The following is a 57,671-nucleotide window of genomic DNA, read 5'->3' as shown; positions in this document are numbered from 1 at the left end:
ACCCTGCAACCGACTCCATGCAACTCATAACTAATACTACCTGTAACTAAACCTCGCTGTGGGATTTCATTTGCTCGCCAAAGCCGAAGAATACATTTTCTACCAAATTTTTCCTCAAGCAAGTCTGTAGCTCTATCGACTTGAATCAAAAAATCGTCAATTAAATACTCCAGATCCTTATTCTTCATCTTCTCGGCCTCATCAATCTGTCATGCCCCACGCTATCAGCGGACTCCATTACTTCATCCAAGGCATTAAAAGTTCCGTGATGATTAACGAGATCCTTTATCAATACGATGGTAACTTTTGTGTGAGTTCGTCTGGCAGCAGAAGCTCTATGATGTCCATCGACTATATAGCGACTGCCATTATGCTCCACAACATCAATCGGCCAATCATCGTCATACCCATTTTTTTGCATTTTGCTGGCGATTGCTTCTACTTGTTTTGTGGAAGCTTTACCCTCTATCGCATGAGTTCTTTTTAGACTGTTTGGATCAACATCACGGATCACAGAAGGTAGACGAGGCTCACCTTCGACAATTACCGCCTTGCCGGTTGGATCTTGCTCTCCAAACGACGGTTTCTCACATCCATCCCCCCCAGGGCAAGTACTCAACCCCAACGGATCAACCCACCCCGTCGGATTCGGCGTGTACTGATACTGGTTCAGCCCACCCGCTAACTTGATCGGATCCGGCGTCAGGTACCGACCAACCTCCGGATTGTAGTAGCGATGCCGGTTGTAGTGCAGACCGCTCTCGGCGTCGAAGTACTGTCCTTGAAAACGCAACGGCTGATCGAGTTGTTCTCCCCCACCGAACGCAAGACGAGTGACCTTGCCGTAGGCGTTGTACTTCGCCGACCAGACAATCTCGCCACCAAAATCAGTCAGTTCCTGCGGCGTACCCAAATGATCGAGCTGGTAGTAGAACGGGCAAGCCTTTCGCGGGCCTTTGCCGTCGAGCATGGCCAGTGGGCGGAAGCTGCCCGGCTCATAGACGTAACTGCGGTAATGCTCGCGGCTGCTTTCGGCGATGAGGTGGTCGCCTTGCCAGAAGAACTCGGTGGTGTTGCCGTCGACGGTTTTGCTGATGCGGCGGCCGAAGGCGTCGTAGCGGTAGCTGGCGCCGCAGCCGTCAGGGGTTGTGACGCCGACCAAGCGGTGCTGGCAGTCGTAGCGGTATTCGGTGATCAGTTTTTGCGCGGTGCCGCGACGCTCGCGGATGAGGTTGCCGAAGGCGTCGTAGTCGTAATGGCGGTCGCCTTGCAGGAGCAGGCGGTTGCCTTTGACGGTTGCGGCGCCGGGGCGGTCCTGCATCAGCAGGTTGCCGGCGGGGTCGTGGGCGAAGCTTTCCGGTGGGTCGTCGCGGGTGTGGCGGACGCGGGTCAGGCGGTTGAGCGGGTCGTATTGGTAATTGCGTTGGCCGTGACGGGTGTCGGCGATGCTGTCGAGGTTGCCGTTGGCGCTGTAGGCATAGTCGCGGCGATACAGTGTTTGATGCTGTTGACTGACAGCGTGGGCCTTCAATCGGCCCTGATCGTCGTAGGCATATTCGCTGAGCAGTTGCCCCTGCTGGCGTTGCTGTTCGCGGCCGAAGGCGAATTGGTGGGTGGTGAGTCGCGCGCCGTTGAGGTCGATGGCCGTCAGCGCGCCGCCCTTGGCGTGGTGGTAATCGAGTTTGCTGCCGTCCGGCAGGCGCAGGCGATTCAGCTGACCGCAGGCGTCGTAGCCATAACGCAGCGTGCCCCAGCCCTGATGCTCGGTGATCAGGCGGTCCTGCTGGTCGTACTCAAATTCCAGCGGGTGATCGTGGCCGTCGTCGACGCTGACCAGTCGCCCGAGGCTGTCATAGCGGTATTGAACCTTGATGCCATCGGGCAGGTTTTTGACCAGCAGGCGTCCGGCCGAATCCCGCTGATAACCCGTCACCCGCTGTGAACCGTCCTCGCCGAACTCGGTTTTCTCCAGCAGCTGGCCGTTGAGGTCGTAGGCGTACGCCGTGCGTTGGCCGTCGAAGCCGGTTTCCTGTCGGATCAGGCCATTGGGCGTGTAGTCCAGGAGATATTTTTCGCCGGATTCGTTTTCGATTTCCGTGAGCAACAGCTGCGCGTTGTCGTAGCGGTACTTCAGCTGGGTGCCGTCGGGATTGATCCGGCGGCTGACCAGGTGCAGGTCGTCGACGTATTCGTAGCGGGTGACGCGGCCCAGTTCATCGCGTTCGGCGGTGATCTTGCCGTAGGCGTTGTAGCTGAAGGCGCGGCTGGCGCCTGTGGGAAGCGTCGTCTGGATCAGTCGGCCGATGGCATCCCATTGGTACTGGGTAACGGCACCGTGTTCGTCCTGGCGGGTAATCTGCCGCCCCAGTGCGTCGTAGGAAAACTGCCGCACACCACCATCCGGCAGCGTTTCCTCAACCAACTGCCCCAAGCCATTCCAGACGAAGACTTGCCGACTGTTGTCCGGGTAGCGGATCGACAGCAACTGCCCTCGTTCGTCGTAGTGATAGTGGCTGACATAACCGTCAGGATCGGTCGCTTCGGTGACGTCACCCTGGGCGTTGCGCTGATATTTCCAGACGGCTTTGCCGCGAAACCGTGCGTGCAGGAAACCGTTGCGATACTCGTAGGCCGTTGGTTCGTCTTCTGGCGGAATCAGCGCGATAAGTCGTCCGACCTCGTCGTAACGGTATTCGGTGACGGCACCGAGCGGATCCTGCTCGGCAAGCAACCGACCGTTGTCGTCGTAGGCTTTGAGGTGTTCGCCGCCGTCCAGCTCGACCTTGCGCACCAGTCGCGCCCGGTCGTCATGGACGTAAACCTCTTCGCTGCCATCGATGTTCTGAACGGTGACACTGCCCTCGTCATCCCAGACGTAACGCGTGTCCATCTGCGAAAACGACGCCCAATGGCGGACACATCGGGCCGCCTTGCCGGACCGTTCCCACTCCCAGAAGAAACTCGCCCCACCGGTCAATTGCCGCTGCAGGATGACGTGCTGATCGTCGTAGTCGTAACGCTCGCTTTCGCCGCCAGCGTTGGTGGCTTCGATCAGTTGATCGCGTTCGTCGTAGCTGTAACTGACCAGTGTCTGCTCGGTGTGCCAGGCCTCGTCGAGGGTCTGGGCCGGGACAAAAACCTGATAGTCGACGGCGACCAAATGGCTGCGGTCATAGCGCAATCGCAAGGCACGGCCGGCGCCATTGTCGAGGCGTTTGATGCGGTCTTGTCGGTCGCGGGTGATGCGCAGGCGGTTGTCGTAAGCGTCGCTGATGGTCGTCAGCCGACCGTTATGAAAGTGATAGAACCGCGTGTCGTCACCGGCCTGGGCTAGGATCAGTTCTTCGGGTTGATCTCCGAGATAAATCGCCGCCCGCGACAGGCTGTTGTGGATCGCCGGGCGCTCGGTACTCGGTAGAGGAAAGGTCGTACGGCGGTTTTCGTGGTCGATCCAGATGACGGTCTCGCCATCGATTTCCAGTCGATGGGCGAGGCTGTGACTCCAGCCGAAGCCGAGGCCGTCATCGATCTCGGCGGCACTGGTGCGATAGAGCCGGGTGAACTCGAACGGCAGGACTCCGTCCAGCGCACCGTCGGTGAGAGTCAGCAGTTCTTCGCCGGTGACCATCGATACCGGGCATTTGTTGGTGGCGGTTTTATCAACGGAATCGGCGCTGTCGCCGTTGGGGTTTTTCGCCTGGTCCGGGACGTTGTCGTGGTGTTCGGTTTGCTTGAGCGTGGTGTTGCGCTTGGCATCCCAACGCAGCTGCATCCGGCCTTTTTTCAGACCCGCAGCAACGCCGCGTGCGGCGACTTTTTTGTAGCGGTCGACGTAGGCAGTGAAGCTGTTGATGATGCTGAAAATCGCTTTGACGAAGCCCTGAACAGCATCAACGATCCGCGCGCCATAGTTCGCAAGGCGCATACCCAGGTAGGCAATGCCCGCACCTGCACCGGCGAAAGTCAGGACAACCCCGATCAGAATGTCGATGAGCAACTGCACTACTACCGTCGACACGGCCTCGGCGGTTTTGCCGGCGATCTCGCCGGGCGGCAGCATGTCCAACCAGAGGCTGGCGGTGCGTAACAGCAAACATAGCGCCGCTTCGTCACTGGCCAGCAGTTGGGCCTTTTCCATGACATCGGGGGCGTTTTGCGCGAGTTTCTTCAGCTCTGCGGCGCTCTCGCCCAACCGCTCACCAAACTTCCCGGGATCCTTGAGGATGTCCGACAGCAGACCGATGCTGTCCCACACGCCCTCGATTGCCGCCCAACTTCCCGCGAGCAATCCATTGCCTACAGCAACCGAAGACGATTCCGACCACTTCGGTTTGAATGTCTTCCATTCATCACGCAGCCATTTCTCAAGTTCCTTCGTCAGGCCGTTGTAGGAAGAGAAAAGATCTTCAACGTGCTGCGGTGTGACTTCGTTGTGGACGTGAATGCGGTAGAGCTTGCCGGGTGTACCGGTGAACGTCCCTTTGCCATTTTCATCAAGCGTGACAAGCGTCGTCTCTCCGCTCTCAAGCGCAATCACATCGACCTGAATATTCCCCACGGGGATGTCATAAACCGATTCAAACTTGCTCTCGATTTCCAGCAATCCACCTTTCGGGCACTGCACGACGGTGGATAAAAACTCGTCATCGCCGCTGCTGACAGCGGTGCTGGAATTGCCGAACCGAATGATCCGTTCCATGCCCATCAATGACGGCAGATCAGCGGCGCGGCTGGCCGTGTCCGCCGCTTGGCTGAACCAGTGCTTCAACTGTTCGCGATAAAGAGAAAGGGTGCCTGGAAAACTATCGAGTTCCTGCTCGATACGGGCGACGTGCTCCATCAACGCACCGAACGAGAGGAGGCGGGGTTAAAAACCGGGTCAAACATGAGCAATCCCTCGCGCAGAAAATTAGGCGCGGGGACTTTGCGGGGGATTAATCAGGAAAGAAGTAGGGGAAGGTGGGAATTGATGTAGGGCGATTCCTTTATTAACAGCGCTTCGCAGACGAACGGGAGCAAGCTCCCTCGCCACAGGTGATGTGCGGCCCTTGGTCACCCTTACTGTTTCTCAACCGCAGGTGTATCGTATTCGCCTTTTACAGGCCTACGGGTCTGTCGCTGATACGTGAGGTAGTTGAGTTCATGTCCTTTACCCGTCGCCAAATCCTCGGTGGCCTGGCCGGTCTTGTTGTCGTTGGTGTCGGAGCGGGGGGCGCGTCGCGGTACTGGTTGGGCAAAATCGCCGACGCCGACGCGGGCCACGACTACGAGCTGATCGCCGCACCGCTGGACGTCGAACTGGTGGCCGGGCACAAGACCGAAGCCTGGGCGTTCGGCCCGTCGGCGCCGGGCACCGAGTTGCGCGTGCGTCAGGGCGAATGGCTGCGGGTACGTTTCATCAACCACCTGCCGGTAGCGACCACCATTCATTGGCACGGCATCCGCCTGCCGCTGGAAATGGACGGCGTGCCCTACGTCTCGCAGCTTCCAGTGCTGCCGGGCGAATATTTCGATTACAAATTCCGCGTGCCCGACGCCGGCAGCTACTGGTATCACCCGCATGTGAACAGCAGCGAAGAACTCGGTCGTGGGCTGGTCGGCCCGTTGATCATCGAAGAGCGCGAGCCTACCGGTTTCAAGTACGAGAAGACCTTGAGCCTCAAGAGCTGGCACGTCGATGAAGAGGGCGCTTTTGTCGCGTTCAGCATTCCTCGCGAAGCGGCCCGAGGTGGCACGGCGGGGCGTCTGTCGACCATCAACGGTGTTGCGCAAGCGGTGATCGAGTTGCCCGCCGGGCAGATCACTCGTGTACGCCTGCTCAACCTCGACAATACTCTGACGTATCGCCTCAACATTCCTGGTGTCGAAGCGCAGATCTATGCGCTGGACGGCAACCCCATCGAACCGCGGCCATTGGGCAAGGAATACTGGCTGGGTCCTGGCATGCGCATTTGCCTGGCGATCAAGGCCCCGCCGGCCGGGGAAGAGCTGTCCCTGCGCAACGGCCCGGTTCGCCTCGGCACGTTCCGTTCGGTGGTGAACACCGATGCACCGACCGAGTGGCCGCCGGCGCTGCCCGCCAACCCGGTGGCCGAGCCGGACCTGGCCAATGCGGAGAAACTCAACTTCAATTTCGAATGGGTAGGCTCAGTGTCGGTGAACGTCGACAATGGCAGGCCGCCGAGCCTGTGGCAGATCAACGGCAAGGCCTGGGACATTACCGACAAGACTTGCGCCGACCGCCCGATTGCCAAGCTCGAGAAGGGCAAGAGCTACATTTTCGAATTGAAAAACATGACTCAGTATCAACACCCGATCCATCTGCACGGCATGAGCTTCAAGGTGATTGCGTCGAACCGGCACAAGGTCATTCCGTATTTCACCGACACTTATCTGTTGGGCAAGAACGAGCGCGCGCAAGTGGCGCTGGTGGCGGATAACCCGGGGATCTGGATGTTCCACTGCCACGTGATTGATCACATGGAAACCGGCCTGATGGCCGCCATCGAGGTGGCGTAATGCGTCAGATACGCCCGACAGCAATCATCGACCGTAGCCGTGATCGTGACTTCATGCGCGAAGCCCTGGCCCTGGCCGCCCAAGGCGCGGCGCTCGGTGAAGTGCCGGTGGGCGCGGTGCTGGTTCAGGACGGTGAAATCATCGGTCGGGGTTTCAATTGCCCGATCAGCGGCAACGACCCGAGTGCTCATGCCGAAATGGTCGCGATCCGCGCGGCCGCGTTGGCAGCCAGCAACTATCGGCTGCCGGGCAGCACGCTGTACGTGACGCTTGAGCCTTGCAGCATGTGCGCCGGGCTGATCGTGCATTCGCGGATTGCGCGGGTGGTGTATGGGGCGCTGGAGCCGAAGGCCGGGATTGTGCAGAGTCAGGGGCAGTTTTTTACCCAGGGCTTTTTGAATCACCGGGTGCTGTATGAAGGCGGGGTGTTGGCTGAGGAGTGCGGGGCGGTGTTGAGCGAGTTCTTCAAGGCTCGACGCGCAAAGCCTTCAGACTAGATACAAAACCAATTTGGGAGCGAGACCGGCTTGCCGGCGATAGCGGACTAACATCCAACATCTTCGTTGGCTGAAAGGCCCTCATCGCGAGCAGGCTCGCTCCCACAGGGGATCTCCGGTGTTTGGAAGATCGGTGTTTACTTGCGGGCGACGATGACCGCGCGCATCGGTGCCGGCAGCCCTTCAACTGTCTTGCTGTGATCTTCCGGGTCAAGGAAATCGCTCAGCGACTGATACTTCATCCACTCCGTCCCGCGCTGTTCCTCGACCGTCGTCACGCTCACGTCCACACAGCGAACATCCGTGAACCCGGCCCGGCGCAGCCACAGTTCCAGCGCCGGCACCGACGGCAGGAACCACACGTTACGCATCTGCGCGTAACGGTCTTCCGGCACCAACACCTGCTGCTGATCGCCCTCGATCACCAGGGTTTCCAGCACCAGTTCGCCACCCTTTACCAGGCAATCCTTCAGCGCCAGCAAATGCTCGATCGGCGAACGACGGTGATAGAACACGCCCATGGAAAATACGGTGTCAAAGCCTTCCATGTTCGGCGGCAGGTCTTCGAACGGGAACGGCAAGTGCCAGGCATTGGGTTCGGACAGGTAACGCTGCACCGCCTGGAACTGGCAGAAAAACAGCCAGTTCGGATCGACGCCGATCACGCTGTCGGCACCCGCGCCGAGCATGCGCCACATGTAATAGCCATTGCCGCAACCGACATCGAGGATGCGTTTGCCCTTCAGATCCAGATGCGGTGCAACCCGCGACCATTTCCAGTCCGAACGCCATTCGGTGTCGACATGCACGCCAAACAGATCAAATGGCCCTTTACGCCAGGGTGACAAACCCATCAGCGCGGTGCGCATCTGAACGCGGGTTTCGTCGTCGCAATCGGTGTCCAGCGTCAGACCGTTAAGCAGATCGACTTCGCTCGGCTGAATCTTCGGCAAGGCGTCCAGCGCGCTCTGCCAGCGCTCCAGGTCGCCGTGACCTTTCTCCATTTTCTTGTCGAGTTGCGCTTGCAGCGTGTTGGCCCAATCGGCCAGCGGTGTGCCGGCCAAGCGGCGGGCGAGGGGGGACAGATCAATCATGGCAAGGCAATCAACGAGGCAAAGTTAAGACACTGGAACCACGGCACGACTTTCGAAAAACCGGCGGCCAACAGGCGCTCGCGGTGTTCTTCGAGGCTGTCGGGCTTCATGACGTTTTCGATGGCGCTGCGCTTCTGGGCGATCTCGAGTTCGCTGTAGCCGTTGGCGCGTTTGAACGCGACGTGCAGATCGGTGAGCAGCGCGTGTTCGTCCGGATCATTGAAGCGCAGCTTCTCCGACAGAATCAGCGCACCACCGGGCAATAGCGATTGGCGGATACGCGAGAGCAACGCGGTGCGCTGTTCCGGGGCGATGAATTGCAGGGTGAAGTTCAGCGCCACCACCGAGGCGGGCTGGAAGTCGAGAGCGAGGATGTCGCCTTCGATCACTTCCACCGGCAGCAGCTCCTGGAACATCGAGTCTTGGCCGTTCAGGTATTCGCGGCAGCGTTCAACCATCGCCGCCGAGTTATCCACAGCGATGACGCGGCAGCCGTCAGTGCGTACGTGCCGGCGCAAGGCCTGGGTCACGGCGCCGAGCGACGAACCCAGGTCGTAAAGCACGCTGTTGGGCTGGGCGAACTGCGCGGCGAGCACGCCAAGGTTTTCCACAATGGTCGGATAACCCGGCACCGAGCGCTTGATCATGTCCGGGAACACCCGCACCACGTCCTCGTTAAAGGCGAAGTCAGGCACCTGGGCCAAAGGCTGGGCGAAAAGGCGGTCGGGTTCTTTGCTCACGGCGGTTCCAGCGGCGTAGGTGGAAAAGGCCGGCATTTTAGCCAAATTGACGGGGGGATGCGCGGGTTGTCTGACGTGGTGAGGGGATTTATCCCCGTTGGGCTGCGAAGCAGACCTGAAATCTGCTGAACCGAGTCGCATGGTCTTGCGGCCGCTTCGCGACCGAACGGGGACAAGTCCCCTCGCCACAAGAGCCCCCTCGCCACAGGGGTTAGTGTTGTTTTTGAGGAAATGCCGACGCCGCAATCCCCCATTGTCCCAGCCAGTAGCTGAGGATGATGACGTAAGGCGCAGCATGAAATGGCGCGACGAATCGATTGATGCCAATCACGCTGTCCGAAAACACAAACGCCACCGCACCTGCCGCCGCCAGCAGCGCCGAGCGTTTGGGCACGTCGGTGCCGAGTCGGGCCAGGGCGCGCCAAAGCATGGCGCTGATGGCCAGACCATAGACGATCACCGGGATGAGCAACGAACCCAGCCCATTGGAAATCAAGATCCCCAACAACACCGCGCCGACGCCCAACGCGATGATCAGCGGTAACAACGCTACCCGTCGGCAATCGCTCAAATAAGCCTTCAAATACGCCAAGTGGGCAACCAGGAACGCCCCAAGACCAAACACAAACAAATCCCCCGGCCACGCCAGCAGCACATCGCCGAGCAGGGAGAAAATCAATCCAAGGCTGATCCAGCGCCGGTACTCGCTGGGCGGTGCGTCGTGCAACCAACCCAGCAGGGCCAATACCGGCAGCGGTTTGACCAGCAGGCAAAGCAACGTCGCATGCACGCTGACGCCGTAGAGGAACGTCACCGCGCCCATCAGCGCCAGAATCAGCCAGCCCACGATCAGTTAACCGAGATCGCGCAATCGAAGCTCTCCACCGCCGGTACTTCCGGTGCCCACGGTTGTGAGTAAGTCAGGCGCAAACGGCCCGTCCCCGCGGCGAAGGACTGGAAGCGCCAGGTCGAAATGCCGGCGCTGCCGACGATCCCCCCGTCTTGCGGGTTGCTATAGACCTCGGGGCTGAGTGCGCGCAATACGCCACCGGCCGAATCCTGGATCGCCCAGCGGTAACCCGTGGTCGGGTTGCTCGGCAGGGTCAGGATCAGGTTTTGCCCGTTGTGCAGTTGCACTGGGCAATCGCTTTGTTTTTCCACGGTCACGTTCTGTTTCGGTTGCGTGGCACACGCGGCCAGCAAAGAGAGGGCGAGGGGGACAAACAGGCGGGTGGGGGACATAAGGTCAGTGGCTCCGGCATTCACGACGAACGGCGAGCATAACTGAAGATGAGACAAAGTGTGACGGCACAGAAGGAGATGTGTTGTAAGTGCCAACGCTATCGCGGGCAAGCCTTGCTCCTACGGATGGTGCAGTCCGTAGGAGCAAGGCTTGCCCGCGATGGCGGTGGTGCAGGCGCTAGATGATTATCAGAACAATATCTTCGCCACATCCGCAAAGCGCTTGGCAAAGTGCACGGTAATCCCTTCCTTCAGATAATCCGGCAGTTCTTCAAAGCTTCCACGGTTTGGCTCCGGCAGAATCAATTCGAAGATCTTCTGCCGCCGCGCTGCAATCACCTTCTCGCGCACGCCGCCAATCGGCAGTACATGCCCGGTCAGCGTCAGTTCGCCGGTCATGGCGATACCTTTTTTCGGCGCCTGGTTGCGGGCGAGCGAGAGCAGGGCGCTGGCCATGGTCACGCCGGCGCTCGGGCCGTCTTTCGGGGTGGCGCCTTCCGGTACGTGCAAGTGGACGAAGGCTTCGTCGAAGAACTTCGGATCACCGCCGAACGACTTCAGGTTGGAACTGACGTAGCTGTAGGCGATTTCCGCCGACTCCTTCATCACATCGCCCAATTGCCCGGTGAGTTTGAAACCGCGATTCAGGGTGTGAATGCGCGTGGCTTCGATCGGCAAGGTCGCGCCGCCCATGCTGGTCCAGGCCAGCCCGGTGATGACGCCGGTACCGGACAGCACTTGCTCGTTGCGGAAGACTGGATGGCCGAGTGAGGATTCGAGGTCTTTCGGGCCGAGTTTGATCACCGCTTTCGGCTCGTCGATCAGTTTCACAACGGCTTTGCGCACCAGTTTGCCCAGTTGTTTTTCCAACTGCCGCACGCCGGCTTCACGGGCGTATCCGTCGATCAACGCTTTCAGGGCGCTGTCGCTGATACTCAGGCTGCCTTTGGACACGCCGGCCTTTTCCAGCTGCTTGGGCCATAGGTGACGTTTGGCGATGGCGATTTTTTCTTCGGTGATGTAACCCGACAGGCGAATCACTTCCATCCGGTCCAGCAACGGGCCGGGGATCGAGTCCAGGGTGTTGGCGGTGCAGATGAACAGCACTTTCGACAGGTCCAGACGCAAGTCCAGGTAGTGGTCGAGGAATTCGACGTTCTGTTCCGGATCGAGGGTTTCCAGGAGCGCCGAGGCCGGGTCGCCCTGGTAGCTCTGGCCCATCTTGTCGATCTCGTCGAGCATGATCACCGGGTTCATCACTTCGACGTCTTTCAACGCATGGACGAGTTTGCCCGGCTGCGCGCCGATGTAGGTGCGGCGATGGCCCTTGATCTCGGCTTCGTCGCGCATGCCGCCCAGGCTGAAGCGGTAGAACGGCCGACCGAGGGATTCGGCGATGGATTTGCCGACGCTGGTTTTACCTACGCCCGGCGGGCCGACCAGCAGCACGATGGAGCCGCTGATCTCGCCTTTGTAGGCCCCTACGGCGAGGAACTCGAGGATGCGGTCCTTGATGTCGTCGAGGCCGGCATGGTGTTTGTCCAATACCTTGCGCGCGTGCTTGAGGTCGAGTTTGTCCTCGCCGAACACGCCCCACGGCACCGAGGTCGCCCAGTCGAGGTAGTTGCGGGTGACCGCATACTCCGGCGAACCGGTTTCGAGAATCGACAGTTTGTTCATTTCCTCTTCGATGCGTTTCTGCGCCTGAGGCGGCAACACCTTGCCCGTCAGACGTTGCTCGAACTGCTCGATGTCAGCGCTGCGGTCGTCCTTGGTCAGGCCCAGCTCTTGCTGGATGACCTTGAGTTGTTCCTTGAGGAAGAACTCGCGCTGATGCTCGCCGATCTTGCGGTTAACTTCGGCGGAAATTTCTTTTTGCAGACGCGCGACTTCGACTTCCTTGCGCAGCATCGGCAGGACTTTTTCCATGCGTTTGAGCATCGGTACGCAGTCGAGCACTTCTTGCAGCTCGCTGCCGGTCGCCGAGGTCAGGGCTGCGGCGAAGTCGGTCAGCGGTGATGGGTCGTTGGGGCTGAAGCGGTTGAGGTAGTTCTTCAGCTCTTCGCTGTACAGCGGGTTGAGCGGCAGCAGTTCCTTGATCGCATTGATCAGCGCCATACCGTAAGCCTTGACCTCGTCGGTCGGCTCGGTGGGCTGGTGCGGGTATTCGACTTCTACCAGGTACGGCGGGCGATGGTGTTTGAGCCAGGTGCGGATGCGCACGCGAGTCAGGCCTTGGGCGACGAATTGCAGTTTGCCGTTTTCACGACTGGCGTGATGCACCTTGACCAGCGTGCCATAGAGCGGCAGGGCCGAGGTGTCGAAATGGCGCGGATCTTCCTGGGGCGTGTCCATGTAGAACAGGGCCAGGGAGTGGTGATCGGATTTGCTCACAAGATCCAGCGTTTCAGCCCACGGTTCTTCATTGACGATGACCGGCAGCACTTGGGCCGGGAAGAACGGGCGGTTGTGGATCGGGATGATGTAGACCTTGTCCGGCAGGTTCTGGCCTGGCAGGGCGAGGCCTTTGCCGGTGGAGTGGTGTTCGGCGTTCTCTGGGTCGGCGTATTCGCTCGGGTCTTCGGGGAATTCTTGCTGGTCGCTCATGGGGCACCTGCGCAATTGGGGATGGGTGTTAGATGGGGCAGGTGGGGGGTGGTTTCAATGGCTCGGGATATTTCTGGGTGTGTGTTCAGGGTTTTGACAGGTGCGTTTGACTTGGCGGCCTTTGGGCCGACCATGCTCTAGTTGATGTGGGGCATATCCATTCCTGCGGTAACGGCGGCTGGCGGTTTCGCCCTTACGGCGAGGCACTTTTTTCAAACGCCAAAAAAGTACCCAAAAAGGCTCGCCCCGAGCGTCCGGCCCCTCGCTTGGGCTCGGCGTTCCTTCGTTCCGAAGGGGCGGGTGGATCAAGATCAAGAGCTGCAGGCGAGCTAACGCTCGGCCTGTTGAGTGGTGAGAAGCGGAGCGCGCTGCTCTGTTTTAGTAGGAGCGAGGCTTGCCCGCGAAGGCGGCCTGACAGCCGACCAATCACTCGCAGATGTACACCGTTCCACTGTAGGAGCTGAGCTTGGTCCGGGCGGCGTTCCGACGATGACGGAGTGTTAGTCACCATCAATGTTGAATGTTAGACCGCTATCGTCGGAACGCCGCCCGGACCAAGCTCAGCTCCTACAGTGGATCAGTGGTTTGTCGGGCATTGCATTCAAAAACCATCACCCACAAAAAAGGCGACCCCTTCGCAGGAGTCGCCTTTCCTTTAACCGCCGCTAAAACCTACTCGGACAGTTTGTACGCAATCACAAAGTCACCCTGCTTGGTGCCCAGCGACCCATGACCGCCTGCAACAACCAGCACGTATTGCTTGCCGTCCTTGCCGGTGTAGGTCATCGGGGTGGTTTGCGCGCCGGCTGGCAGGCGTCCTTCCCACAGTTGCTTGCCGTTTTTCACGTCATAGGCGCGCAGGTACTGGTCGAGGGTGCCGCTCAGAAAGGCCACGCCACTCGCGGTGGTAAAGGCCCCGCCCAGGCTCGGTACGCCCATGCTCAGTGGGATCGGGACCGGCGCGCTGTCACGCACGGTACCGTTCTTGTGCATCCAGATGGTTTTGTTGGTGGTCAAATCGACTGCTGCCACGTAGCCCCAGGCCGGTGCCTGGCACGGCAGGCCCATCGGCGACAGCAGCGCTTCGAGGATCACGCCGTAAGGCGCGCCTTTGTTGGGCTGCACGCCTTCGGTTTCGCTGACGCGAGGGCCTTGTTTGGCGATTTCCGAGGTCGGGATCAGTTTCGATTTGAATGCCATGTAGCTCGGGTTCACGAAAGCAATCTGACGCACCGGGTCAACCGACATGCCGCCCCAATCGAACACACCGAAGTTACCGGGATAAACGATCGAGCCTTGCAGCGACGGCGGGGTGAACATGCCGTCGTAACGCAGGGATTTGAAATCAATCCGGCACAGCATCTGATCGAACGGGGTCACGCCCCACATGTCGCGTTCCTTGAGGACCGGCGGCACGAAGTTCAGGTCGGACATGGGTTGGGTCGGTGAAGTGTGGTCGCCTTCCACTGCACCTTGCGGCACCGGGATTTCCTTGATCGGTACGATCGGCTGACCATTGCTGCGGTCCAGCACGTAGATGCTGCCTTGCTTGGTGGACGCGAGTACCGCTGGCTTCACGCCGTCTGCGGTTTTCAGGTCCATCAGGGTTGGCTGGCCGCCGACGTCCATGTCCCACAGGTCATGGTGGGTGAACTGGTAGTGCCAGCGCACTTTGCCGGTGGCGATGTCCAGCGCGGTCAGGCCGGCGGCGTGCAGTTCCGATTCAGGGGTGCGAGCGCCACCGAACTGGTCCGGGGTCTGGTTGCCCATCGGCAGATAGATCATGCCGAGTTTTTCGTCGACGCTAAAGATGGACCACATGTTTGGCGAGTTGCGGGTGTAGACCTTGCCTTCGGCAATCGGCGTAGTGTCGTCCGGGTTGCCGCTGTCCCAGTTCCACACCAGTTTGCCGGTGTGCACGTCGAACGCGCGGATCACGCCGCTTGGCTCGTCAATGGAAACGTTGTCGGTCACGTGGCCGCCAATCACCACCAGGTCTTTGGTGACCGCCGGTGGAGATGTGGAGTAATAACCGCCAGCGGTGAATTCACCGATGTTGGTCGTCAGGTCAACCTGGCCACCGTTGCCAAAGTCTTCGCACATTTTGCCGGTGTCGGCGTCGAGGGCGATCAGACGGGTGTCGGCAGTCGGCAGGAAGATCCGGCGTGGGCAGACAGTGCTGACCGGCGCAGGGCTGGCAGTGCCCGTCGGGCTCTGCTCGGAAGCGTAGGCGGCGTCATCGTGATAGGTCACGCCACGGCAGGTCATGTGCGCCCAACCCTTGAAGTTCGCCGCGTTTTGCGTGGAGAGCTTCGGATCGAAACGCCAGATTTCCTTGCCAGTGTCCGGGTCCAGCGCGATCACCTGGCTGTGCGGCGTGCAGACGTAGAGCATGCCGTTGACTTTCAGCGGAGTGTTTTCGGCAGTGGTTTCACCCGGGTCATTCGGCCCAGGCAGATCGCCGGTGCGGTAGGTCCAGGCCGGAACGAGTTTGTTCACGTTCTGCGGAGTGATCTGTGCCAGTGGCGAGTATCGATCGCCATGGGCGCTGCGGCCGTAGGAGTTCCAGTCACCGTCGGGCATGGCCGGGGCGGTGTTGGTTATACCCGGCACGCTGTCGCGGTCCAGTTGGCCTTTGATTTCGCCGGGGTTGGTGAACTGACTGGCGAGCGCGGCAACACCGGCAATCGCCACGGCAGCGCTCAGCGCACCCGTGCCGACCGAATTGAACTCACCGCGATGCAGCGGGCGGCGGACCCACGGCAGCAGCATGACGATACCGATGGCAAACAACATCGCCAGACGCGGCACCAGTTGCCACCAATCGAGGCCGACTTCCCACAGGGCCCAGACGGTACTGGCGAACAGCACCACTGCGTACAGGCCCAGCGCAGTGCGGCGAGCGGTAATCAACAGCACGCCGGTCAATGCCAGGCCGATACCGGCCAGCAGGTAATACAGCGAGCCGCCGAGCATGCTCAGCTTGATCCCCCCGGCCAGCATGGCCAGGCCCATTAGCAGAAGCAGGATACCGAGCAGGCTCGGCAGCAGGCGGCTTCGACTTAAAGCACCATCAGTGCTCATAGTGTGGTTCTCCGTGACGTTTTAAGTAGTCCCGCGCAAGTTCACTGTAGATGACGATCCGGTGCGGGCAGGGTTCATGTAAAAAGTGTCTGGACGCCGCATTCCTTGTAGGAGCAGAGCTTGCTCGCGATGGCGGTGTGTCAGGCAGCATCTATGTCAACTGACACTCCGTCATCGCGAGCAAGCTTTGCTCCTACAGGGTTTGTGGTGTTGGTTAGAACGACGACTGGATCTTGATCCCGCCAATCAGCGCGTCATCGACCTGGTCCACGCCACCGGGGTGGCGGATGTATTGCAGGTTCGGGCGCACGGTCAGCCAGTTCGTGACGTGCACGCCGTAATAGAGTTCGGCGCTGTATTCGGTGTCCTGCGGTGGCAGGAAGGACGGGTCGTTGTAGTCGAAGACCGCGCGGGCCTGATTGGTCGCCTCGGCGTTCTTGCGATAGGCCGGGTTGACGTGGACGCGGGCCAGGGCGAAACCGATGTCGTCCTTGGCTCGTGCATCGAACAAGCCTTTGTAGACCACGCCAGCCTGGACATAGTTGTCGATGGCGTTGGTCTTCTTGTCGTGCATCGTGCCGTTGGCGAACACGCTCAGGCCGCGAGAGTTGTCGCTGGCGCGGCTGGTCAATTGCTGCTGCACACCGAGCCACACGCCGTGTTTGCTCGACGCGCTGCGGTAAGCCTCGCCACTCAAGGCGGCCGGCTGACCGTTGATGTCCTTGTAGGCATCAGTGGCGTTGGCGTTGCTGTAGTAATAACCGGCGCGGTATTCACCCGGCAGGCCATTGAGCTTCGGCGACCACACCAGTTCCACCGGCAGGATCGCGCCTTGAGTGCCGCTGCCGCTGAGCTTGAAGCCGTTATCGCGATCGAGGTTCGACGGGTTTTGTTCATAGACGCCGACCTGCGCGTACAGCTCCGGCGTCAGGTGATATTTGACCCGCATCGCCCACTGGCTGACCGGCCAGTTGTACCAGATGCCACCGACCCAGTTGCCGACCTGCGAGCCGCAGAACGCCAGGTTCTGGAAGTCGCAGGGGAAGCTGTTGAAGTCTTCGCCTTCGCCAAAACGACCGACCTTGATGTCGAGCATTTGATCGAAGAATGTCTGCTGATACCACATCTGCGTCAGGCGCCAGGTTTGCCCGCGGCCCCAGACTTCTTGAGCCGAGGTGAACCCGCCCACGCGCGGATCGTTGATGCGGTCGTTGCTGATGTTGTTGCCGTTGCGCTCGGTGATGGTCAGCTGAAATTCGGCGTCGTCCCAGCCCAGAATCTTCTGCAAGTCCATGTGGGTGCCGAGGCCGAACTGGTCGCTGTAGCGAGCGGTGCGGTCATGGTCGTAGCCGCCGTGCAGATTGCTGCCCATTTCGCCGGTGTAATCGACTTTGAAGTCGTAGCCTTTTTCCGAAAGTTCGGTGCGCGTGCCGTTCCAGTCGCCGAGCATCCATGGCGACTCGCTATCGAAGGCTGGAGCGGCCTGGGTGCAAGTGGCGAGACCCAGCGCGGTGAATCCGCCAATCAGGTTCAGGGCTTTTCGACGAGCAATAGTGGTGCGGACAGCGCTGTCTCGCGGAGTTTGAAGATAAGGCATAGGGGAAGAAATTCTGGGTCTTTTTTTGGGAAGTGAACTGAAGCGGCAGTATGTCGCGGGCAGCGGAAGCGTTTCAGCTTGACGGGCGCAAGGATAATGTCCTGTTACAAATAGAGAAAGCGCTTTTAACGACATGGAGAGTTTCGGATTTGGTAACAGTCCCAGTCGGTACAACGCACTCCGTAGGAGCATGGCTTGCCCGCGATGGCGTCCTCAAGATCGCCATCGCGGGCAAGCCATGCTCCTACAGGTCCGGGTGCGTTCTTTTGCAGGTCACCTACATTTAACGGAGGAACACACAGAGCGCTTCCACCCGACCACACCCTCGGCTAAGGTGCGCGGCTTCCCATTCTTTCACCGCTCGAAGGCCCGGCATGACCGAACAGAACAACAACCCGCTGCACGGCGTGACGCTGGAGCAAATCCTCAACGCGCTGGTTGAGCACTACGAATGGTCGGGGCTGGCCGAGCGCATCGATATCCGCTGCTTCAAGAGTGACCCGAGCATCAAGTCGAGCCTGACATTCCTGCGCAAAACCCCATGGGCGCGGGAGAAGGTCGAGCGCTTGTACGTGAAGCTGATGCGCACCAAGCGCCCGGTCTGAGCATGGTCAACCCACCGACGCCAGGTTCTGCCACGAGGCGTCGATTTGTGGCCGTGGCGGCGGTGCTTGGCTGGGCAGGACTGAGCATTCAGCTGTACCTGATTTTCTACTCACGCTGGACACTGGCGGCCAGTCTGCTCGGCGGGCTGGTCAGCTTCTTCAGCTATTTCACCGTGCTGACTAATACGCTGGTGGCGACCGTGCTGACGTGCGAGCTGACGTCCCGCGAGTCGGCGGCGCGACGCTGGTTTTTGCAGCCGTGGGTGAGTAGCGGCATTGCCGTGAGCATCGCCGTGGTCGGTTTGGGCTACAACGTGTTGTTGCGTCATTTATGGCATCCGCAAGGCTGGCAATGGCTGGCCGATGAGCTGATGCATGACGTCATGCCACTGCTGTTTCTGGCTTATTGGTGGTGCTGTGTGCCGAAAGGCACGTTGCGACTGCGGCATATCGCGGCGTGGGTGATCTATCCAATGATGTACTTCGCGTATGCGTTGTGGCGCGGGCATCTGCTGGCGGTTTATCCGTATCCGTTCATTGATGTCGAGAAGCTGGGTTATCCACAGGTGTTCGTGAATGCCGGGGGATTGTTGGCGGGGTTTGTGGTGATTGCCTTGCTATTGATGGGTATTGACCGCCAGATTGGGCGGCGCCGATAGCGCCGCCAGCACGAATCACTCCTCGTCGCTGTCCCCCAGCCGCCAGTAGCCGACGGCTTTGACGAACTGCTCGTTAACCCCGTGCTCATCCAGCAACACCCGGCGTATCTGCCGCGACACTTTGCTCTCGGTCGCTACCCAGGCGTACAGATTGCCGCTGGGCACTTGCAGCTGCTTCACCGTCGTCAGCAAGTTGTTCTGGCCGCCCTCGCGCAATACCCAGATCACATTGACCTGCGCGGCGCTTTCCAGACGTTGCTGTTCGGCGCCGTTCTCTACTTCGACGATTACCAATGCCCGGCGATTGGCCGCCAGGCCTTCCAGTCGCCGAGCGATCGCGGGCAGGGCGGTTTCGTCACCGATCAGCAAGTAGCTGTCGAAAATGTCCGGCACGATCATCGATCCGCGGGGCCCGCCGATGTGCAGGAATTGGCCGGGCCTGGCCTGCTCGGCCCAGGTCGCGGCAGGGCCGTCGCCGTGCAGCACGAAGTCGATGTCCAGTTCCAGCATGTCCAGGTCGTAGCGGCGCGGCGTGTAGTCGCGCATCGCCGGCATCGGCCCGTTGTCTTTGCCGGCACCGAGCACCAGGGTTTCCAGCGCCGCTTGTTCCGCCGCGTTTTGCGGGAACAACAGTTTGACGTGGTCGTCCGTGCCGAGGCTGACGAAGCCCGCCAGTTCCGGCCCGCCCAGCGTGATGCGGCGCATACGCGGCGTCAGGTCGACCACCCGCAACACTTCCAGGCGACGGCGTTTGATCTCATGGCTGACACGGTGAATGGTTTGCACGATCACTTCAGTCATTCGGCTTGCTCCTGAACGGGTTGAACGGCAGGGCCATCGACGATGGCTTTGGCGGTGTTGTTAAGCAGGTCGCGCACCCGCAGGATTTCTTCCGGGCTCCAGCGGCCGTGATGCATCTGCAGGGCATGACGCAAGTTATGCACCGCTTCGTGAATCTCGGCGGGGCGGTCATGGCCGCGCAATGAGCGCTTGCTGACTTCGATGCGCATCCGCACGCCGTCCAGTGCGATCGCCTGTTCGCTTAACGACAGACGTCCGGCATCGGTGATGGTGTAGCGTTTTTTTCCGCCCTCGGCGTCGCCCAGGATCATCTCGCTTTCTTCAAGGAAGGTCAGGGTCGGGTAGATCACACCGGGGCTGGGGCTATAGGCGCCGTCGAACATGCTTTCGATCTGGCGGATCAGGTCATAGCCGTGGCAAGCCTGTTCGGCGATCAGCGCCAGCAGCAGCAGTTTCAGATCACCGGGGGCGAACACCCGTGGGCCTCGGCCACCGCGTTCGCGGCCGGGGCCTGGGCGTTTTTCGAAGCCGTCGCGGCCGTCGCTGTGTTCTCTGTGGGAATGATGGTCTCTCATTTTGCGTCTTCTCTCGTCGTATTTAGATACAACTTAAGATATATCTTAATCGCAAGGCAAGGCGTTTTTCGCAAAGGGCTGATCGGTGCCGACGGGCGGTTGGAGCGGTCAATGATGCAATTCACCAGGAAACATCACCGCACATAAGCTGATTTTGTCGTCGATGCAGGCGTTGTCTAATAGTTAAAGCTATTGCTCTAATAATAATTGAGCTTATATTCTAAAAATCCCGCAAGTCCACTGTTGTCTAGGCGAAGCCACTGTATGGTTTTTTAAGTAAAACTGTATGTAGGCTGCAACTTACAGCCACTGTTTGGTGTTTGAGTTTTTTGTTTCTTTTTCCTTCTGTGCATGAGGTTGTTTAACTACGCGCTCATGGGAAGTTGCCTGCTTACTTTCCGGAACAAGAAGTCGAAGATGTCTCGGCGTTGGAGGTTCAAATAAGGCGACCTGTTACGGGTCAGCATTTTTAACTTTCAATGAACCGATTCCATAAAGAAAACAGGTAATTAACAATGTTCAAGAAAATCGCAATCGCTGCTCCATTGGCTTTTTTGGCGCTGGGTTCCGCCGGGGTATTTGCTGCTGGTGAAGCGGCTCACTCCATCAGCATTGTCGCCCACGTGCCGACTAACGGTTTCTACGTGGTCCCTACCAATCCTGACCTCGTCAACAAGGATCAGGATATGAGCTACCAGCCAACTACCGGAAAAATGGGAGAAGTGAACGGGTTCTTCGATGTGCGTAACAACAGCGGTTCGGTTCATGCCAGCCTGGATTCCGCGCCAAAACTGATCTCTGGTGCCAATTCCATTACCTTGAAAGTGGAACTCAATAACAGGGAACTCGACTTGATCCCGAAATTGGTTGTCGGTGAAGCCGAGTCTGACGTGAACTTCCGCGCACCGCTGAAAATCAGTGCGGTAGGTACAACCTTCGAGCCGGGCGACTACACCGGTGTCGTGGCAATGACCTTCGACGCTGTCCCTCCCGTGGGCGGCTCGCGCTAACTTTCAAAGTCGCGCAAACCGACAGGGCAAACAGCATTGTTTGTCCCGTCGGACTTCAACTTGATTGTAATCAGAGTAAGAGTTCATGTTCCCGATGACCCCCATCGCGGCTGCGCTTGCGCTGTTGTTTTGCGCCAGTGCAGCGGCGGCTCCCGTTTCTTCCGCCGGTACGACACCGCGAAGTCTGCTGGCGCAGGCCAAAGGTTTGCCGGCGGATTTTGAGGAGCATTTTTTTGATGTGCCTCTGGCTGTCCGGGTAGAACTCGATCAACAGCCGTTGGGAGAGGCCATGGTGGTGTTGTCTCGCGATGATCGCATCACCCTGCTCGAATTTACCGACACCAGCGAAAACCGTTTCGGCCCCGCTGAACGGGAAAAATGGGCGAGCTATCTCAAGCCGGGTGTGCCGCTGGGCAATTGCACCGGATCCTGCCCGGATCAAGTGCTGGCCGTGCATTACAACCTGGAAAGCTCGCTGGTTTCGATCCTCACCGAAAACGCTGAACGCGATGTTGAAGCCAAACGTTATTTCGATCAGCCCGTGGGTGGAAGCAGCGGACTGATGGTGCGCAACCAGCTCAACCTCAATGGCGGCCAGGATCAGGATCTGGGCGGACGCTTTGGTCTTGAAGCCAGTGCGAGCCTGGGCAACTGGAGCCAGACGTTCAACATGCAATTGGCCCGCCTCGGCGGTCCCGACGATAAGCTTTATCACGCGGTTCACGAGCTCTACACCCAGCGCGAACTGCAGGGCAGTTTCCTGCGCCTGGGCTATTTCACCCCCAATTCCGAAGGGCTGACCCGCCAACCTCGTACGTTTGGCACCAGCCCCGATACCGCTGTCGGCGTCATGTACGGCAGCTCCGACAGCCTGGCGATCAACAGCCCGATGCCCAGCGTCTATCCCATTTACGTCACTGCAAATCGCCAGGGTTCGGTGGAGATTTATCGCGACGGTCTGTTGATCAACACCCAGTCGGTGCCCGCGGGGTTGCAGACCCTCGACACCCGGCCGCTGCCGGGCGGAATCTACGAAGTGGAAGTGCGCCTGGTAGAGGACGGCCAGATCACTTCAACCACCCAGGAGTTGGTGTACAAGCCCAGCAACTGGCGAAACCTCGACGAGCGCTGGCGGTACAACCTGTTTGCCGGTGAAGAAAGCAAACTGCTGAGTAACTGGGATCAACAGTCCAGCGGCAATCCAACGGCTGGGGCTTCGGTCAACTACCTGATGCACCCACGAGTCATTCTCGGGTTATCGGCGCGGCAGATTCGCGAAAAACTGCAATATGGCAGTTCCATCGACTGGACCCTGGCCAATCACATCAGCCTGTATGCCAACGTGTATCAGACCCAGGATCATGGCACCGGTCTCGACCTGCAAAGTCTTTACAACTATGGCTCCGGTAGCCTGGTGATCAGCCACAACCGCAGCTGGCTGGACACCACCAACCTGTACGAAACCCTGCCAGACGGTACACGGGTGCGCCAACGCAACGTGTTCACTGGCGAAACCAGCAATTCATCCCTGGCGATCAACCATCGGGTAAGCAGTAAAAGTTCGATCAGCGGACGGGTGTCCCACAGCGATGGCAACGTCGATGGCGTCGGTATGGATCTGGGGTGGACCCAGCGCGCTATGTTGTTGGGCAGCGATGCGAGTTGGCGTCTGTCGTTATTTGATCGCCCCGGCAGTTTCAGCAGTGGCGACGCACGCAACCGCGGGATCGACCTGAGCCTTAACCTGGCTTTGGGCGCGCCGGGCCAGCAGATCACCGGCAGCATCGGTTCGCGCACGGCCCGTGACGGCAGCCGCGACAACAACGCTTCCCTCGGCTGGCGCAAGGATCTCAAGGATCACGTGCTGCAAAACGTCTCGGTGACGGCACTCACTGACACCTACGGCGTGGGTGTGTCGAGCCTTGCCAACTTTCGTACCGACGCCGTCAATGGCGACGGTTTCGTCCAGCGTTCGTCCTTCAACGGCAACTTCACCGGCGGTCTTAACCTGGACAGCACCCTGGTCGTCGGCGGCGAGCAAATGCTCATGACCAGCCATTACGAAATGCGTGGCGCGGGAATGATTGTCGATGTTGAGTCGGATATCGACGACATCACCCTGCGCGCCGACGATTACAGCGGCGGCGGTGCAGCATTGAAGCCGGGGCGCAATTTCATCCCGATTACCGCGTACCGGAACAGTTCGGTGAGCTTCGATTTTGAAGGCAATCACGTGCCGGCAGCCACTATCGAACCGCCGCGCACGCGCTATCACCTGAACAAGGGCGGGGTGGAGTACCGCAAGGTTCGGGTGATGAAGACCATGACGGTGCTCGGGCGACTGGTCGATGCCCAGGGGCGGCCGCTCAAGGGCCATCACGTGATCAACCATGCCAGCCGCGGGGTGACGGAAGTCGATGGGTTCTTCTCGATGGAAATGAACGCCGGCTCGCCAACGCTTGAAGTGCGCCAGGGCAATCAGCTGCTGTGCCAGTTCCGTCTTGAGGCGAGTCGGCACCGCAGTGAAAACGATGTGTTGATGATCGGTGATCTGCGCTGCACGCCGGATACCCTGGCGGACGTCGCCTCCAACGAGCAAAAGGCGGGGTGAATATATGAAGACATCTACCTGTTATCTGGGATTGTTGGCAGCAATGATGGTGCCTGCGGCAGAGGCGGCGAATCAGGAAATCAGAGCGTTGTTTCAGCCGGATCCTTCTCAGCCACAAAAAAATGTATTTCTCAACAAAACCCCGAACAGTGGTTACTGCGCGAGCTATCCGGGTGAATGCGATGCCCACAATATGTTCAGCATTCAGATTCCAGTTCGTTTCAATTCCACTCGAGCTATAGCGCCAGGAGACGGTATCGCGTTGAAGGTGCCGGCCAACTGGCGGCAGCTGACGGTGACCAATGCCGATACCCGTGAAACGGAGATTGTTGAAGTGCGCATCACCGGTGTTGGCTCCAACTTCATTTTGAGCGACTCAGCGGCCAGTCTGGTGGGGGTGACCGACATCCTCGAAGGTCATCAAAAGCTATGGGCCAACAGCAGTTGGGTCTACGCACCGGCACCCTGTCTATACAGCGGTGTTGGGGCTTACTCCCCCACGGCTTATCGGTTTTTCTGGAAAACGCCTGTGGAAGCATCTTGTGTCAAGGTGGCCGCTTACTCCATTCCCTCCATGTACTTTGACACCCTCGATATTGCCTATGAGCTACGCACGCCCAATCCCCTGGGCATGTCGAGCGGGCTCTATACCGGTGCCATTCCCTACAATCTGGGCCCCGGTGCCGATTTCGACCTGGGGCCGCTGATGAATCCGGACGACGGCAACCTGAGCCTGGACTTCGTCCTCGACGTACAGCACACCTTGAAGGTGGATATTCCGCCCGGTGGCAATCGAGTCGTGCTGGAACCCCAAGGCGGTTGGCAATCCTGGCTGGAGCAGGGTCGTAAACCGACACGAATATTGCGCGATCAGGCGTTCAATATCTCCGCGTCGAGTCGCTTCAAGATGACCCTGCAATGCCAATACTCCAGCGGTATCAACTGTGCATTGTGGGAGCCTGCCGCCGGTCACGCGGTGCCGCTTGAAGTCAGCGTCACTTTGCCTGACGGGATCGTGGATGCGGCCCAGCAACCGGTGAATCGTCGTCGTCTGCGTAGTGATGGCATTGGCAGTGAGTTGTTTCAGCCTGGCATTTACCTGGATCGCAAACCCGGCACCCTGCATTTCGAAGTGGCCCGCGAGGACGTTCAGGAAATGCTCTATCCGGGCATCTCCCGAAGTTATTTGGGCAATGTCACGGTGATCTGGGATTCGGGACTCTGACCTTTCGGGTTGGCCATCTTTTATTTTTTATGAGGTAGAGGGCGATGAAACGTCTGTTGTGGATGTATCTGTTCAGTCTGTATTCCCTGACGGTTCAAGCCGGACCACAGATCAACGTTGGCACCGTGTATGACTATCTGGATGCCGATAAAAGTACTTACCTGAAACGGGTGTTCAACAGCGGTGACAGCACCGCTTTCGTCAAAGTCAACGTACTGGAAATCGTCTATGAGGCCGACGGCACGCCGAAGGAAATACCGGTCGAAGCTGCCGCCGACGGCGTCTCGCGCAATGGCGTGATGGCCAGCCCGGCTCGGCTGATCGTGCCGGCCCAGGGCATGCAGGGTACCCGCCTGTTGTACATGGGCGAGCGGGACCGAGAGCGCTATTTTCGCGTGCGTTTTGTCCCGGTGGTGCCGGAAAAGGAAGATGAGTTTCAGGTCAGCAGTGAAGAGCGCGAGGACTACAAGAAAAACCTGTCGGCGGGGGTCAACGTGATGACCGGGTTTGGCACGGTCTTCTTCGTACGGCCCAAAAATGCCCGTTTCGAGAGCGTTATCAGTGACACCGACTTTCGCTACGAGGTGCGCAATAACGGCAATACCGTGGTCATCGTCGACGAGTTCAAAAGCTGCGCAATCAGCAATGAAAACGACTGCGGAGCGACCACCAAACACCACGTCATGGCTGGTAAGGCATTTGGCTTCGACAAGGAAAAGGGGCGTGAATACCGTTTCAACCTGATCGAAGGTGACAGTAAAAAAGTCCTGAAGATTGCCAGCCGATAGGCCGGCTTTCCATTGACACAGCGGGTATCGAACATGATCAAGCAATGCGCCGCCGTCGCGCTGACGGCAATGACCGCACTGATGGGCTCTTTGACATGGGCTGCCCGGGAAGAGCACACCTTCGAGGTGTCCGTGATCATCCCGACACGCTCGTTCTACCTGATCCCGGCCGAACCGGACTGGATCCACCGGCCGCAACGGTTGATCTGGAACCCCTCGACATCGACCCTGAGCAGTGTGCGCAGGAACTTCGATGTACGGCATGACACCAGCGCCATCGAAGCGCGCCTGGACGCCGCTCCCTACCTGTCGAACGGCAGACCGGCTGACGACATTGCGTTGCGGGTCAGTTTCAACGGTGTGGAGTTGAGCCCGGACCTTGCCCCACGGCTAGTGGTGTCTGCGGCTGATGCGGCGGCAGGCAAGCGGGTGTTGCTGGAAATCGATCCGGTGAAACCGGCGGGGGGCTTCCGCCCGGGGGATTACAGCGGCAACGTACTCTTGTTGTTCAGTGCCAGGGCGCCGGGGGAGTGAGCTGAAGAGGTCGATCGAGAAGCAGCGCCGAGTGAGAAGACTCGGCGCTGGCGTAGGGTCAAATCAAAAAGTCCCCAGGCGCGTTACCTGTTCAAATCCCGGCTCGTGCCATCGCTGCACGAGTCAGGTCTCTGGCCAACTCGTTACGTGCATAGCCCATGTCTCGAACCTGTCTGTTGTAAAACGCGTTGCTCATTTCTTCACCACTGAACACTTGTTCCTCCGGTACGTTCAGCACTCGGGCCAACGCTTCCAGTTTTTTCTGAAGCCGTGTTGTCTGACTCAAATCCTGATTATTGGCCCACTCGTTCTGAACTTCGCGCAGCTCTTCGAGCTGCCCTTGTTTTTCCGCGAAAAGTTGATCGTTCGACGCGAACTGTTCAGGGTAGGTTTTACGCAAATGTTGCTCCCAGAACGGGTTCTCGAATGAATCGACCATCCCATTGACCAGCCCGTCACCTTTCTCCCGTTCGATGATCGTGGCATAGGCTGTTTCGATTTTTGCCTGATCTACACCGGATCTCGGTTCAAACAGCATGCCCTCTGACTGCCACGGCAACTCCAGGCGTTTCGCCAGTCCCGTTTCAAACGCCAGGTGCACTTCCACATCATCCGGAGCGGTGTTGTTTGCCGGATTGATCAGGAACTTTTGCTGCTGGCTGCTGATTTCGGCTCTGGCGACATCACCGACCTTTTCCAGGCGAGCGGCGCTTCGGGCCAGCCTCACCAGCCTTTCGTCAAGCACCGTGGCGGACGCCGACTCGGTATACGCTTGCGACACCAGCACCTTGAGCCCCATGTTGTTGAACAGCTGCGACCCGGCATCCGCGCAGGTCTCGGGCTGACGGGCCTGTTTAAACAGTTCTTCGCGCAATTCGGAGTCCAGCGCCATGGCATCGATCATTTGCCAGACACGTTGGGTCAACTGCTTGCGCGATTCGATGTGCTGGTAGTCCTGGCTGTCTCTCTGCTTACTGATGACCCTGAAAAAATCGGTGGAGCCGGGTTCTGCCAACACATCGTGCCAGGACTCTTCCCTGTGTACTTTGTAAATCTCGGACACATCGAAAATCGATGGGGCGGTCAAGGACGGTTTCCAATGGGACAGTTCATCCTCTACAGCTCCTGAATAGGCCTGCTGACGGGCAAAGCCCACGGATTCGCGGTAGTCGCCAAAACGGGCCCGGTCAGCATCGGAAAGCCGCAGGGTGTCGAATCGCGCACGTGCCAGGATGAACGCTTGATCCGACCCTGGTGCGACCTGCGGTACGGTCTTGATCGGGCATTGGCGCATGTCGAGAACAAAGCCACGCGGGCGGGTTTTCTCACCGACCGCGTCGCTGAAAAGACCTTGCGGCCAGTCTTCGATACCGGTACTCGCCAGGCCCAACACTTTCAAGTCGCGCATGCCGCCTACATTCGGTGGCTGGCGCAGCGGATTGCCGTCCAGCCTCAGTGTTTCCAGGCGGGTGAGGCTGCTCAACTGCTCAATCGAATGGGCACTCAGGCTGATGCGATTATCTGCCAAGTCCAGAGTGGTTAGCTGGCCCAGTTTGTCAATATTGGACGGCAGCGTGGTCAATTCTGCCTTTCGGGCGCTCAGCTGGCGAAGGTTCGGGAAGTCATTCAATAGACCGTTCCTGTTGCCCGAAAAGTGCGCATTGTCCAGGTTCAGCACGGTGATCTGGTCAAGGAATTTTCTGATGTCGGCCAGCTTGCGTACTTGCTTCCACCAACGCTCGAGATCCGGGCTCAGGATTTCAGCGGAAAGATCCAGCGTGTAGCCACCGTCCGGATGGATACTGCGCTCGCCGAACACTTCGCTCTTGCGTTCGAAGCACTCAAGCAGCTGATTCTCGATATGCCTTCCGCCGTTTTGCAGGAAGTCCCAGTTCGTCCCGGCGATGGGTTCCCCGGAACTGTCTATTTCGATAGGCTGTTTTTCCCGCCAGGCCTGTAAGGTGTTGCGCAATTGCTTGAGGTCATCTCTGATGCGGTCGATGGCCAGGTCGGGGTCGCCCTTGGCACGCAACGCCTGAAGAAACCGGGTGACTTGCTGATCGCTCAATTGCGGATGCAGCTCCTTGATCCTTTGCTCCGGGGTTTTTTCGCCAAAGAACCAGGATGGACCACGAACCAGATTGACGGTTTCAGTCTTGGCCACTGCGCGAATGGGCGATTGCGCCAGCAATGTTCGGCGTCCGCCCGCTGGCGCGGATACTGCCATGATCCATAGTTTGAGCCGGCGACCGTGACCGCGTGGATAACCCAATGCTGCGCGCTTGTCGTCGGGCAGGGCATTGAGAATCGCTTCGTAGAAGTCGTCGGCTTCGTGCAGCCGTCGGTTGTCCCCATCGACCGTTTCGTAGCGGCCCTGCTCATCGCGGATCAGTCGCCGCACCGTCGAGGCATCGTCGGTGCCGACACTGCAGCGTAGCGGGCCGTCGTAGGTGCCGTCGCGCACCTCAATGCGCACATCGCTCAGGCTCTCGGTATGAAAAAACATCAGGGTTTTTAACGCGAGCATCTCGTTGCTCGGTACCCTCATTTCGTCGTGATAAAAACCGTCGTAGGCGCGGGCGGTGGACGCTTCGAAATCCACTTCGCGCGCCAGGGTTTTTATCCTTAGGGGCAGGCGCCTTTCATCGGCTATTCGCTGCAGTTCGGCTGGCTTTGCTGCAGCCAGGACTTTTTCCGCAAGCGTGAGCGGCATGTCCGGGAACGTCTGTTTCAGCACGCGGGTTTGCGCCCTGTTCGACCGTTCACCCGCCTGGTACACACGTTTGGAAATGTCGCCCTGACGCTGATCGACGGCATCCGCCAATCGGTCACGCACTGCCTGGGTGCGTTTGGCGCGTGGTATTTCGCGACCCAGCAGGGCGTTGATTTCGGTGTCATTCAAAAAGACCGAAACGCGTTCGGACAGCCGGCCGGACAGGAGTTCTGGCAGGCCGATGCTCAAGGTATCGGCGTCAGTGGCAGAGGCGTTCCCGTAGGTGCGTGAAAGACCGCTCAAGTCAGACCGTTCATAGACCTTCAAGGCTCGTTCGGCAGGCCAGCCCGGGAGCCTTGTCAGCAGTGGTTCGAACCACACGTACGAGGGGTCGAGCGGTCGCCCGGCACGGATGTTCGCGCTGGCGATCTGCACATCGTCAAACGCGCCGAAGCGCTTGATTGCGTCGACCAGCAGGGGTGGCGGTGGCGCATGCTCGGCATGCATGCGCCGCAGTTCCCCGTCGTCGGTGCCGCTGCCGATGCGGATCTGTTCGCGCTCGGTTGGCGTAAAGCGCTCGACGCTGTGGCCGAGGCGACGCATCAGCGTTTCACCTTGCCAATCGCCCGGATTCTCGCCCTCGAACACCCAGGCGCCGCTGCCGTTGTGTTCGAGCTTCGGCGAGTAGGCATTCGCTCGGGTGGGATGTTTGAGGCGGTGCGTGGCGCTCGGATCGCGCCAAGTGGTTGCAACGGCGTAGAGCTTGCCTTCAAGCGGCAGGATGTCCTGATTGAGGTGTCGGTGCAAACCGAGGACGTCGGGTTTCGAATCAGCGGGCAGGTTCAGGCTGGCTTGTTGATAAGGCTTGAGATCGGGATGCCACAGCGACGCTTTGCCGTTGGGCAACGTGACCGGGTTCATGCCTTCGACCAGCGCCGACAATTTGAATCGAAGCGTGCTGCCAATCGCTGCCCCCGCCCCAAACGCCGCCAGTTGAATGATGTCCGTCACCACACTGGTCATATGTTCGGCTGCTTCAACTGCCAGACCTTCGGCCAGATCGACAATTCCTTCAACGACGTCATTCGTCAGTTGATAAGCGGTGTAGGCCATCATCAGTTCGCCCAGGCCCGGCACGAATGGCGAGGCGATCAACAGGGCGACGTTGAAAAGGTCCGTTACGATTTTCTTGAAGTTGTCCCACCAGGCCCAGCGCGCCTTGGTATCTGTGTCGGCGGTGGACACTGCGATTTCACGTGAGTCATTGAGCACTTTGTTGAGTTTTTGCTGAAAGGCATAGGTCCAGTAATCCCGAGGAGCTGGCAGGGACTGGAACTGCAAGTGAAGGTGAGACACAGGTTCTTCGCGCCACGCTGGACGCGGATCCGTCGGGTCTACTTTGTCATGCCATTTGATGGTGGTGAGGCCTTGAGCCAGATTGGCAAAAAAATGCCCGCGCTGCTGTTGATCGACAAACTGGCTGAAGAATTGCCGGTAACTTTGCCTTGATGACGTGCCAACCTTGTTTTCGCGCAATTGGCGCGCCAGTTCAGTCATGAAGGCGTCTGTTGATTCGTATTCCTTGAGCGGGTGATCCGGGTCATGGGGAACATAGGCAATGAGCCGTTGAATACCATGGCTGTCTCGCATGACAGGCAGCAAAAGAACAATGCCGGTCATACGCGTCCCCATCATCGAGAAATCGCAACACAACATTTGTTTCCCATTGAGGAGCGGTAGAGGGGCGTTCTTTGCCAGCGCCACGATCAGTTTGTAGGCGTCGTATTGGATATCCCCGGTCATCAGCGCCAGTTGCGCGGCGACGTCGAGTGCGTCTTTCTGGCTTTTAGTCACTGTCTGTTGCAGGACGGCTTTGGCCACGACGTCGTCGGGGAGCAGGTAGCTTTCGAGGTAGGCTTTATATCGGGCGCCAATGTCCAGTTCCCGGCACAGCGCCTGGAACTGGGCGATGGTCATTTTCCGGCTGATCGACAGGACATCGAAGTGCCCGCGATGGTCGGGTTTGGTGATGTAGACCGATCCGGTATCTACCTTTTCACTCTTTGCAAAGTTGTGCAGCGCCGCATCCAGCATGGACACCGTTCGGGCTGTGACACCATTCCCCAGGTCTATCGCATACCACGGCAAATCCTTGGGAAGGTACAGGCGCATGTAGGTCGTCTTGACGTCATGCTCGACTCCGTAACGCTTTTTGAGCTCTGCCTGGAGCAGGGGCGCGGCGAACGAATGGAGGTCCAGTTTTTCGAACAGTCTGTCGACTTTATTTTGCGAGCCCCATGCCTTGAGGTTGGCCGCTTTCAGTTTGTCGTGATGGGCGGCGGGCACCTGGGTGTACCAGGGCTCGATCTTCAATCGGGCGGCCGCCAGTGCCCGGCCTCTGCCGACAGTGGCGTTTTTAAAGTGGTCGTGGAGGGTGTTTTTAATGAACTCGTAGTGCCGGCCTTTGTTCATGTTTTGGCCGAGCGTGGGTGCGTCAGACATGGCAATCATCCTTGATCGTTTTAAGAATGATCAGCCTATCTGTCGGGGCTAAAAACAATAGCCTAAAGATCTGTGCTTAACCGGGGCTTTCAGCCGGTAAACAGGTCAGTATTCAAATCTGAAAAATAACTAAATACCACCTGCTGCGCAAAAACTCACAGTCGCGATGTCGGAACCGGCTGACACGCGACGCTGCTACCCGGTTGCAGGTACGGCGTGAGAATCGGCGCCATCCCCTTGAGCACTTGCACTGGCAACGCCGAGGTGAACTTGAACGCTTCGGCCGTTTGCCCGGGCACGAACGCAGTCATCGTGCCGAAGTGACGATCGCCGATGTAGAACACGAAGGTCGCGGTGCGGTTGATGGATTTCGAACTCAGAATTCGCCCACCCGAACCGAAGGCTTCGATGCGGTTATCGCCCGTACCGGTTTTGCCGCCCATGGCCAACGGTTTGCCATCAGTCGTTATGAAACTGCCGGAGATGCGTTTGGCTGTGCCGGCATCCACCACCTGCGACAACGCTTCGCGCATGGCTGCGGCGACCTCGGAAGGCATCACCCGTTTACCGGCATCCGGATCATTGATCAGTTTTGTTTCATACGGCGTGTTCGCCGCGAAGTGCAAGCTGTCGATGCGCAGGGTCGGCATGCGCACGCCGTCGTTGAGGATGGTGCCGATCAGTTCCGCCAAGGCTGCCGGACGGTCGCCGGAACTGCCGATGGCAGTGGCCAGCGACGGCACCAGGTGATCGAACGGATAGCCGACTTTCTGCCAGCGCTGGTGAATGTCGAGGAACGCCTCGATCTCCAGCATGGTGCGAATGCGGCTGTCGCGGGCACCCTTGTGACGGCTTTTGAACAGCCAGCTGTAGACTTCCTGGCGTTCGAAATGGCTGGCTTTGACGATCTGGCTGAACTTGGCGTCGGGGTTGTTCAGCAGGTAGCCCATCAGCCAAAGATCCAACGGGTGAACCTTGGCGATGAAGCCCTGGTCCGGCAAGTCGTAGGCGCCAGGGCCATAGCTTTCGTAAAGCCGCTGGAGTCGTTCGTCGGTCAGTTTTTCGGTGAGCTTGGCGCCTTTCAGGTGTGAGCGCACGAACATGTTGAAGCTTTCCTGGCTGGCCTGTGGCAGCAGATAACGATGCACGGCGGCCATGCGAATCGGTGTGGGGCGCATGCCGTCAAGAAAGGTCTCGAGCCGCGCCTGGGTGTCTTTGTTCTTGTACTTCTTCCAGAACTTCAACAGGAACGACGTGCCTTCGCGGTCGGCAAACGAGGCCAGGTACTCCTGACGCCGAGGGTCGCGATCGTCCTTGAGCAATTCGGCGCTGCTATTGGGGCCGGAATACGTGGTGTAACGCACCAGGTCACGCATCAGCCGGATGAACGGCAGGTTGATCGACTCGCGCAGGGCATCGCGCAGGGTAGGGAGGCGGCCGTTGTCTTCTTTGCGAAAGTTGACGAATGTGTGCAGCCCTCCACCGGTGAAAAAAGCTTCGCCGGGGCTGGCCGAGTATTTGCGATCCAGCGCTGCGCCGAGCATGGCTGGCAAATTGCGGTCTTTGTTCTGGATCAGGTAATCGACGGCCCAGCGACTCAGGCGGTCTTGATCAGGGACGTCGACCTTCTTCAGTTCCGGGACGGTCATCGTTGCGTACTTATCGTGCAGCTCGGCGATGATCTGCAAATAGGTGGTCATCACACGCATCTTGGCGGTGGAGCCCAGTTCCAGCTTGCTGCCTTCATTGATATCGAACGGCTGGTCGGTGCTGTCGGTCTGCACCCGCACCCGCGAGCCGTCCGGGGTCAGTTCGAACAGCGTGAAACTGTAGCGCACTTGGGTGGTGCTGGTGGGGGTCAGCAGGCGTTCGCCCATCAAGCCGATCTGCGCCGCAAACACAGGGTCGGCCAGATGCTTCAGGTACTCGGTAGCCTGGGTTTGCAGCTCGCCTTGCAGGGTGCTGGTGGCGGAAAGATCAAGGCGATCGAGGTCGTACAGTGGACGGTTGAGCAACCCGCCCAGGCGACTGCGTGCCACGCTGATGCCCTTGTTGGTTTCGATCGGCTGAATGGTCGGCTGTGTCTGCCAGTCGCGATAAATCACTTTGCTGGTCAATGCCGCTGCGGCGAGTGGCGCATCGATCACGCCATTCAGTGCCAGCAGACGAATGTGGCTGTCGGTGAGTTCGGCCAGTTCATCGTGGCCCTTGGTCAGGTAGTGGGAAGGGCGGCGCTGGGCAATCATCAAAGACAGCATCTCACGCAGGGCCAGACCTTTTTCCGACATGCTTTTCGGATCTGTCTCCTTGCTTGCCAGACGTTTGTTGGCCTCGTTGAAATCGGCGCCATACCAGACGCGCAGTCCCTCGGCCATGCCATGCACTTCACCGTGGCCCGGTACTGCCGACAGAGGCACGCTGTTGAGGTAATCGCGAATCACGTTCTGCCGGGCTTCGAGGGTCTCCGGTCCGGCCTGATAGGCGCGCACACTGGCGGAAATCATCTGACGGATTTTCTCCGCGCCCGACACGGTCAGGCCATCGGGCGAATGCCGGTACTTCTCAAGTTGCGTTGCCAGGGTACTGCCACCCGCGGACTGGCCCGGCAGGTGCAACAACTTGGCGACCTGGGACCACGCCGCCATACCGAACCGAGGCCAATCCACCGCAGGGTTGGCGAGGGGCTGACGGGGATCGAGCAGAAAGCGGTTTTCGATGAACAGCAAACTGTTGACCACCACGGGGGGGATCGCCGCAAAGCTTGAATACAGTTGTTGTGGGTATTTGTACTGGTAAAGCGGTGCCGCACGGCAATCGGTGATCGACAATCCAGCCTGGATTTTCTCCGCGTAGGGCACGAAAAAGCCATTGCCGGTGTAGTCCATCAACTTTGGGGAAAACCGCGTCTGGGACGCCACAATGTAGTCACGCTTGATCAGACGCGGCAGGAATTCATCCAGAGAGCTGTAGCCCAGACGCAGGTCGAAAGGACCGGCGCCGGGATAGTGAATGGCATCGCTGGGACCGGGTTTCATCTCGTAGCTCAGGGTGGCGGCGTATTGGCTGAGTTCTCGGGATTGAAACTTCGACGTGCGCATTTCCTTGGCGGCGGCCAGCCCCAGGACAATCAGAATTATCAGCAACAACAACCAGAACGCCCCCCAGCCATGCTTCGTAAGACTGCGAGGGGGTTTTTCAGGTAAAGGCGCTTCATCCACACGTTCAGTCGGAACCACATTTTTACTCGTATCGGAGTGCCACAAAACGCCCATAGTCGACTGATCCATTCACGCAGATTGAGAGGACTTGTCTGAAGCTTAGACGGTGGTTGGCCTTGGTGAAAAAATTGTGAATACACAAATATCGATTTTCCCTCAGCGAGGGAATTTATGTGGCGAGGGGATTTAGCGAAACGTCGCACCGCCCCGTTCGGTTGCGCAGCAGCTGTAAAACCTGTGGATGCGGTGTGACTGAAAGACACAGGGGAGCGCTTCGCACTCCAACGGGGATAAATCCCCTCGCCACATAAATCCCTTCACCAACAGGGAGTTTGGTAGCCACAGAAGGGAAGTGACGTTACAACCAGCAGACATCCCAGAGGGGGTAGTCGCCGATTTTGTCTACGAGCCCTGCTCTCAAGGGGTTGGCAACAATGTAACGAGCGAACGGCAGAAGCTCTTCACCATCACGAATGGTTCGGTCGTGATAACCGGTTTGCCACAAAGAGCCACTTCGGCCGGTCGTTTTGTTCACTGCCTGGGCGCATCGGGCTTTGGTAGCACCAATGACATTCCCTAAATTGTCGTCTTGCAGTTGCATCAGCCAATGAAAGTGATCAGGCATAACCACCCAAGCGATTGAATTCACCAGTCCGGAGTCGTGAGCCCGGCGCAGTTCTGCGACAAGCAAGCGCCCCACCCGCCAATCAGAAAATATGGGTTGCCGATCGTGAATAACTGCGGTGATGAGGTAGGCACGGCCGTTTTCGGAATTTCTGCCTAAACGCAGGCGATGGGAGTTTGGTTGAGTAGGCAATCCATTGCTTCCTTTCGTGATAGTCAGGTGACGCTTTCAGGCTAGTGCCCAGTGGTCTTCATTGGCGCTGCGATTGTTGAGTGAAATTTCTGACTGCTACGAAAGATTCACGGCAGTGATGGGAGCGCCTCTGTGGTGGGGTGATTTATGTGGCGAGGGGATTTATCCCCGTTGGAGTGCGAAGCGCTCCCCTGTGTCCTTTCAGTCACACCGCATCCACAGGTTTACGGCTGCTGCGCAACCGAACGGGGCGGTGCGACGTTTCGCTAAATCCCCTTGCCACAGAGGTGGAGTCGCCTTAAAGGTTTGAGATAGAGCCGTCGCCGTGCGAATGCTGACTGGATAGGGGCATGACGATGCACCATTACCGTGCAATACTCCGCGCCGTTTCATTGGCGAATATTCCTGCGTATGCCAGGTAATGCCCCTCCGTAAACCGCGCTTATCCCGAGAGTTCTCGCTAAATGTTGTGGTTTATAGAGTGAAAAACCCTGTAAGAAGCTTTTTATACTGCACGCCCCGCTGATCTTGCAGGTTTTGTCCTACAAGACGGGTTTGCCCACGAAGCAGGCCCGGTTTCACAAAAGCATTGGCTTACCGGTCAGCGCTTCGACACTCGGTGGTCATATCCAATAACAAGACGAGGTTGTACCCCTATGCCAGGCAATCACCTGCCCAATGGCGAGACCGCTCAAGGCGGCCCGCTCAAACGCGAACTCGGCGAACGGCATATTCGCTTGATGGCACTCGGTGCCTGTATCGGCGTCGGTCTGTTCCTCGGTTCGGCCAAGGCCATCGAGATGGCCGGTCCGGCAATCATGCTGTCCTACATCATCGGCGGTCTGGCGATCCTGGTGATCATGCGCGCCCTCGGCGAGATGGCGGTGCACAACCCGGTCGCCGGCTCCTTCAGCCGATATGCTCAAGACTATCTCGGCCCATTGGCGGGCTTCCTGACCGGCTGGAACTACTGGTTCCTGTGGCTGGTGACCTGCGTTGCGGAAATCACCGCGGTGGCGGTGTACATGGGCGTCTGGTTCCCCGATGTGCCGCGCTGGATCTGGGCACTCGCGGCGTTGATCAGCATGGGTTCGATCAACCTGATCGCGGTGAAAGCCTTCGGTGAGTTCGAATTCTGGTTTGCCCTGATCAAGATCGTCACCATCATTGCGATGGTGATCGGCGGTATCGGCGTGATCGCGTTCGGCTTCGGCAACGACGGCGTTGCCTTGGGGATTTCCAATCTCTGGGCGCATGGCGGTTTCATGCCCAACGGCGTGCAAGGCGTGTTGATGTCCCTGCAAATGGTGATGTTCGCCTACCTCGGTGTCGAGATGATCGGCCTGACCGCCGGTGAAGCGAAGAACCCGCAGAAGACCATTCCCAATGCGATCGGCTCGGTGTTCTGGCGGATTCTGTTGTTCTACGTCGGCGCGCTGTTCGTGATCCTGTCGATCTACCCGTGGAACGAAATCGGCACCCAGGGCAGCCCATTCGTGATGACCTTCGAGCGTCTGGGCATCAAGACTGCCGCCGGCATCATCAACTTTGTGGTGATCACCGCGGCGCTGTCGTCCTGCAATGGTGGCATCTTCAGCACCGGGCGCATGCTCTACAGCCTGGCGCAGAACGGCCAGGCCCCGGCCGGCTTCGCCCAGACTTCGAGCAATGGCGTGCCGCGTCGCGCGTTGCTGTTGTCGATCTTCGTGCTGTTACTGGGTGTGCTGCTCAACTACATGGTCCCGGAGAAAGTGTTCGTCTGGGTGACGGCGATTGCCACCTTCGGTGCGATCTGGACCTGGGTGATGATCCTGCTGGCCCAGCTCAAGTTCCGCAAAGGCCTGAGTGCCAGCGAACGTGCCGGCCTGAAATACAAGATGTGGTTCTACCCGGTCAGTTCGTATCTGGCGCTGGCGTTTCTGGTGCTGGTGGTCGGCCTGATGGCGTACTTCCCGGACACTCGCGTGGCGCTCTATGTGGGCCCGGCGTTCCTGGTCCTGCTGACGGTGTTGTTTTACGTGTTCAAGCTGCAACCGACCAATGTGTCGCAGGGGGCGGTGCGTTCGGCTTCGTAAGACGTAACGCCTGAAATGAAAAAGCCCCGGTCGTAATGATCGGGGCTTTTTATGGGCTGATTAGTTCTCTTGGTGGCAAGCGAGCTTTTGTGGCGAGGGGATTTATCCCCGTTGGGCTGCGCAGCGGCCCCCAGCGCCCATTCAGACAGACCGAGTTGTTTGGATTTACGACTGCTTCGCAGCCGAACGGGGATAAATCCCCTCGCCACATAGTCTCGGTGTCTCTTAATGGACGGCAACCTTTTGAATCGGTGCGGTCAGGCGTTTATTGAAATCCAGCCACGCCCCCAGCAATGCCATCACCCCGGCACCCACCAATGCCGTGAAAACCTGCATGGCAAACGCATCGTCGGTCAGGGCGTTGAGCATGTCCGCCAAGGGCGCCAACAGCACGCCGAGGCAGAAAACTTCCAGTGAGTAGCGCCCCATGCGGCAGCATTGCTGCGCCAGCCAGTTTTGCGTCCAGCCGTTGCCGGGCAAGAGCCTGGCGGTGACATAAGCCAGCGCCAGGAAGTGCAACAGACGGACCGGCGACAGATCGGTCTTGCTGATCGGGTACAGCAAGTTGCTCAGGCTGGCAGGCATCAGGGCATCGTGAATTTCCGGCCAGCGCCAGGAGACAGTAATCACGCCGGTCACCACCACGTACACCGCCGCGCAGACAAACAAGGGTTGGCGCAACAGCGGGCGAGGGTCGGGCAACCGTGGCCGCAGCCCGTGAATCGCCATAAAGCCGCCGAGGATAAACAGCAGTTGCCAGGTGACGGGGTTGAAGTACCACACGCCGTCCTTGATGGCCGCCAGGTTCCAGCCAAACCGCGGTGCCAGCAAGTACACCGCCAATGACACCGCTACGACCGCCCACGGTTTGCGCACCAGCAACGGCAAAACCAGTGGCAAACCCGCCAGCAGCACGATGTACAGCGGCAGCGGGTCCATCAGGTTCGGCTTGAAGCGCAGCAGTAACTCATCCGTCAACGCTTGCTGGGGGTTGGTGATGAAGTGATGCAGGCCCATTTCCTCTACCAGATCGCGGGTCTCCACATGACTGTTGGCGAAGAACACGATGCCCATCAGCATGGCCAGCAGGAAAATATGGACCACGTAGAGCACCCAGGCGCGCCGCAGAATCTTCACGCAGGCGATCAGGAAACCATCGCGCGCAAGGATTTTGCCGTAGGCCAGAACGGCCGCGTAGCCGGCGAGGAACACGAATATTTCTGCGGCATCGCTGAAACCGACATTGCGCAGGGTGATTTGGCCAAGGGGGTTGTGAGGCACGTGATCCCAGAAAATGAAGATCAGTGCCAGGCCGCGAAAAAAGTCGATTCGGTGATCGCGCTCAAATGTCATGAAGGCGGGCTCGTGAACGGGTGTTGAGAATAAGGAGTAGCCGAAGGCGCCAAAGGTTGCGCGCCGCACAACGGCGGCGCGCAGGGTGGCGTGATTCGCAGGTAATTGCAAAACCGGGGGTATTTCGGGATGTCTCCCGGCGTTGAGGTCAGCCCTGACCGCTGGTCTGAAAGGCAGTCAGACCTGTGATTTCTGACAGTAGACAAGTTCAAAGATTTATGACCTGAAACAGGGGAATCACCATGAGGCTCTTGTGGAAAGGATTTTCCAGCTACACGGTAGTCGGGGTCGCCAACACGCTGATCCACTGGCAAATTTTTTTCCTGCTGAGCGTGGGGGCCGGCGTCAGTCAGGCTGTCAGCAACCTGGCAGCCTTCTGCGTTGCCGCCTCGTTTTCCTTCTATATGAACGCGCTGTACACCTTCGATGCCAAGGCGTCGGTCGGCGGTTATCTTCTATTCTTGGGAGCCATGGGGGCGCTGAGTCTGGGCGTCGGTCATGCAGGCGACGTGTGGAGACTTCACGGTCTGCTGACGGTGGCTTTTTTTTCGGCGTTGAGCCTGGTGCTGGGCTTTCTGCTTTCAAAGTACGTGGTCTTTCGCGAGCGTAACGCATGAAAGTCTCGTTGATCGTTCCGGTATTCAATGAAGAACAGGCGATCAGCCTGTTTTATCAGGCGGTGCGTCGCGAATTGAGGCTTGACCGGACTGAGGTCGAGATCGTGTTCATCAACGATGGCAGTTCCGACCGGACGGCTGAAGAGGTCAAGGCCCTGGCGCAGGCCGATGAGCAGATCTTGCTGATCAACTTCTCGCGCAACTTCGGCAAGGAACCGGCGTTGTTCGCCGGCCTGGAATATGCCACCGGCGATGCGGTGATTCCCATGGATGTCGATTTGCAGGACCCGATCAGCGTCATTCCGCGGTTGATTGACCAATGGCAAAAAGGCGCGGATGTGGTGCTCGCCAAGCGCCGGGATCGCACCGCCGACAGTTACCTGAAACGCCACAGCGCGTCGCTGTTCTACCGTGTGCTGAACCGTATCGCTTACACCCGGATCGAAGAAAACGTCGGGGATTTTCGGCTGATGGATCGCAAGGTGGTCGACGTGATTCGCACGCTTCCCGAGCACCAGTTGTTCATGAAGGGCGTGCTGTCATGGGCCGGGTTCAACACCGTGGTGGTGGAGTACGAGCGAGCCGAGCGAGCAGCGGGCACCAGCAAGTTCAATGGCTGGAAGCTCTGGAACCTGGCGCTGGAAGGCGTGACCTCGTTCAGCACGGTGCCGTTGCGCTTATGGACTTACGTCGGTGGCGGTATTTCGATCTTCGCGGTGCTCTACGCGGTGTACATGGTGCTGGACAAGATTCTCTTCGGCAACAGCGTCCCCGGTTACCCGTCGTTGATGACGGCCATTCTGTTTCTCGGCGGCGTGCAACTGATCGGCATCGGCATTCTCGGTGAATACGTCGGCCGCATTTACATCGAAGCCAAGCATCGGCCGCGCTATGTGGTGAAAGACATCATTGGCGGCAAAGACCGGCTCGGGTTTTAGCATGGGCAGGTTCAGCGACTTTTTCAGCAAGGAACTCGGGCGTCGACAGGTCTGGCTGTTTTTTCTGTTGGCGATCTTTGTGTATGTGGCGCCGCTGATCCTCGCGGACTATCCGTATATCGACGACAACTGGCGATCCCTGTCGGCCGGTATGGCATGGGCGGAGCAGGGGCGGTTGTTCACCGAGCTGTTCTACAACCTGCTGACCTTCAGCGATGCCGCGCCGAACATCTTTCCGCTGCCGCTATTGATCGCAGCGCTGGCCATGGCCGCGGCATTGACCAGCCTGACGTTTCATTACTATCCGCAACCGACGATTGCCTGCTGCCTGGTGACGCTACCGCTCTGGTACAACCCGTTCTTTCTGCAAAACCTGTCTTATCAATACGACGGGCCCGCGATGGCGTTGAGCGTGGTGGCGGTCATCTATGCGATCACCTTTCGTTCCCCCTCGCGCATTGTTAATTGGCTGGTGCCCTCGTTCCTGATTGCGCTGGCACTGGGGCTTTATCAGGTGAGCTTCAATGTGTTTCTCGGGTTGTGTTGCCTGGAGGTACTCAGGGGCGCCAATGACAAACTCGCCTGGCCGCAGTGGTGCGAATTAATCGGCTGGAAAATTGCTCAGGCCTTACTGGGCTGCCTGATTTACGCCGTCAGTGCTTATCCGTTCACTCGGCACAATCGCACCCTGCTGCTGGACTGGACCGCGGAGCCGTTGCTGCAACTGCACGTCAACATCGCCCGAGTGCTGGAAAAAGTCGCGCTGCTGTTTCACGGCGGATTTGCCTGGGTGTTCGGCGCACTGTTGCTGTGTGCCATTGCCGGCGCGGTTCGCCTCGGGCTCAACGTCGTGGCGCGTCAGGACAGTACAGCGAACAAAATGCTGATCGGCCTGATCTGTGTGCTGGCATTACCGGTAGTGGCCTTACTGGTGTCGGGTATGGCGCTGTTCTTCCGGGACTTCAATGAAGGCGCCCGGACCCTGATGGGCTTCGCGGTCCTGTTGGTGCTCTTGTTCTATCTGAGCCATCTGGCGCTGGCACGAATCCACCAGCGGCTGCCGCTGTTGTTAATGGTTCCACTGCTGGCGATGCTTTCGATTTCGTATGCCTATGGGCGCGTGCTGACCGTGCAAAAAGCCTTCGCGGCCAGCGCGGTGTTAAGTCTTGTACACGACATCGCGTCGAATCGACAGCTGCTCGAGGCCAAGCGAATTTACCTGTCAGTGACCTATTCCGATCACTGGCTGCTAGGGGCGGTGGGCTCGTTCAAGCAAATGCCAGTGCTGCACTATCTGCTGAACATCGACTTCTTCATGCTGGCCGAGAACCTGCCGAAAGTGGGCATCACCAACGTCGTTGCGGAGAAGGAACGACGTAACGCGACGAGGGTGGGTTATCAGGGTTATCCACCGGTGGTGGAGAACCTGTACTACCGGATTTATCTGCTCGGCGATTATGGTTTTATTGTGATGAAAGAGCCGGCCCCGATTAAGACGCTTCATTGGTGAAGGGTGAGAGGCAAATTACCGCTGGTCTGGAATACTCACCTACCTGTTATTTCTGTCAGTAGACCGGTACAGGGTTGTCACTTAGTTTGAAAGGCACCTGAAACAGGGACATTGGCAGGAGCCAGCATGAAAGCGTTATCGAAAGGATTCTGTAGCTACGCGGTCATTGCCGTGGCCAATGCGCTGATCCATTGGCAGATTTTTTATGTGCTCACTGTCGCCGCCGAACTCAGTCAGGCGATCAGCAACCTTGTGGCGTTTTGCGTCGCGGCCTCCTTTTCTTTCTATGTGAATGCTCTTTACACCTTTGAGAGCAAGGCAGCGGCGCTTGGGTATTTGTTGTTCCTCGGTTTCATGGGGGGCGTGAGCTACTGCATTGGACGTATTGCCGATCTGTGGCAGCTGCATGGTTTGGTGACGGTGACATCGTTTTGGCTGTTGAACCTGATTGGCGAGTTTTTCTTTTCCAGGTTTGTGGTGTTTCGTGGAGACGAGTCATGAGGTTTTTCAGCCTATGATTCCAATGTTTGGCTGCTCATTGGTGACGGCGGGCGTCAGAACGCATCCATCTTCACGACCATGCAATCCCTGGCCTGGTAAGCGTTGATCTGCGGTACCAGCCGCCGAAAATGCTCTGACTGGCAATGGGCATCCAGCGCCGCCTGATTCGGCCATTGTTCGACGAAGATAAAGTGCCCGGGGTCTTTTTGATCGATGAACAAGTCGTAAGCGAGGCAATCAGGTTCCAGTCGAGTCTTCTCGACCAGTTCGGCGTACCACGGGCGAACGGTTTCAATGTGTTCGGGTTTGATGAAATCCTCAGCGATGACTTTCAGCATGCTGTTCTTCCTTGGTGTAAAGCCAACCTCCCGATGAGGTTGGCGTTCAAACGTTGTTTACGCGGCCGCCAACTCATTCGGCTCAAAACTGTCCGCCCGCGCCATCTGCCACATCCGCGAGTAAAACTCGCCATTCACTTCACCGGTCAGTAACTCCCCCGGTTTCAAGAACACGTGCAACTGCGAAAACAATTTGATCTCGGTTGCCGACATGCGCCGTACCAAGTGCTTGGCCGACAATTGCGAAGGTTGTTCCAACCCGGCAGCGGCGAGCATTTCGGCCAGGGCCTTGAGCGTGTTGCGGTGGAAGTTGAAGACGCGTTGGGCCTTGCCCGGAACCACCAGTGCGCGTTGGCGCAGGGTGTCCTGGGTGGCGACGCCGGTCGGGCATTTGTTGGTGTGGCAGCTTTGCGACTGGATGCAGCCCAAACCGAACATGAAGCCGCGTGCCGAGTTGGCCCAGTCGGCGCCGATGGCCAGGACGCTGGCAATGTCGAAGGCGCTGACGATCTTGCCGCTGGCGCCGAGTTTGATTTTGTCCCGCAGGTTCAGGCCGACCAGGGTGTTGTGCACGAACAACAGGCCTTCGCGCATCGGCACACCAATGTGGTCGGTGAACTCCACGGGCGCGGCGCCGGTGCCGCCTTCCTTGCCGTCGACCACGATGAAGTCGGGGAGGATGCCGGTTTCCAGCATGGCCTTGGCGATGCCCATGAATTCCCACGGGTGACCGAGGCAGAACTTGAAGCCCACCGGTTTGCCGCCGGACAGTTCACGCAACTGCTGGATGAAGTGCATCAGTTCAATCGGTGTGGAAAACGCGCTGTGCCGCGACGGCGAGATGCAATCCTCGCCCATCAGGATGCCGCGGGTTTCGGCGATTTCCTTGGTGACCTTGTGCTTTGGCAGAATCCCGCCATGACCAGGCTTGGCGCCTTGGCTGATTTTGATTTCGATCATCCGCACTTGGGGCGTCTGCGCTTGTGCCGCGAAGCGTTCCGGGTCGAAGCGCCCGTCAGCGGTGCGACAGCCGAAGTAGCCGCTGCCGAGTTCCCAGGTCAGGTCGCCGCCGTTTTCCCGGTGATAGGCGCTGATGCTGCCTTCGCCGGTGTCGTGGGCGAAGTTGCCGAGTTTCGCTCCCTGGTTCAACGCGCGAATGGCGTTGGCGCTGAGGGAGCCGAAGCTCATGGCCGAGATGTTGAACACCGACGCCGAGTACGGCTGCGTGCACTGCGGGCCGCCGACCGTTACCCGGAAACTGCTCGGGTCGCTCAACGGCGCCGGGCGCATGGAGTGGCCGATGAATTCGAAACCCGACTGATACACATCAATCAACGTGCCGAAGGGTTTGTCGGCACTTTCGTTCTTGGCCCGTGAATAGACCAGCGAACGCTGGGCCCGGGAGAAGGGCAGGGCGTCGCTGTCGGACTCGAGCAAGTACTGGCGAATTTCCGGGCGAATACCCTCCACCAGATAGCGGATGTTGCCGAGGATCGGGTAATTACGGCGCACCGCGTGAGGGCTTTGCAGCAGATCGAACAGGCCCACGAGGCTGAGGATGCCGGTGACGACGGTGATCGGCCAGAGCCAGTCGTGCTCCAGGAAGGGCAGGCTGGCAAGGGTGAAAATCACACAGACGGCAAAGAAGGCGTAGCGGCTCAGGAGTGACAGGCTCATACGGTTTCCTTGGGTTCGGACTCGGTTGTATTCAACACGGTGGATCACACAAATCTCTGTAGGAGCCGAGCTTGCTCGCGATGGCGTCGTGTCAGACACCAGATTTTTGACTGAAAGACCGCCATCGCGAGCAAGTTCGGCTCCTACAGGGTTGTGCTGTGTCAGGCATTTTGTGCCTGGAGAAAAATCGAAAACAGCTCTGACTGGGATTTGATCCCCAGTTTGCTGTACATGTGTTTCTTATGGACTTTCACGGTTTCGACAGAGATTTCCAACTTGCGGGCGATTTCTTTACTGGAGCAACCGCTGAGCATCAAGCGCCCGACATCCAGCTCCCGGGCGGTCAATTGCGCGCCTTTGAGTTGTTGCACCGACGCTTCCAGCTGCACGCGCCAGTCGGCTTTCGGTGGTGCTGGCGCGAGGGCCAAGGCTTCGTTTATTTCGTAGGGCAGGCGCTGGCGCAACAGGCCGAGCACCCAAGGCTGGATCAGCGACAGCAAGGCAATCTGCTGGCCGCTGAAACGCTGCTTGCTGCCCAGTGACAGGCACAGCGTGCGGTCGCCTTCGAGTTGGCAATTGAACTGGATTTCATCGGCCACCACATTCAGACGAAAGTAGCGCTGGTAATACTCGGTCAGCTCGAAATGCTCCGGCGCCACTTCCGACAGGCGATAGAGCCCGGTGCGCGACTGCTCGCGACAGGCGATGTAGAACGGATCGAGCAAGTACAAACCGCGCAGGTAATCCTGGAACAACGGATCGGGACTGCCGTCCGCGCCCGGGCATTCGGCGAATACTTGCGGGTGCTGATCAGCGCTGAAAAGCAGCGCCACCCAGCTGTCGAAGGTCACGTACTGATCCAGCAACCGCACCAGCTGCGTCCAGAAATTGGGCTTGTCCAGGCCGTCGATCAGTTGCCCGACCGAGCGGTGCCATGCGATGTCGTCTAACGAAAGTGTCATGCCTCTACCCCTATCGGGTTACCCCAGCGGCGTGATGTCAGGCCGGTGGCTTGCTGCGCATACTGGCGCACAGATACCGACCGGGCAATCTTTCTGCCAGCCTGATCAAGAACAAGGAATACCCATGAAAGTCGAACTTGCCCGGGAAGTGGTGTCTCCTTTCCCCTGTGGAGCGGTCCGACGTTTCGGGTCGTCAGCCACCGGAGATGGATTTCCAGGAGGCTACGTAGGTGGGAACGGTTTGGATTGGTGAATCGGCAACTGGACCCGAAACGTGGTCCCCACCCCAACTTCACTGCGCACCGTAATATCCCCCCGATGCTTTTTCACGATGCCATAGGACAGGGACAACCCCAGCCCCGTCCCCTGGCCCACCGGTTTGGTAGTGAAGAACGGGTCGAAGATTTTCTGCAGACTGTCCGGCGCAATGCCGATGCCGGTGTCTGCGACTTCGATCCACACCGTTTCCGCTTCAAGCCCGGTGCGCAAGGTGATGGTGCCGCGCTCCGGGCCGATGGCCTGAGAGGCGTTGACGATCAGGTTCATGATCACCTGATTGATTTGCGAAGGCAGGCATTCGATGTCGGGCAGGAACTGATATTCCTTCAGCACATCGGCCTTGTACTTGAGTTCGTTGGCGACAATGTTCAAGGTCGATTCGATGCCCTGTTGCAGATTGGCCCACTGCCATTCCTGATTGGAGTCCACCCGGGAGAAGTCCTTCAGGTCCTTGACGATTTGCCCGACCCGGTTGATGCCGTCCTTGGATTCCTTGATCAGCAGTGGAATGTCCTCGCGCAGGAATTCCAGCTCGACCCGTTCGCGCAGTTCGTTCAAACGCTCGATGAGCTCGCTGGAGCCGATCGCCTCTTCCGCATCCCGATAGGCGTCGAGCATTTCCTGCAGCTGTTTGAAGTAGCCATCCAGGGTGCCGAGGTTGGAGGAAATGAAGCCGATGGGGTTGTTGATTTCATGAGCAACGCCGGCCGCGAGTTGCCCCAATGAGGCGAGTTTCTCCGATTGCACCAACTGACTTTCAAGCTGTTTGCGCTCGTCGATTTCCCGCTGCAACTCCACGCTGGCGTCTGTGAGCTGCCGGGTTCGGTGCTCGACCATCTGCCCCAAATGGTCCATCTGCACGCTGGCCCGTTCGGTCATGTCCCATTTAGTCAGCAGGGTGTTGGCCATTTGCTGGACTTCAATATTGTCGAACGGTTTTTTCAGAATCAGCAGTCGATCATGGGCCTGCAATCGATCGAGCAGTTCATCCCAGGAATAGTCGGAGTAGGCGGTGCATACCACCACTTGCAGGCGCGGGTCGGCCTGCCACAAATGTTCGATGGTCTGCGCACCGTCCCAGCCCTCGGGCATGCGCATGTCGACGAAGGCCAGGGCGTAGGGAAGGTTTTCCTGCAAGGCTTGGTTCAGTTTGTCCAGGCCTTCCTGGCCGCCATAGGCCGAGTCCAGTTCGAACAGTGCGCTGGATGATTTCACTTCGCTGCCAAACAGTGCGGCTTCCATCTCGTCCAGTTCGACGGTCTGCACCGGCGTGGGCGTGAGGATCTTGCGGAAATCCACGTGAATGGACGGGGTGTCATCGATCAGCAGAATGCGTCGGTTCGAAAGCTCGCTCATGCTTCCTCCGTTACGGTTTTCAGCGGGATCTGTAGTGTGAACAACGCACCCTTGCCCGGTCCGTCGCTATGGGCGGTGAGGTGGCCGTTCATTTCGATGGCGGCCAGGGCGCAGCTGTGCAGGCCGAAGCCATGGCCTTCCTTGCGGGTGGTAAACCCGTGGGCAAAGATGCGCGTCATGTTTTCCTCGGCGATGCCTTCGCCGTCGTCCTTGACGCTGACTTGCAGGGTCTTGTCTTCGACGACTTTGACCCCCAGGGTCATTTGCCGCGGGCGGTTGCTGAGGTCGGACATGGCGTATTTGGCGTTGCTGATCAGGTTGATCAGGATCAGCAGCAACCGGTGCTTGTCCCCCATGACTTGCGGCACGTCGCTGTACTCCTTGACCACCGTGACGTGGTGTCGGGTCAGGGCGCCGGAGTTCATGCGCAGGGCGTCTTCCAGCAATTCGCTGATGTGCAGCGGTTCCATCAGGCTGTTGGCGCCTGCGTAGGATTGCTGGGTGGCGACGATGTCCTTGATGTGGTCCACGCTTTTGGTCAACTGGGCCAGTTCGTCGGTCATGCCTTGTTGTTCCAGGGCTATCGCGTCCACCAGTTGATTCAGGTAGCCAGGTAGCAATTTGCCTTTTGCGTCTTCGGTCAGGAAGGTGCCGAGGTCGCCTGGATGGTCGTTGATCAGCTGCATGGCCTTGCCCAGGCCCTGCGCTTTGCTGGCGCGCAGTTTGCGGGTCACCAGGTCGGCCGAAATGTTCACGCTGTTGAGCACGTTGCCGACGTTGTGCAGCACATTGGTGGCGATCTCGGCCATGCCGGCCTGGCGCGCGGTGTCGAGCAGTTCGCTTTGGGTATCCTTGAGTTCGCGGGTGCGTTCTTCAACCCGCAGCTCCAGGTCTTCATTGGCGGTTTGCAGGGCTTTGTTGACGCGATTGATCACCGTGAAACTGCGCATCAGGTGAATCGCCAGGTACATCAGCAGCAACACCAGCAGCACTGAAAACAACAGCATGTAGAAGTGATAGCGCTGGTCGACCGCGTCGGTCCGCTGCTGGTCGGTGTTGAGCAGGTTGGTAATGTCGTCCAGGCGTTCGGCCACGGGAACGTCTTCGATGTTTTTCAGTAACCGATTGACCACTGGCTGCTCACGCAGGATCAGTGAAATATGATTGCTCAGAATATCGATCGGACTGTGGAACTGTTCAGGTAGACGCTGTTTGTTCACCCCCAGTTTGTTTATCCCGAGCAGGATGTCGGCGGCCTTGTCATCGGAGGTGACCTGAGCGAACTCCAGGCTGCTGAGCAGCAAGTCATACGTGTCAGTGGCGATATTCTGAAGTTGCAGTTGGTCCTCATCCACCAACTGGGCCAGCTGTTCATGAATGTCGTCCTCGGCGGTGGGCAGGAACGCCAGCGAGTTGCGCAGCACGGCGTTGTGCGACTTGAACTGCTCCACCAACCGGGTCTTTTCCTGGAGGGCGTTCAGGTAGGCATCATGGCTGGCGCGCCAGGTAGGCGATTCGGTGCGGCCGTGGTTCGACTCCATCGTGTCGAACCGCTCCCACAGGTTCGTCATCTCGGTCAGCGGTGCGACCAACGGATCGTAGTTGTGACTGATGGCGACCCTGGCCTTGAGGATCTCGGTTTCCCATTGTGCGTTCAACTGCTTGATCCGGCCGATCACGTCCCGGGATTCGGCGTAGGTCGTCGTCTGGTTCGAGTTGGATTTGAGGTACAGGAACAGCAGCACCGAAGCCAGCATCACGGCCACGACACTGAGCAACGCCAGGTTGCGGCGGTTAGTTGTTTTCATAAGGGCTTGCCTCCCCATTCACCGGTCAGGGTCTTGAGGAATTTGATGATCAGGGTCTTGTCCTCGGCGGACGGAACACGTCCGAGCTGGAACTTGAACATCACATCCACCGCCTCTTCGAGGGTCTTGGCCGAACCATCGTGAAAGTACGGCGCGGTCACGGCGACGTTGCGCAGGCTCGGGACCTTGAACACGTTGCGGTCCTCTTCGTCTTTGGTGACCAGATAGCGTCCCAGGTCGGCTTCGGTGGGGTTGCCCCGAATCTTGAAGTAGTCGCCCATGACCCCGAATTTCTGGAACATGTTGCCGCCGATGTTCACCCCTTGGTGGCAGGCGATACAGCCGTAGTCTTTAAAACGTTGGTAACCGTACTTTTCCTCTCTGCTGAGAATGTCGGTATCGCCCATCAGGTATTGGTCGAAACGCGAGTTGGCACTGATCAGCGTGCGTTCGTAGGTGGCCAGGGCATTTTGCGCATTGTTCATGGTCACGCCGTCGGGGTAGGCGTTACTGAACGAGGTCTTATAAGCCGGGTCAGCGGACAGCACTTCCACCACGTGTACCCAGTTGCTGCCCATTTCGCTGGGGCTTTGCACTACTTCGTGGATTTGGGTTTCCAGCGTGTCGGCGCGGCCGTTCCAGAACTGCCGGAAATTCAGGCTGGAGTTGAACACGCTGGGGGTGTTGACCGTCACTGGAACGCCGTTGAACCCGATGGAAAATGCCTTGTTGTCGGCACCGCCGCTTTCCAGTCGATGGCAACTGGCGCAGGACAGTGAGTTGTTGACCGACAAGCGTGTCTCGTTGAACAACTGGCGACCGAGTTCGACCCGCAACGGATTCTGCTGGGGCACCGCCGACAGCGGTTTGAGCGGTTCATCCAGCGGCGCGGCACCGGCGCTCAGGCAGAGCCCGAACAACGGCACCAATAGCAGACGGTGAAAGGAAGGCGACATCTGATGATTCCTTGGCTTGGGGCCTGTGTGTCGTTGCGCATCGTTCACGTGGCTGCGGATGAAGAGGGCTTCACCGACCCCAGATACCTGACGAAGGCGTCTGGCTCCACGGCTTTGCTGAAGTAGAAACCCTGGCCTTCCTCGCATTGATGGGCCTTGAGGAAATCCAGTTGTTCGAGGGTTTCCACCCCTTCGGCAATGATGGTCAGCTTGAGGCTCCGGCCCAGGCTGATGATGGCGCTGACCAAGGCGGCGTCGTTGCTATCGCTGCTTAAACCGCGAATGAACGACTGGTCGATTTTCAGCACGTCGATGGGAAAACGTCGCAAGTAGCTCAGGCTGGAATAACCGGTACCGAAGTCATCGATGGCCAGTCGCACGCCCATGACCTTGAGCCGGGTCAGGGCGTTCACCGTGGTTTCGACGTTTTGCATCAACACGCCTTCGGTGATTTCCAGCTCTAGCAAGCCCGGTTCCAGACCTGTTTGTTTGAGGGTCTGTTCGATGCCGTCGACAAAGTCCCGCTGACGGAAATCGATGGCCGACATGTTCACCGACATACAGATCTTCGGCAGCCCCGCGGCCTGCCAGGCGCAGGCTTGTCGACACGCCTCGGCCAGCACCCATTTGCTCAATGGCACGATCAAACCGCTGTCTTCGGCCACACTGATGAACTCCGAGGGGTAGACCAGGCCGTGCCCCGGTTTTTTCCAGCGAATCAACGCCTCGGCCCCGACCACCTGGCCGCTGCCCAGGTCCAGTTTGGGCTGGTAATGCAGGACAAATTCGTTGCGCTCCAGCGCCAGGCGAATGCCGCTCTCAATGCTTTGCTGATCGCGGGCGCGCTGGTTCATCTCGTCGATGAAAAAACTGAAATCGTTCGGGCCGCTTTCCTTGACGTTGCGCATCGCGGTTTCGGCTTTCTTGATCAGCGCGATGGCATCGAAGCCGTCGTCCGGGTAAATGCTGATGCCCAGGCTGGCGGTCACGCTCAAGTCGTGGCCGGCGATGTGTTGCGGCGCGCGGATGGCATTCAAGAGTTTTTCGGCGATGCCCTTGGTCTGCTGGGGATGGCGGACGTCGGCGAGGATCACCACGAATTCATCGGAACCGTAGCGAAACACCGAGTCGGACTCGCGCACCGTCGCCACCAGATTGCGCCCGACCTGTTTGAGCATCTCGTCCCCGACCGGATGACCCAGGGCATTGTTGATGCGCTTGAAGCGATCGAGGCCCAGAAACATCACGGCCAGTTGTTTGTCATGGCGACGGGACAGGGCCAGGGACTGGTTCAACCGGTCACCGAGCAATGTGCTGTTGGGCAACTCGGTCAGCACGTCGTACTGCAACAGGTGCGACACCTTGAGCAATTCATGGACCCGCGCCTCGATGGTTTGCTCCAGGTTCAGGACCTTCATTGCAGCGTCCTGCGCCATCTGCCATTTCCAGGTCAGGGCACTGGCCATCTGGCGGATTTCCAAGCTGTCGAAAGGTTTTTTCAGCACCAGTAACTGGTCGCCGAACTCCAGCCGTTCGGCCATGTCTTCCCAGGTGTAATCGGAAAAGGCCGTGCACAATGCGATTTGCAGGTGAGGATCGGCCTTCCACAGTTGTTCGATGGTTTCCAGGCCGTCCCAGCCCGGTGGCATGCGCATGTCGGTGAACGCCATGGCATAGGGGCGGCCTTCGGCCCGTGCGCGCGCGACCAGTTCGAGGGCTTCCCGGCCCTGGTAGGCCGAGTCGAGCTGGAACGTCAGCCGATCAAGTTGCACGGTACCGAACAGAGCTTCTTCAGCGCCGGCCAGGGTCTGTTCATCTTCAATCTCAGGGCCAAGAATCTTGCGAAAATCCTCATGAATCGAGGGCGTGTCGTCGATGATCAGGATGCGCCGGTTGGTCCGCACGAAAGGCGATTTCATCCTTTGTCCTCCGTGAAGCGTGGCGGATTCTCCAGGATCGGCCCGATGTCGTAATTGGGGGGCACGATGCTGCCGGCCTTCAGCAGTTCGGCGGCCTGCTGGCTGCTGACCGCTTTACTGAAGAAGTAACCCTGGGCGTTCATTGGTGAACCGGTGGCCATCAGCGAGCTGCGCTGCTCCTGGGTTTCGACGCCCTCGGCAATGATGCCGATCCCGACTTCACGGGCAAAGTTGATGATGGCGCGCAGGGTGTTGGCGCTGGCCGGATCACGGGCGGCGGTGTCGATGAAGGCCTGAGCGAGTTTCAGGTGATTGACCTGGTAGGTCTTGAGGTAGTCGAACGAGGAATACTCGGTACCGAAGTCGTCGATGGCGATCTTCACCCCCAGCTCACGCAGGCGCGGCAGCACATCGTTGTGGGTCCATTTGGTCTGGGCCAGCGTCGCTTCGGTGACGTCGAAGCGCAGGTCCCAGGGGCAGAGTTCCCAGCGTGCAGTGGTGCGCAGCACGTCGTAGATCAGTTCGGGGCCACTTTTGAGTTGGGCCAGGGACAGTTTGATCGCAATCACCGGCGGCGCCATGCCTTCGTCGCGCCATTGGCGCATTTGCTGGCAGGCGCGATCCAGCACCCAGTGACCGAGTGCGACGATGGTGCCGGTTTTTTCCGCTGCGGGCAGGAACGCCGGGGCTTCCAGTAAACCGCGCTCAGGGTGGTTCCAGCTGACTTGAGCTTCCATACCGAGGATTTTGCCGCTGCTCAGGTCCACTTCCGGCCAGTAATGCAGTTCGAGTTCTTTGTGTTCGATGGCCGCTCTCAAGTCGCTGGCGATGGTCATGCGTTCGACCACCTCCTGATTGATCTCCTCGGAATGGAAGTGGTACTGGTTGCGGCCCTTTTCCTTGGATCGATACAGCGCCATATCGGCCTGGGTCAGCAGGCCGTCGGCGCTGGTGCTTTCCGGGGTGCAGCTGCTGATGCCGATACTCACCGAGACCCGCACATCATTGCCGGCCAGGGAATAGGGCAATACCAACGTATCGCGGATCTTGGCGGCCAGGGCTGCGGATTGGGTCGGGTCGCCGACGTCCAGCTGCAAGATCGCGAACTCGTCACCGCCGAGGCGGGCGACCACATCGTTTTTGCGCACACAGTCCTTGATCCGGTGGGCAACCTCTTGCAGCAACAGGTCGCCCACCGGATGGCCGAGGGTATCGTTGATGCGTTTGAAGTGATCCAGGTCCAGGTAAAACATGGCGAACGGTGCTGCCCCGCGACGAGCAGCGGCGAATGCCTGGTGCAACCGCTCGATCAGCGTCGCACGGTTGGCCAGCCCGGTCAGCCCGTCGGTGCGGGCCAGCAGGGCGATTTTCTCCTCGGCCAGTTTGCGTTCGGTGATGTCGATGATGATGCCTTCGACTTCCAGCAAACGGCCTTCATCGTCGCGCACCGGGATGTAGCGGTTTTCGACCCAGCGCCAGGCTCCTTCACCGGTGCGCATCCGGAATTCGATGGACGCGCCCGCCGCATGACGGTCCAGCACCCGAGCCATGGCCGTGTCGACCTTGGTTTGATCGTCGGGATGAATCAACTCCTGGGCCCAGTTGGCCGAGGCGACCAGTTTCGCCGCGACATGACCGTATTTGGTGATGTTGTGCGAGATATACATCAACGGAAACGACGGCTCGCCGCGCAACCGATACAGAATGGTGGGGCTGTTCTGCACGATGATATTGGCGTCGGACAGCTCTCGGGTGCGTTCTTCTACTGCCTGTTCGAGCAGCGACATCTTCAGCTCTGCGTCTTCGGTCATTTGCCACTTGGCCGTCAGTGCGCTGGCCATCTGGCGGATTTCGATGGCATCGAAGGGCTTTTTCAGAATCAGCAGGCGATCGCCCAGTTCCAGGCGTTCGTCGATGTCTTCCCAGGAATAGTCGGAATAAGCGGTGCAGAGCGCCACTTGCAGCTTGGGATCGACCTGCCACAGCCGTTCGATGGTTTCCAACCCGTCCCAGCCCGGCGGCATGCGCATGTCGATGAAGGCCATCGCATAGGGCATGTCGTTGGCCAGCGCCGCCTCGACCTTGTCCAGGGCTTCGAGGCCCTGGAACGCCGAGTCGAGCACGAAGCTTTGCAGCGACAGCGCCGCAGGGGTGCCGAACAGGGCATTTTCGGCGCTGATCAGGCTGTCGTCATCGATCGATGGCGGACTGAGGATCTTGGCGAAGTCCGCATGAATCGAGGCGGTGTCGTCGACGATAAGAATTCGCCGGTTGGTCCGTGCCAGCAGCGTATTTATCGACATACGCCAGAACCGGCAGCAGTTTGATGCGGTGTACTCATAGAGGGGCTTCCTTTCCCTGATCACCTGGCCGAACGTACAGATTATGGATCCGAGTCAGCTGAGCATAGTCGTCAGTCCAGCACTTCGCGCAACTCAATGAGCTGAATCATTTCCTTTGGCGGACTGAAAATCATCTAGCCTGTAGGTCAGGCTCCGGCAATAGGGGATGTTTGTCGGGGCCTGTCATAACGATGTGCCCGTTTTACTTGAGGTGACGCCATGGAAGAGCAACTCCCCACGACTTTGAACGATAAACCCAAGGTGCTGCTGGTCGATGATGAGGAGTCAATCCTCAACAGCCTGCGTCGCCTGTTACGCAGCCAGCCCTACGAGTTGCTGCTGGCCACCAGCGGTGCCCAAGCGCTGGAGATCATGGAGCAACAGTCCATCGATCTGGTGATGACCGACGCACGCATGCCCAACATGGATGGCGCCACGCTGCTGGCCCGCATCCATCAGCTTTACCCGACGACCACCCGGATTCTGCTCACCGGCTACGCGGACATGCCGACGATTATCAAAGCCATCAATGAAGGGAAGATTCACCGCTACATCAGCAAACCCTGGAATGACGAGGAAATGCTCCTGACCTTGCGTCAGGCCTTGGCTCATCAACATTCCGAGCGCGAACGCCAGCGCCTGGAGCAGCTGACCCGGGTGCAGAACGACCAATTGAAGTCGCTTAACACCACCCTGGAAAAGCACGTCGCCGCCCGCACTTCAGAACTCCAGCAGACCGCCGACATGCTCGACCTGGCCTACGAAGAACTCAAGCACAGCTATGTCACCGGCACCGAGGTGTTCTCGCTGCTGGCCAACCTGCGCTTGCCGCCGGCCAAACAGACCAACCGCCAGATCATCGAACTGGTGCGGGTCTACTGCAAACTTCATGGCCTGGACGAGGGCACCAGTCGCGACCTGACCATGGCGGCGGCGCTCTACAACATCGGCAAACTGAGCTGGACCGACAGCATGATGACCGCGCCCGCGGACCTGCTGCATCACAGCGATCGGGAGCGCTATCGCGGTTATCCAAAGCAGAGTGAATCACTGTTGATGACGCTCGAGCCGATGAAGGACGCCGCCCGTCTGATTCTTCATCATCAGGAGCGCTGGGATGGCAGCGGCTTCCCCGACCGGCTCAAGGGCGAGGCGATTCCGTTCGGTTCGCGGCTGTTGAAACTGGCGGTGGATTTCATCGAGTTGCAACGCGGGCTGATCCTCGAGCGGCAGATGAACAGTGATGAAGCGCTGGTCTACATCCGCAGCTATGCCGGGCGACTCTACGATCCCGAGATGGTGGAGGATTTCATCCAGGTCTGTGCTGCCTACCTGAGCGATGTTTCGTTGGCCGATCCGTCGGTCAAGGTGCTGACCACACGGGAAGTGACGGCGGGCATGATTCTGGCGCGCAACCTCAATGCCGACAACGGCATGCTGCTGCTCAATGCCGGCAAGGTGTTGAATGGGCCGCTGGTGGAAAAGTTGATCGCCTTCGAAGCCATGGAAGGCGCGAAATACAGCATTTTTGTAAAGGTGCCGGAGGAAGTGGCGATTCTCGAGGCTAGTGGGGTCTAGGAGCTGTACTCGTCCAATAATGTGGGAGCGAGCCTGCTCGCGATGAAGACGACGCGGTTTTTCAGGAACACCGCATTATCGTTCATCGCGAGCAGGCTCGCTCCCATAGGGGGGGAGATGCTGTTTTCGGGGTGACGAAGCGGCAGCGGCCATGTGATCCTTGCGTCTTTTTCCAAGGACGATCCTGATCCATGACCCTTTCATCCGCTGCTTCACCTCGCCTCATCCGCATCGCCGCGGCCCTGTTGATCGGCCCGGACGGTCGCACGTTGTTAGTCCGCAAGCGCGGCACCGTGGCGTTCATGCAGCCGGGGGGCAAGATCGAAGCTCATGAGCAACCGGTCCACGCGCTGGCCCGTGAACTGGAAGAAGAATTGGGCCTGATCATCGATCCGGCACACGCCACTTATCTCGGGCAATTCTCGGCACCGGCCGCCAATGAGCCGGGTTTTACCGTCCAGGCCGAACTCTTTCAGCTGACCATCGATTCAGACGTATCGCCTGCGGCGGAGATCGAAGAGGTGCGCTGGATCGACCCGGCCACCGACGGCAATGTCACGCTGGCGCCATTGACACGGGACCTGATCCTGCCGTTTTATCGTGCCTTGTTTTCCGAAACTGCCTGATTATTCCCCTGACGCTGATTTCATAAGAGCAAGGACTGCCCATGATCCCGCTTCAAGACTTGCTGATTTTCGCCGCTGCCGCATTGCTGATGGTACTGACGCCGGGGCCGAACATGATTTACCTGATCTCCCGTTCGATCTGCCAGGGGCGCAAGGCCGGCGTGACCTCGTTGCTCGGAGTGGTCGCGGGGTTTTTCGTGCACCTGTTCGCGGCCGCTGCCGGTTTGACTGCGGTGTTTCTGGCGGTGCCGATGGCCTACGAAGTGCTGAAGTGGGCTGGCGCGCTGTACCTGATGTGGTTGGCCTGGCAAGCCGTCAAACCGGGTGCGCGCTCACCGTTCGAAGCGCAGCAGTTGCCGCCGGATTCGTCGCGCAAACTGATCACCATGGGTTTTCTCACCAGTGCGCTGAACCCGAAGATCGCCGTGTTTTATTTGTCGGTGTTTCCGCAATTCATCACGCCTGAGCATGGCTCGGTGTTCACTCAAAGCATCATGCTGGGGTTGACTCAGATCAGCGTCAGTTTCAGCGTCAATCTGCTGATCGCGCTGTTCGCCGCGGGCATCGCCTCCTGGTTCGTCAACAACCCGTCCTGGCTGGCGGTGCAGCGCTATTTCATGGGGTTCGTGCTGTCGGCGCTGGCGGTGCGACTGATGCTGGAACAACGACGGATGGCTTGAACATGTGGATTGAACGGCTTGATGCCAGTCATGCTCTGGATTATCGGGCGCTGATGCTCGAAGCCTATGACCTGCATCCCCAGGCGTTTACCTCCAGCGTGCGCGAACGCGCCGTGATGCCGCTGAGTTGGTGGGAGTCACGCCTGACCAGCAAACTGGACGTGGTGTTCGGCGCGTTCGAAAACGGTGAGTTGGCGGGCATCGTTGGCTTGGCCTTCGAACCCCGGGAAAAGGCCCGGCACAAGGCGACATTGTTTGGCATGTACGTGTCGGGCAAGGTCCGGCAACGCGGGGTCGGTTATCACCTGGTGCAAGCCGCCCTGGCTGAAGCGCAGGACCATAAAGGTCTGAGGTTGATCCAGTTGACCGTCACCGCCGGCAATGAGGCCGCGTTCAACCTCTACCAGCGTTGCGGCTTCATCCAGTTTGGCCTCGAACCTTTGGCTGTACGGGTGGGCGAAGACTACTTCGACAAAATCCATATGTGGCGGGAGCTCTAAACCCACGGCAATCCCCTGTAGGAGCAAGGCTTGCCCGCGATGAACGATAATGCGGTCTGTCTGAATGACCCCGCCGCGCCCATCGCGGGCAAGTCGGATCGCCGCACCGCTTGCCCCTACAGAGGGCTGTGGTGTGTCAGCGAACGGCGCTGACGCCGTCGAGTGTCGAGAACGACGTGTCCTTCGCGGTCAGCAAAAAATCGCGCATGTACGGCGCA

43 protein-coding genes and 1 pseudogene (2 of these 44 cut by a window edge) are annotated in these 57,671 nt (G+C 58.8%); 18 read left to right on the top strand and 26 right to left on the bottom strand.

What is annotated here, in order from left to right; translation table 11 throughout:
* Together ACYZUA_RS26205 and ACYZUA_RS26200 are read right to left on the bottom strand one after the other, a co-directional pair.
* Nucleotides 1-188 carry the beginning of a DUF6896 domain-containing protein gene (locus tag ACYZUA_RS26205; RefSeq protein ID WP_461961187.1) on the bottom strand. 232 nt of this gene lie to the left of the window's left edge, so the window shows 188 of its 420 coding nt (coding positions 1-188); its start codon is at nt 186-188; the stop codon falls past the left edge of the window.
* On the bottom strand, nt 185-4,840 hold the full coding sequence (locus tag ACYZUA_RS26200; protein WP_461961186.1) for an RHS repeat-associated core domain-containing protein: 4,656 nt from the start codon (nt 4,838-4,840) through the stop codon (nt 185-187). Before ACYZUA_RS26200 ends, ACYZUA_RS26205 begins: the two co-directional genes overlap by 4 nt.
* Before the next feature lie 302 nt (nt 4,841-5,142).
* Between ACYZUA_RS26200 and ACYZUA_RS26195 the strand changes: the two genes are divergently transcribed.
* The gene (locus ACYZUA_RS26195; protein ID WP_461961185.1) at nt 5,143-6,519 is read left to right on the top strand and encodes a multicopper oxidase family protein; all 1,377 of its coding nucleotides are present in this window, start codon (nt 5,143-5,145) and stop codon (nt 6,517-6,519) included.
* Nucleotides 6,519-7,016, top strand: coding sequence for a tRNA adenosine(34) deaminase TadA (gene tadA / locus ACYZUA_RS26190; RefSeq protein WP_223432748.1), 498 nt, complete (start codon nt 6,519-6,521; stop codon nt 7,014-7,016). The genes ACYZUA_RS26195 and tadA overlap by 1 nt, the downstream gene beginning before the upstream one ends.
* A gap of 137 nt (nt 7,017-7,153) precedes the next feature.
* Here the strand turns inward: tadA and cmoB are convergent, their stop codons facing one another.
* The 7 genes from cmoB to ACYZUA_RS26155 form a co-directional block, all read right to left on the bottom strand.
* Nucleotides 7,154-8,110, bottom strand: a complete 957-nt coding sequence (gene cmoB / locus ACYZUA_RS26185; RefSeq protein ID WP_461961184.1) for a tRNA 5-methoxyuridine(34)/uridine 5-oxyacetic acid(34) synthase CmoB — start codon at nt 8,108-8,110, stop codon at nt 7,154-7,156.
* Nucleotides 8,107-8,886, bottom strand: a complete 780-nt coding sequence (gene cmoA, locus ACYZUA_RS26180; RefSeq protein ID WP_461961183.1) for a carboxy-S-adenosyl-L-methionine synthase CmoA — start codon at nt 8,884-8,886, stop codon at nt 8,107-8,109. The genes cmoB and cmoA overlap by 4 nt, the downstream gene beginning before the upstream one ends.
* Nucleotides 8,887-9,061: 175 nt before the next feature.
* Nucleotides 9,062-9,697 (bottom strand): lysoplasmalogenase, encoded by a 636-nt coding sequence (locus ACYZUA_RS26175; protein ID WP_461961182.1) that lies wholly within the window; start codon nt 9,695-9,697, stop codon nt 9,062-9,064.
* Between the two features lie 2 nt (nt 9,698-9,699).
* Nucleotides 9,700-10,092 carry a protease inhibitor I42 family protein gene (locus ACYZUA_RS26170; RefSeq protein WP_461961181.1) on the bottom strand — a complete coding sequence of 131 codons (393 nt, stop codon included), beginning with the start codon at nt 10,090-10,092 and terminating at the stop codon, nt 9,700-9,702.
* A 189-nt stretch (nt 10,093-10,281) separates the two neighbouring features.
* A complete protein-coding gene (gene lon / locus ACYZUA_RS26165; protein WP_461961180.1) occupies nt 10,282-12,699 on the bottom strand; it encodes an endopeptidase La in 2,418 nt (805 codons plus the stop codon).
* Between the two features lie 672 nt (nt 12,700-13,371).
* Nucleotides 13,372-15,783, bottom strand: coding sequence for a glucose/quinate/shikimate family membrane-bound PQQ-dependent dehydrogenase (locus tag ACYZUA_RS26160; protein ID WP_461961179.1), 2,412 nt, complete (start codon nt 15,781-15,783; stop codon nt 13,372-13,374).
* Between the two features lie 214 nt (nt 15,784-15,997).
* On the bottom strand, nt 15,998-17,380 hold the full coding sequence (locus ACYZUA_RS26155; protein ID WP_461961178.1) for a carbohydrate porin: 1,383 nt from the start codon (nt 17,378-17,380) through the stop codon (nt 15,998-16,000).
* 374 nt (nt 17,381-17,754) lie between these two features.
* On the opposite strand from ACYZUA_RS26155, the gene ACYZUA_RS26150 reads away from it, so the two are divergent.
* The gene (locus ACYZUA_RS26150; protein WP_007944895.1) at nt 17,755-17,985 is read left to right on the top strand and encodes a VF530 family protein; all 231 of its coding nucleotides are present in this window, start codon (nt 17,755-17,757) and stop codon (nt 17,983-17,985) included.
* A gap of 2 nt (nt 17,986-17,987) precedes the next feature.
* Nucleotides 17,988-18,644, top strand: a complete 657-nt coding sequence (locus ACYZUA_RS26145) for a Pr6Pr family membrane protein (RefSeq protein WP_461961177.1) — start codon at nt 17,988-17,990, stop codon at nt 18,642-18,644.
* 15 nt (nt 18,645-18,659) lie between these two features.
* Here ACYZUA_RS26145 and ACYZUA_RS26140 read toward each other — a convergent pair whose 3' ends face one another.
* A complete protein-coding gene (locus ACYZUA_RS26140) occupies nt 18,660-19,445 on the bottom strand; it encodes a siderophore-interacting protein (RefSeq protein WP_461961176.1) in 786 nt (261 codons plus the stop codon).
* A complete protein-coding gene (locus tag ACYZUA_RS26135) occupies nt 19,442-20,020 on the bottom strand; it encodes a PadR family transcriptional regulator (RefSeq protein WP_461961175.1) in 579 nt (192 codons plus the stop codon). Before ACYZUA_RS26135 ends, ACYZUA_RS26140 begins: the two co-directional genes overlap by 4 nt.
* Before the next feature lie 515 nt (nt 20,021-20,535).
* On the opposite strand from ACYZUA_RS26135, the gene ACYZUA_RS26130 reads away from it, so the two are divergent.
* The 5 genes from ACYZUA_RS26130 (at nt 20,536) to ACYZUA_RS26110 (ending at nt 26,188) form a co-directional block, all read left to right on the top strand.
* Entirely contained in the window at nt 20,536-21,030 is a 495-nt protein-coding gene (locus tag ACYZUA_RS26130; protein ID WP_461961174.1) for a CS1 type fimbrial major subunit, read from the top strand.
* An 85-nt stretch (nt 21,031-21,115) separates the two neighbouring features.
* On the top strand, nt 21,116-23,641 hold the full coding sequence (locus ACYZUA_RS26125; protein WP_461961173.1) for a CS1-pili formation C-terminal domain-containing protein: 2,526 nt from the start codon (nt 21,116-21,118) through the stop codon (nt 23,639-23,641).
* A gap of 4 nt (nt 23,642-23,645) precedes the next feature.
* Nucleotides 23,646-24,866 (top strand): hypothetical protein, encoded by a 1,221-nt coding sequence (locus ACYZUA_RS26120; RefSeq protein ID WP_461961172.1) that lies wholly within the window; start codon nt 23,646-23,648, stop codon nt 24,864-24,866.
* A 44-nt stretch (nt 24,867-24,910) separates the two neighbouring features.
* Nucleotides 24,911-25,654: a molecular chaperone gene (locus tag ACYZUA_RS26115; RefSeq protein WP_461961171.1), complete on the top strand. Its 744-nt coding sequence runs from the start codon at nt 24,911-24,913 to the stop codon at nt 25,652-25,654.
* 33 nt (nt 25,655-25,687) lie between these two features.
* Nucleotides 25,688-26,188, top strand: coding sequence for a CS1 type fimbrial major subunit (locus ACYZUA_RS26110; protein WP_461961170.1), 501 nt, complete (start codon nt 25,688-25,690; stop codon nt 26,186-26,188).
* A gap of 91 nt (nt 26,189-26,279) precedes the next feature.
* On the opposite strand, the gene ACYZUA_RS26105 is transcribed toward ACYZUA_RS26110, so the two are convergent.
* The 3 genes from ACYZUA_RS26105 to ACYZUA_RS26095 form a co-directional block, all read right to left on the bottom strand.
* On the bottom strand, nt 26,280-31,403 hold the full coding sequence (locus ACYZUA_RS26105; protein WP_461961169.1) for an NEL-type E3 ubiquitin ligase domain-containing protein: 5,124 nt from the start codon (nt 31,401-31,403) through the stop codon (nt 26,280-26,282).
* Nucleotides 31,404-31,558: 155 nt separating this feature from the next.
* Nucleotides 31,559-34,675 (bottom strand): transglycosylase domain-containing protein, encoded by a 3,117-nt coding sequence (locus ACYZUA_RS26100; RefSeq protein WP_461961168.1) that lies wholly within the window; start codon nt 34,673-34,675, stop codon nt 31,559-31,561.
* Nucleotides 34,676-34,979: 304 nt separating this feature from the next.
* On the bottom strand, nt 34,980-35,438 hold the full coding sequence (locus ACYZUA_RS26095) for an REP-associated tyrosine transposase (RefSeq protein ID WP_461961167.1): 459 nt from the start codon (nt 35,436-35,438) through the stop codon (nt 34,980-34,982).
* 656 nt (nt 35,439-36,094) lie between these two features.
* Between ACYZUA_RS26095 and ACYZUA_RS26090 the strand changes: the two genes are divergently transcribed.
* Nucleotides 36,095-37,513 (top strand): amino acid permease, encoded by a 1,419-nt coding sequence (locus tag ACYZUA_RS26090; RefSeq protein ID WP_461961166.1) that lies wholly within the window; start codon nt 36,095-36,097, stop codon nt 37,511-37,513.
* Nucleotides 37,514-37,738: 225 nt separating this feature from the next.
* On the opposite strand, the gene ACYZUA_RS26085 is transcribed toward ACYZUA_RS26090, so the two are convergent.
* Nucleotides 37,739-38,866 (bottom strand): OpgC family protein, encoded by a 1,128-nt coding sequence (locus ACYZUA_RS26085; protein ID WP_461961165.1) that lies wholly within the window; start codon nt 38,864-38,866, stop codon nt 37,739-37,741.
* A 242-nt stretch (nt 38,867-39,108) separates the two neighbouring features.
* Between ACYZUA_RS26085 and ACYZUA_RS26080 the strand changes: the two genes are divergently transcribed.
* From ACYZUA_RS26080 to ACYZUA_RS26065, 4 genes are all read left to right on the top strand, one after another.
* On the top strand, nt 39,109-39,483 hold the full coding sequence (locus tag ACYZUA_RS26080) for a GtrA family protein (RefSeq protein ID WP_461961164.1): 375 nt from the start codon (nt 39,109-39,111) through the stop codon (nt 39,481-39,483).
* On the top strand, nt 39,480-40,421 hold the full coding sequence (locus ACYZUA_RS26075) for a glycosyltransferase family 2 protein (RefSeq protein WP_461961163.1): 942 nt from the start codon (nt 39,480-39,482) through the stop codon (nt 40,419-40,421). Before ACYZUA_RS26080 ends, ACYZUA_RS26075 begins: the two co-directional genes overlap by 4 nt.
* Before the next feature lies 1 nt (nt 40,422).
* On the top strand, nt 40,423-41,931 hold the full coding sequence (locus tag ACYZUA_RS26070) for a glucosyltransferase domain-containing protein (RefSeq protein WP_461961162.1): 1,509 nt from the start codon (nt 40,423-40,425) through the stop codon (nt 41,929-41,931).
* 126 nt (nt 41,932-42,057) lie between these two features.
* Nucleotides 42,058-42,432, top strand: coding sequence for a GtrA family protein (locus ACYZUA_RS26065; RefSeq protein WP_461961161.1), 375 nt, complete (start codon nt 42,058-42,060; stop codon nt 42,430-42,432).
* Nucleotides 42,433-42,485: 53 nt separating this feature from the next.
* On the opposite strand, the gene ACYZUA_RS26060 is transcribed toward ACYZUA_RS26065, so the two are convergent.
* The 9 genes and pseudogenes from ACYZUA_RS26060 to ACYZUA_RS26020 all read right to left on the bottom strand — a co-directional run bounded on the left by ACYZUA_RS26060 (nt 42,486) and on the right by ACYZUA_RS26020 (nt 54,030).
* Nucleotides 42,486-42,770, bottom strand: coding sequence for a putative quinol monooxygenase (locus tag ACYZUA_RS26060; RefSeq protein ID WP_461961160.1), 285 nt, complete (start codon nt 42,768-42,770; stop codon nt 42,486-42,488).
* Between the two features lie 57 nt (nt 42,771-42,827).
* A complete protein-coding gene (locus tag ACYZUA_RS26055; RefSeq protein ID WP_461961159.1) occupies nt 42,828-44,447 on the bottom strand; it encodes an FMN-binding glutamate synthase family protein in 1,620 nt (539 codons plus the stop codon).
* Nucleotides 44,448-44,608: 161 nt separating this feature from the next.
* Nucleotides 44,609-45,409 carry a helix-turn-helix transcriptional regulator gene (locus ACYZUA_RS26050; protein WP_461961158.1) on the bottom strand — a complete coding sequence of 267 codons (801 nt, stop codon included), beginning with the start codon at nt 45,407-45,409 and terminating at the stop codon, nt 44,609-44,611.
* Nucleotides 45,410-45,631: 222 nt separating this feature from the next.
* The gene (locus ACYZUA_RS26045; RefSeq protein WP_461964127.1) at nt 45,632-45,955 is read right to left on the bottom strand and encodes a sensor histidine kinase; all 324 of its coding nucleotides are present in this window, start codon (nt 45,953-45,955) and stop codon (nt 45,632-45,634) included.
* A gap of 408 nt (nt 45,956-46,363) precedes the next feature.
* Nucleotides 46,364-46,450: pseudogene (locus ACYZUA_RS26040) on the bottom strand (hypothetical protein); the annotation flags it as partial.
* Nucleotides 46,451-47,040: 590 nt separating this feature from the next.
* Nucleotides 47,041-48,852, bottom strand: a complete 1,812-nt coding sequence (locus tag ACYZUA_RS26035; RefSeq protein ID WP_461961157.1) for a DAHL domain-containing protein — start codon at nt 48,850-48,852, stop codon at nt 47,041-47,043.
* The gene (locus ACYZUA_RS26030) at nt 48,849-49,808 is read right to left on the bottom strand and encodes a cytochrome-c peroxidase (protein ID WP_461961156.1); all 960 of its coding nucleotides are present in this window, start codon (nt 49,806-49,808) and stop codon (nt 48,849-48,851) included. Before ACYZUA_RS26030 ends, ACYZUA_RS26035 begins: the two co-directional genes overlap by 4 nt.
* Nucleotides 49,809-49,852: 44 nt before the next feature.
* Nucleotides 49,853-51,727 (bottom strand): putative bifunctional diguanylate cyclase/phosphodiesterase, encoded by a 1,875-nt coding sequence (locus ACYZUA_RS26025; RefSeq protein ID WP_461961155.1) that lies wholly within the window; start codon nt 51,725-51,727, stop codon nt 49,853-49,855.
* Nucleotides 51,724-54,030: a putative bifunctional diguanylate cyclase/phosphodiesterase gene (locus ACYZUA_RS26020; protein ID WP_461961154.1), complete on the bottom strand. Its 2,307-nt coding sequence runs from the start codon at nt 54,028-54,030 to the stop codon at nt 51,724-51,726. The genes ACYZUA_RS26025 and ACYZUA_RS26020 overlap by 4 nt, the downstream gene beginning before the upstream one ends.
* Nucleotides 54,031-54,288: 258 nt before the next feature.
* Here ACYZUA_RS26020 and ACYZUA_RS26015 point away from each other — a divergent pair, with 258 nt between their 5' ends.
* Nucleotides 54,289-55,647 carry an HD domain-containing phosphohydrolase gene (locus ACYZUA_RS26015; protein WP_461961153.1) on the top strand — a complete coding sequence of 453 codons (1,359 nt, stop codon included), beginning with the start codon at nt 54,289-54,291 and terminating at the stop codon, nt 55,645-55,647.
* Here ACYZUA_RS26015 and ACYZUA_RS26010 read toward each other — a convergent pair.
* A complete protein-coding gene (locus ACYZUA_RS26010) occupies nt 55,644-55,823 on the bottom strand; it encodes a hypothetical protein (RefSeq protein WP_461961152.1) in 180 nt (59 codons plus the stop codon). The genes ACYZUA_RS26015 and ACYZUA_RS26010 overlap by 4 nt on opposite strands.
* A gap of 15 nt (nt 55,824-55,838) precedes the next feature.
* Between ACYZUA_RS26010 and ACYZUA_RS26005 the strand changes: the two genes are divergently transcribed.
* Genes ACYZUA_RS26005 through ACYZUA_RS25995 form a run of 3 tightly spaced genes read left to right on the top strand, consistent with a single transcriptional unit; the run spans nt 55,839 to nt 57,453 of the window.
* On the top strand, nt 55,839-56,273 hold the full coding sequence (locus ACYZUA_RS26005) for an NUDIX hydrolase (RefSeq protein WP_461961151.1): 435 nt from the start codon (nt 55,839-55,841) through the stop codon (nt 56,271-56,273).
* A gap of 41 nt (nt 56,274-56,314) precedes the next feature.
* Entirely contained in the window at nt 56,315-56,953 is a 639-nt protein-coding gene (locus ACYZUA_RS26000; protein WP_461961150.1) for a LysE family translocator, read from the top strand.
* 2 nt (nt 56,954-56,955) lie between these two features.
* On the top strand, nt 56,956-57,453 hold the full coding sequence (locus ACYZUA_RS25995; RefSeq protein ID WP_461964125.1) for a GNAT family N-acetyltransferase: 498 nt from the start codon (nt 56,956-56,958) through the stop codon (nt 57,451-57,453).
* 136 nt (nt 57,454-57,589) lie between these two features.
* Here ACYZUA_RS25995 and metR read toward each other — a convergent pair whose 3' ends face one another.
* Nucleotides 57,590-57,671, bottom strand: the 3' end of a protein-coding gene (metR, locus tag ACYZUA_RS25990) for a transcriptional regulator MetR (RefSeq protein ID WP_008155262.1). Its footprint extends 836 nt past the window's final position; the window shows 82 of its 918 coding nt (coding positions 837-918); the start codon falls outside the window, past its right edge; its stop codon occupies nt 57,590-57,592.

It is taken from the genome of Pseudomonas sp. LS2P72, from assembly GCF_054897865.1.
The sequence above is the reverse complement of the archived record's forward strand: the minus strand, read 5'-3'. Positions and strand labels throughout refer to the sequence as shown.

Coding starts and splice junctions, on each gene's coding strand:
- ACYZUA_RS26045 (WP_461964127.1), bottom strand. CDS start 45,955: ATGAACCTGATCGTCAACGCCTCTCAGGCCATCGGCCCGGAGCGCGGC.
- ACYZUA_RS26155 (WP_461961178.1), bottom strand. CDS start 17,380: ATGCCTTATCTTCAAACTCCGCGAGACAGCGCTGTCCGCACCACTATT.
- cmoA (WP_461961183.1), bottom strand. CDS start 8,886: ATGCCGGCCTTTTCCACCTACGCCGCTGGAACCGCCGTGAGCAAAGAA.
- ACYZUA_RS26025 (WP_461961155.1), bottom strand. CDS start 51,727: ATGAAATCGCCTTTCGTGCGGACCAACCGGCGCATCCTGATCATCGAC.
- ACYZUA_RS26110 (WP_461961170.1), top strand. CDS start 25,688: ATGATCAAGCAATGCGCCGCCGTCGCGCTGACGGCAATGACCGCACTG.
- ACYZUA_RS26140 (WP_461961176.1), bottom strand. CDS start 19,445: ATGACTGAAGTGATCGTGCAAACCATTCACCGTGTCAGCCATGAGATC.
- lon (WP_461961180.1), bottom strand. CDS start 12,699: ATGAGCGACCAGCAAGAATTCCCCGAAGACCCGAGCGAATACGCCGAC.
- ACYZUA_RS26085 (WP_461961165.1), bottom strand. CDS start 38,866: ATGACATTTGAGCGCGATCACCGAATCGACTTTTTTCGCGGCCTGGCA.
- ACYZUA_RS26075 (WP_461961163.1), top strand. CDS start 39,480: ATGAAAGTCTCGTTGATCGTTCCGGTATTCAATGAAGAACAGGCGATC.
- ACYZUA_RS25995 (WP_461964125.1), top strand. CDS start 56,956: ATGTGGATTGAACGGCTTGATGCCAGTCATGCTCTGGATTATCGGGCG.
- ACYZUA_RS26070 (WP_461961162.1), top strand. CDS start 40,423: ATGGGCAGGTTCAGCGACTTTTTCAGCAAGGAACTCGGGCGTCGACAG.
- ACYZUA_RS26020 (WP_461961154.1), bottom strand. CDS start 54,030: ATGTCGATAAATACGCTGCTGGCACGGACCAACCGGCGAATTCTTATC.
- ACYZUA_RS26200 (WP_461961186.1), bottom strand. CDS start 4,840: ATGGAGCACGTCGCCCGTATCGAGCAGGAACTCGATAGTTTTCCAGGC.
- ACYZUA_RS26005 (WP_461961151.1), top strand. CDS start 55,839: ATGACCCTTTCATCCGCTGCTTCACCTCGCCTCATCCGCATCGCCGCG.
- ACYZUA_RS26145 (WP_461961177.1), top strand. CDS start 17,988: ATGGTCAACCCACCGACGCCAGGTTCTGCCACGAGGCGTCGATTTGTG.
- ACYZUA_RS26015 (WP_461961153.1), top strand. CDS start 54,289: ATGGAAGAGCAACTCCCCACGACTTTGAACGATAAACCCAAGGTGCTG.
- ACYZUA_RS26160 (WP_461961179.1), bottom strand. CDS start 15,783: ATGAGCACTGATGGTGCTTTAAGTCGAAGCCGCCTGCTGCCGAGCCTG.
- ACYZUA_RS26050 (WP_461961158.1), bottom strand. CDS start 45,409: ATGACACTTTCGTTAGACGACATCGCATGGCACCGCTCGGTCGGGCAA.
- ACYZUA_RS26060 (WP_461961160.1), bottom strand. CDS start 42,770: ATGCTGAAAGTCATCGCTGAGGATTTCATCAAACCCGAACACATTGAA.
- tadA (WP_223432748.1), top strand. CDS start 6,519: ATGCGTCAGATACGCCCGACAGCAATCATCGACCGTAGCCGTGATCGT.
- ACYZUA_RS26100 (WP_461961168.1), bottom strand. CDS start 34,675: ATGGGCGTTTTGTGGCACTCCGATACGAGTAAAAATGTGGTTCCGACT.
- ACYZUA_RS26105 (WP_461961169.1), bottom strand. CDS start 31,403: ATGTCTGACGCACCCACGCTCGGCCAAAACATGAACAAAGGCCGGCAC.
- cmoB (WP_461961184.1), bottom strand. CDS start 8,110: ATGATTGATCTGTCCCCCCTCGCCCGCCGCTTGGCCGGCACACCGCTG.
- ACYZUA_RS26195 (WP_461961185.1), top strand. CDS start 5,143: ATGTCCTTTACCCGTCGCCAAATCCTCGGTGGCCTGGCCGGTCTTGTT.
- ACYZUA_RS26125 (WP_461961173.1), top strand. CDS start 21,116: ATGTTCCCGATGACCCCCATCGCGGCTGCGCTTGCGCTGTTGTTTTGC.
- ACYZUA_RS26115 (WP_461961171.1), top strand. CDS start 24,911: ATGAAACGTCTGTTGTGGATGTATCTGTTCAGTCTGTATTCCCTGACG.
- ACYZUA_RS26120 (WP_461961172.1), top strand. CDS start 23,646: ATGAAGACATCTACCTGTTATCTGGGATTGTTGGCAGCAATGATGGTG.
- ACYZUA_RS26080 (WP_461961164.1), top strand. CDS start 39,109: ATGAGGCTCTTGTGGAAAGGATTTTCCAGCTACACGGTAGTCGGGGTC.
- ACYZUA_RS26035 (WP_461961157.1), bottom strand. CDS start 48,852: ATGAAAACAACTAACCGCCGCAACCTGGCGTTGCTCAGTGTCGTGGCC.
- ACYZUA_RS26030 (WP_461961156.1), bottom strand. CDS start 49,808: ATGTCGCCTTCCTTTCACCGTCTGCTATTGGTGCCGTTGTTCGGGCTC.
- ACYZUA_RS26090 (WP_461961166.1), top strand. CDS start 36,095: ATGCCAGGCAATCACCTGCCCAATGGCGAGACCGCTCAAGGCGGCCCG.
- ACYZUA_RS26000 (WP_461961150.1), top strand. CDS start 56,315: ATGATCCCGCTTCAAGACTTGCTGATTTTCGCCGCTGCCGCATTGCTG.
- ACYZUA_RS26150 (WP_007944895.1), top strand. CDS start 17,755: ATGACCGAACAGAACAACAACCCGCTGCACGGCGTGACGCTGGAGCAA.
- ACYZUA_RS26170 (WP_461961181.1), bottom strand. CDS start 10,092: ATGTCCCCCACCCGCCTGTTTGTCCCCCTCGCCCTCTCTTTGCTGGCC.
- ACYZUA_RS26130 (WP_461961174.1), top strand. CDS start 20,536: ATGTTCAAGAAAATCGCAATCGCTGCTCCATTGGCTTTTTTGGCGCTG.
- ACYZUA_RS26065 (WP_461961161.1), top strand. CDS start 42,058: ATGAAAGCGTTATCGAAAGGATTCTGTAGCTACGCGGTCATTGCCGTG.
- ACYZUA_RS26055 (WP_461961159.1), bottom strand. CDS start 44,447: ATGAGCCTGTCACTCCTGAGCCGCTACGCCTTCTTTGCCGTCTGTGTG.
- ACYZUA_RS26135 (WP_461961175.1), bottom strand. CDS start 20,020: ATGAGAGACCATCATTCCCACAGAGAACACAGCGACGGCCGCGACGGC.